We start from the raw sequence: 57233 nt of genomic DNA, 5'->3' as shown, positions 1-57233 counted from the left end.
AGGGCCTCAGCAAACGCGGCGACGTGGTCGGCATCGATCTGGTCGAGGTCGCGCCTGCTTATGACCCCTCGGAAAGCACACAAATCCTGGCGGCCCAATTGTTGCTGAACTTTATCGGGTTCATTTTCCACAACAGGAAATAAGCTCCCTCCCATGGCGTTCTCTGATGCCGTGACATGCCGGCACGCTGACAACAAACGTCGCGTGCCGGTTTGGACCGTTCCCATAATGCATTGACGGTTGCGAGGCTTGAACCAAGGCTCCTTTGCATCCTCGGACGATCGGTTCGGGAAGTGGAGCGAATCTCAAGATGTGCGACCCCAAAGTGTGTGCAGTGTTTGTTCAACGTCCGGAAAAGCTATGACCTGACTTACGAAACGTTTCGTTCATCAAGAAACTTCATCGTATTTTCCAGGCCTTGTCGCATGTGGTCTTCAAGGTGGTCCAGCATGTCATCCAGGCTGTTCCCATTGGCAAGCTGAATGTACTTGTCGTGGGACTCATGCAGCGGGCCGCCACGCCCGTGCGCCTTTTGATGCATGGCAAAGTAGAACTGCAGGTTGGGTTTCAGACGTTCCCAGCTTTGCAACAGCAGGGTATGCCCCGACAGCTCGTAGCACCAAGAATGAAGATGCATTTCGGCCATGATCGCGCCGTATGGATCATTGTTCGAGATGCAATCGCATAGCTTGTTGTTTCGCATCTGCAGGTCGGCGAGGCTGATCAGATCGCGCTTGTCCCAGCAGAACTGGAAGGCCATCTTCTCGAGCCCGGTGCGAAACGAATAGATTTCATCCAGATCAACCGGATCCAGTGTACGCAGGAAGGTTCCGCGGAAAGGCAGATAGACCAGAAGCCCGATCTCACTCAATTGAACCATGGCCTCGCGAAGCGTTGCGCGGCTTACGTCCAATTGGGCGGCAACTTGTGTTTCCAGCAGCTTTGCACCCGGATCCAGATTGCCGGTCAGGATCAGTTTCTGGAGGCGCTCCAGTGTTCTGTCTTTCAGCGTGTCGCCGGATTTCTCTGGTGAGGATGCTTGCCGTGTCATTTCGATCCCGTTGGTGGAACACCCGATGGGCGGAAGGCGAGATTACTTCTTTAAGCCAGGATAGCCAGAAAAATGACCGAAGCTGAACTTTCTATTCCGGTTCGACGGCTGGCTGCGTTGTTTGGAAACTTAAGTTAGTTCGAATATTCAGTATTGTCGACAATTATACAAATTGTCGACAATATGAAAATCCTGCTGTAGTGCCGTGCCGGGTGGGGATTCGAAAAGCGCGAAACCTGGCTGCGATTGCCCACCCCATCGGCAAGAACAGTTCATCCGGTCCGGAACCGGGATGACGCAACAGGTGAAAAGGGAGAAATTCATGTTGTCGACCGGCGTTCTCAAACGGAAATTGCACTCGGGGCTCGCGGTGATTGGCGCCGCTGCGCTGCTGTCGGGCGCTCCGGCAAAAGCCGAAGAGTTCCTGACCATCGGCACGGGCGGTGTTACCGGCATCTATTACGCCGTTGGCGGCGGTATCTGCCGGCTGGTCAATCAGGGACGGAAAGAGCACGGCATTCGCTGTTCGGTCGAGAGCACCGGCGGTTCGGTCTACAATCTGCGCACGATGCGTGAAGGTGAACTGGAGATGGGCATTGTGCAATCGGACTGGCAGTTCCACGCCCTGAACGGAACCAGCTTATTCGAAGAAGATGGCCCGGATTCTGAGCTTCGCAGCCTGTTTTCGCTGCATCCGGATACGGTCATCATCGCCGCGCGCAAGGATACGGGGATCGAGTCGCTGGACGATCTTGGCGGTCGGACCATCAACCTGGGCAACCCCGGCTCTGGTACGCGAGGGACGGCAAAGGTTCTGGTAGACGCGTTGGGTTGGGACATGGATCACTTCGGGCTGGTCACCGAGTTGAAGTCCGCAGAACAATCCGCAGCGTTGTGCGACAATACCATCGAGGCGTTTCTGATGGTCGCTGGGAACCCGGTGGCCAACGTTCTGGAAGCCGCCACAACCTGCGACATCAACATCATTCCGGTTGAAGGCGAAGCCGTGCAGGCTCTGGTCGAGAGCAAACCCTATTACGGTAACGTCACAATTCCGGGTGGTCTGTACCGCGGTGTAGATGGAGACGTTCCGTCCTTCGGTCTTCCGTCCACCTTCGTGACATCCTCGGACGTGCCGGAAGAAACCGTCTACGTGATGGTCAAGGCGGTCTTTGACAACTTTGATGCCTTCAAGTCGTTTCACCCGGCCTTTGCCAACCTCAAGAAAGAGGAGATGGTCGTAAACGGACTGTCCGCACCGATGCACCCCGGTGCAGAGCGCTATTTCCGCGAAGTCGGGTTGTTAAACTAACCACCTTTACCGGGGCGGCGGCCATCGCCGCCTCTGCACCACCTAAACCCAGCGTCCAGCTACGAGCGAAGATATGAGCGAGCAATCCCTGAGCCATTCCACCCATGACGCGCAGGAAGACCTGCGCAATCGGGACATCAAGATCTTTCTCAACGGCAGGATCGTACCGCGCAGCGAAGCGATGGTGTCCGTCTACGATTCCGGCTTCATGCTGGGTGATGGGATGTGGGAGGGGCTGCGGCTTTATGACGGTGTATGGGCGTTTTTTGACGAACACATGGATCGGTTTTTTAACAGCTGCAAGGCCGTCTCGATTGATGTTGGCATGACCAAGGCCGAGGTCCTTCAAGCGCTGAACGACACCGCCAAGGCCAACGGTATGAAAACGGACGCGCATTGCCGGTTCATGGTGACTCGGGGGCCAAAGGACAAGCCGTTTCAGCACCCCGGGTTGTCACGTTCCGGGCCAACGGTAGTTGCAATCGTTGAGCACTCGAAGCCGGTGGACAGCCTGATGAGCCAGGGCATCCGGCTGGCCACCGTGCCTCAGGTGCGGGGCCTGCCGATGAGCCAGGACGCCAAGTATAACAGCCACTCGAAACTGAACTGCGTCATAGCATGTCTGCAGGCCGAGCAGGCGGGTGCCGACGAAGCCCTGATGCTGGACCCTCATGGCTTTGTGAACACCACGAATGCATGCAACTTTTTCATTGTGCGCCGTGGCGAGGTTTGGACATCCACCGGAGACCACTGCATGAATGGGGTGACGCGCCAAAAGGTCATCGACCTGTGCCATGACAACGACATCCCTGTGTTCGAAAAGAACTACTCGCTCTACGAAGCCTATGGTGCCGACGAGGCATTCCTGACAGGTACTTTCGGCGCCCAGACACCCGTCGCGTCAATTGACGGGAAAAAGATCGGTGAACATGAAGGTGCCGGTCCAATGACACGTCGCATCCGAGAGCTTTACAAGGAGCTTGTGCAGCGAAATGTCCACCATCAAGGCGGTTGCCCCGACTAAGCGGAGAGCATTGAGCGCGACCTGGCCAAACTGTTGCTTTTTTCGGTTTGCAAAGTGCGCACCGCCTTCCAAACGAGAGATGTTGAGGAAGGGGAACCTGCAAAATCACAGCGGACATTGCCCGCCCACATGGCCTCCAGAGTGAGAGAGAGGCATGTTCTTCCAACAGCAACTTGGCGTTATCCGCGTCTTAGACCAGAGCAGCATCGAACATGCCTATGGGATCAGAACCCTCAGACCGGTTATCGCAAGCAACGACGGCTCGTAAACACCTGACTGTTCAAAGCAGGGTAACTAGAGCATCCACTCGACCGGCAGCCACCTTACGACCGCCGTCATCGCGCGCTGGAAGCTGCTGGTTTCCGGTTCCGTCGTGTGAACAGTGACTGTCCCGTCTTTTTCTTCTTGCAGCCAGATCACCTCGCCGTTGTCGGCCAGTTCAACACGGTACGCGAATTCGGGCCTGTTCAGTTGATCGGCAAGCGATGCCGCAATCGCGGGGCTTTCGACCAGCAATCCCATTTCGGTATTGAGACGCGCAGATCTGGGGTCAAGGTTATAGGAACCGATAAACACCCGCTTTCCATCGGACCCAAAGACCTTGGCGTGTAAACCCGATGCTGATCCGGCCAGTATCTCGGGCAGGCTTCGGTCGCGATGTTCCTGCCGTAACGCCCGAAGTTCCAGCAACTCGACACCGCTGTTCAGGAGGCCATCCCTGTATCGCATATAGGCCGCGTGAACCGGCATGACGTCCGTGGCATCCAGCGAGTTGGTCAGAACGCGGACCTTAACGCCGGACTTCGCCAACCCTTCCAGAATGTCAGCCCCTCTTTCGCCGGGAATAAAATACGCCGACACAAGGTCCAGTGAGGTTTCAGAGCCTTGCGCGAATTCGATCAGCCGTTCCACGATCAGGTCTTCGCCTTTGACTTCGCCCAGGCCTTTTGCCGGGTCGTCAGCAAAAAGGGTGATTTCGCTCCATTCGAACTTCAGATCATGTGCGGCTATTTGGTCGGTCAGCGCATTTTCCTGGATTGCCTTTTGATAGCCCGCGCCAACAGCAGTCTGTCGCGCAGCGTCCGCCGAGGATTGAAGGCTTTGTTCCGCCGGTGGTCCCAGAAAGAGGTCGGCGTCGTAGGATGAGCCGCTGTTCCAGTATGAATCGAAGGATTGCGAAACCTCGTCCACGATCGGACCAATGGCTATTGCGTCCACGTCCAGGTAGTGGGTGCCGGCGCCGTAATCGAAGTATATGTCGCCGACATTGCGGCCCCCGACAATCGTTGCCACACCGTCCACCGTCATTGACTTGTTGTGCATGCGTCGATTCAGGCGGCCGAAGTCAAAAGCATATGACAGGAGTTTGGGGTTTCTCAGCGTGAACGGATTGAAAATACGCACATTTGCGGTCGGCAGGGCATCGAGTTCGGCAAGATAACTGTCCATTCCGGATATGCCGTTATCGTCGACCAGCAATCTGACCCGCACGCCGCGCTCGGCCGCTGACCTAAGCTCGTCCAGCAGCATCAGGCCCGTGACGTCGTCCTGCCAGATGTAGTACTGAGCATCGATTGAGGATATCGCCTCTCTCGCGAGGATGGCCCGGGCTGCGAAAGCCACGCGCCCATTGCCCAAAGGCCGAATTCCGTCCCGCCCGGGATTCCGTTCGAGAGCGTTCTTGATCGTCTCCCCCAGGGGTCCGGTCCAATCGGCATCTTGCTTCAACGTTCGCTCAGAGAAGTTCTCTTCAGGAAGCGGAAACGCCAGTCTTAACCCGACTACGGCGATTGCGATCACCACCACTGCAATCAAACAAATCCTGATCAGCCGCATTCAGGGTCCCTTGTTGTGTGCGCCGGATTGGCCTTGTTGCCGAGATTGACCTATTGGAACTTGGGTTTTCAAGAGAATAGATCGAAGCAAGTGGTTTAGCGACATGCTGTGACTGCCTTTGGGCGGAATCAGACCACCGCGCTAAGTTCCGGGCTCTGAGGAAGGGTGCGGATCTCAGCCTGCCGATCTTCAACAAAGTGAGGGTCTGCGCATCGAAGGAACAGGATCGTTCACTCGAATTTCGGCTCGGATTGGGCTTGAGGCTTTGCAGAGCGAACGGACGGTCACTGGTGGGCTTTGCGCCTCATGAAACAGGTTTTTAACGCGGCCAATGCCGAATCCACTTCTTCCTCGGAATACCCGCAAAAGCCAAGGATCAGGCCATTGTGGGCCGAACCTTTGACTGAGAACCGTGATAGCGGCTGCGCTGCGACGCCCATCTCTGATGCGCGCATGGAAATCTCGGTATCTTCGAAGCCATCGGCGAGGTGAAACACGACCTGCATACCCGCCTGGTGGTTGATGAAGTGCCCATAATCCGAGAAATCGTGCCTGAGCCGCTCCAGAAGATACTTCCGCCGGTCATCGTATATCCGGCGCACCCGGCGCAAGTGTCGGTAAAACTCACCTGACTTCATGAACTCGGCCAGCGCCTGTTGGGGCATATAGCTCGCTTTCAGCCCGAAACGCCTCAACGTTGTTCGGAAACGGTCAATCAGGACCTCGGGGACGATGACATATCCCAACCGCAGTGAATTAGAGAATACCTTGGAGAAACTGCCGACATAGATTGCTCGGTTCAGACTATCAAATCCCGCCATGGCAGGGATCGGACGGCCCGCATACCGGAATTCGCTGTCGTAGTCGTCTTCGAGAACCCACGCGTCATTTCTTTGCGCCCATGCCAGGAAATCCAGCCGACGGCTTGGCGACATGGCCCCACCAAGCGGGTATTGATGAGACGGCGTCAACACGGCAAGCTTTGGCACGGTGCACTGTTCGGGCAAACGGGCACCACTTTCATCCACGTCCAGATAGGTTGGCGCAAGCCCCTGGGCGTCGGCAAGCTGGCGAACGGGCAGATAGCCCGGGTTTTCCAGGCCGACGATCTCGCCTTTGCCAACCAGACTGCGCAAACAAATCTCGATTGCATCGATTGAGCCGGCGGTCACGATGATCTGATGCGGCGAGGCATCGATCCCACGCCACTCTGATACATGTGCGGCGATGGCTTCGCGCAGATCGCTATTTCCAAAACCGGAACTCCCGACCAGCATGGCCTCGGGATTTGTTCGGCAGACGCGGGCAACCGCCTTGGCCCACTGCCGGTGCGGGAACAATCGCATGTCCGGATAGCTGGCCTCGAAAGGGCTCGGAGTTTTGATTTGTTTATCAGCGGATCGGGTCCCTGTGCGATTGCCTGACTTGGTCAACTCAACTTCACCCAAGGCACAAATAGTGTAGCCCGACCCTTGCAGGCTGTTCAGATAGCCTTCGGCAACCAGTTGTTCATAGGCTGTCACGATGGTCGAACGCGACACCCCAAGTTCAGTGGCAAACACGCGGGTTGGCGGCAGTTTTGTACCCTCGGCCAGATCGCCGGAAATGGCGCGGTCTCGGATAGCAGCACAGATCTGCTCGAAGACCGGTGTCTTCGCGGACCGGTCGATGGAAAAGGCCAGCCAGGGTGTTTGTTTCAAATTGGTATGCTCATTTTTGTTCATTTTGGACATTAATGAACGTCCAAAATCATGACAATCCATTCCCGACCAAAAACACCTTGAGGACGCCGCCATGACAGTGCGTAGAAATGAATATGGCCAGCTGATCGGCATGGCCTTGCCCAACTGGGCAGGTGCCCAGCACCCCGGACACAAGGGAATGGCCGGGCGCTATGCGCGCTTGATCTCTCTGGATCCGTTGACGCACACAAAAGATCTGTTCGAGGCGTTCAGCCAGGATCGTTCAGGAAAAATCTGGACCTACAACTTCATTGGGCCGTTCAACACCGCCTCGAGACTCAGGGCATGGACCGAAGGCGCCAGCGGCGTTGATGCGCAACCCTATTTTGCTGTGATCGATCATGAAACCGGCAAGGCGTCGGGGATTGCCAGCTTTATGCGCATCCAACCCGAACATGGCGTGATCGAGATCGGCGGCATCACTTTCGCACCCGGCTTGCAACGCACAAGGGTTGCGACCGAGGCGATATACCTGATGATGCGCCGCGCCATGACCGAACTGGGCTATCGCCGCCTAGAATGGAAATGCGACGCGCTGAACGCACCCTCTCGGGCAGCGGCAGAGCGTTTTGGTTTTCGGTTCGAAGGTGTGTTCCAACAGGCAACAACTTACAAGGACCGCAACCGTGACACCGCTTGGTATGCGCTTTTGGATCGGGAATGGGAACCCGTCCAGCGTGGTTTCCAGACGTGGCTGGCACCGGAAAACTTCGATGAAGGTGGCCGTCAGCACCAGAAGCTCTCGGACCTGATCGCGCTGGAACGCTCCAAATTCTACAAAGCGGAGAACGTCGCATGAACCGACTGACCATGTTCGCCCTGTTTTACACCGCCAGTTTCCTTCAGGCGGGTGCCTATGGCCTCACTTTCATGTTGCCGCGCCTGTTCGAAACCTTTGGGGCCAATGAGAAAGTGGTGGGCGTAATGTTGTTCGTCACCACCATCGCCACGCTGATCACCGTCTATTATGCCGGGCATCTGTCAGACAGGTTCGGGCGCCTGCGCACGCTTGGCGTGGCCTGTTTGTCCATCGCGGCCGCGCTGACCGCCTATGGCCTCGCCGAAGGTGTCGGGGCGCTTCTGATCTTTGCCAGCATCGCGATCGGCTTTGGCTGGGGACTAACCTACGCGCTGTCGCCCATCGTCCTGACCCGATTGGTCACGACCGCTGAACGGGTTCGTTATTTTGCCATTCTGTCGGTGGCCTTGATGGCCGGGTTCGGCCTGTCGCCGGTCATGGCGTCGATGATGGAAAAAGCCGGCATGACGGTGAACACCGCGTTCTTTGCCACGGCCGCACTGTGCGCTTTGGCCGGCGCTATCTTCTTTGCCCTCATCAAGCCTGTTCGCGCGCATTCCGAGGGCTCCGGCCCCGAGCTGCGTTCCTCCCTCTCGCTGGCCGGCGTCGCCGCTATCATGCGCTCGCGTGCGCGACTGCCGGTGATCATGGTCTGCCTTGGCGCGTCGGTCTTTGCCGGGATGAACAACTTTCAGACCGTCTTTGCGAATGAGCGTGGACTGGATTACGCCGATTATTTCCTGATCTACACGGTCACTGTCGTGCTGTTCCGGGTGGTGCTGGCGCGGTTCAAAGGCGGGCGCAATCCCTACATGACGATCGCCACCCTGCAATACGTGATGTTCGGGTCCGTTGTGCTGTTCATGGGGATCGGCGGCAATGTCCAGATGTATCTGGTCGTCGCCTTCCTGTTCGGCATCGGTTACGGGGTAAGCTATCCGATCCTGGCAGCGATGGCAGCCAATGATGCCGACCAGGACCTTTTGCCCCAGACACTTCAGTTCTTCGCTCTTTCCTACTTCATTGGCATCTTCGGCTTCCCGCTGGTGGCGGGATGGATGATCGTCGAATTAGCCAGCTTTGCACTTCTGATCCTGGTGGCCGCCCTGGCCGGGATCGAGGCAACCATGGCGGCATTACGCGGCGCGCAGCAACGCAAGGCTGTTCCGGTCAGCACATGACCCGGATTGCCAAGAACCTTGCGGCGGTGCAAGCCCGGATCACCCGCGCTTGTATCGCCTGCAACCGAAACCCTTCGGAGGTGACGCTGCTGCTGGCGACCAAGACGCAACCGGCAGCACGGATCCTTGAAGCCATGGCGCACGGCTCCTTCCTGACCGGCGAGAACCGCGTGCAGGAACTTGTCGAGAAATCACCGGCTCTGGCCGGGCACAGGATAGAACGGCATCTGATAGGGCACCTGCAATCGAACAAGGCGGGCAAGGCATTGGAACATGTCACCTGCGTGCAGTCCGTCGACCGGCTGTCGATCGCCGAAAAGCTGAATCGCCTGTGCGAGGTTGGAGAGCGGGAGTTGGATGTTTTCCTGCAATTCAACACATCGGGCGAGGCCAGCAAGTTCGGCATGGATCCAGCCGACACCATATCATTCGCCCGTGCCGTGGCTGCACTGCCCAACCTGCGGGTGCGGGGCTTGATGACGGTTGGTTTGCTGGCCCCGCACCCGGTTCTGTCCCGCGATAGTCTGCGCGACTTGCGCCTGTTGCGGGACAAGATCACATCCGAAGATATAGACGACGTGGACCTGCGCCACCTGTCGATGGGCATGAGCACGGATCTTGAGATTGCTATTCAGGAAGGATCAACCATGCTTCGCATCGGGACTGACGTTTTCGGAAAACGAAACCTGCCGCCGGGAACCTTTTGGCCCGAAAAAGAATGGGAGTATCTGGCATGATTGCAGTCATCTTCGAGGTTGAAATCGCCGACGGGCGAAAACAAGACTATCTGAAAGTTGCCGCAGACCTGAAGCCGCTGCTGGAGCAGGTGGATGGGTTCATATCCGTCGAACGTTTTCAAAGCCTGACCAATCCCGGAAAACTGCTGTCGCTTTCATTCTTTAGGGATGAGAAGGCTGTTGAAGCTTGGCGCAATCTGCCGCGTCACCGGGCCGGACAGGCCATGGGCCGAGACGGAATTTTCGAAGGTTATCGCCTGCGCGTTGCCGGTGTGATCCGGGACTACGGAATGTACGACCGGGAACAGGCCCCGAAGGACAGCCGGGAAACGCACAGTTGAAGGTTGGTTGCCTCGCTGCCGTCGATCCGCATCTGGAATTGCCTGATGACTAAGCAAGGTTCAGGTTGCTCACAGCGCGAACGGATGCTTGCCGGAACAGACTTGCCAAGGGGGACATTTCACTGTCCGCCCGGGCCATAATGCCAATTGGCCCCGCAGTCAGACTTGTATCGATCGGTAGCGCCTTTAGCCGTCCGCTTTGGATGTCTGCAGCGACCACACCCGTTGAAATGATCCATACGGCACCGCCGGCAAGCGCAACCTGCCGCCCGAACGCTGCGGAGACGGATTCGATCATTCTTGGAAAACTGCTCAGACCGTTGGCGATCATCATCCGGTCGACCAGCGGTCGGATCGCCGAGTCATCCGGCGGATAGATAACGGGATGGTCAGACAACTCGCTCAGGTTCTGGGCATGGACCAATGGGTGATCGGGCGCACAAACGATTGCAACGCGTTCGATATACATTTGAGTGAACGAGATATCCTTCATCGTCGTTGGTTTTCCCAGCCGACCGATGACAAGCTCTAACTGCCCCGCGTGCAAGCGATCGATCAAATATCCATGGGGGCCGTCCTCGACCCGGGGAATGGTGTCGGGCGAAAGCTGGGAAAAGATCTCTAGCGCATGCGGCAGTAACCGGGCGGCAACGCTGGGCAGGGCGCCAATGGAAATCGAACCGGCATCTCCCTTGCGGATCGCGGCGACGCTGTTCATCGCCATGTCCAAGGCTGTCATTCCACTTGTTGCGTGTCGCAAGAACACGTCCCCGGCCACGGTCAGTGTAATGCCACCCCTGTTGCGCTCCAGAAGGGTGGTGCCGGTGATGTCCTCCAGCTCTTTCAGGGTTTTCGAGATTGCAGGCTGACTGAGATTCAGGTTCTCGGCTGCAAGTTTCATGCTTTGTCGCCGCACGATTTCAACGAAGGCTTCGATGTGCCTGACTTTTAGCCTGCGATCGATCATCACTTTCCATTTTTGGAAACTAAATGGGACATAACGTCATTTTACATAACGGAAACGGTAGTGCAATCTGGTCGAAGTTGGAGGAGGGGACAGATGCGCACACAAGTCGTGGTCATCGGTGGCGGACCGTCAGGCTTGCTTTTGTCGCAGCTTCTGTATGTTCACGGCATAGACAGCATCGTTTTGGAGATAAAGACCAAGGAATATGTCCTCGGCCGCATCCGCGCAGGTGTATTGGAAAAGGGATTTGTCGGCCTGATGGAAGAGGCCGGGGTCGCCGACCGCCTTCATGCCGAAGGTTTCGAACATGACGGCACGCTGATCGCTTATGATGACGAGTGCTTTCGCGTCGATTTTCGAGAACACACCGACACGCCTGTCGTCATCTATGGCCAGACGGAAGTGACGCGCGATTTATACGCTGCCCGCGAAGCCGCAGGCGGCAGGATTGTTTTCAACGTGGAAGATGTCACGATCCATGATGCCGACACCGACACGCCGTTTGTAACATTCACGGTCGACGGTAAGGAGCAGCGTGTGGATACCGATTTCGTGGCTGGCTGCGACGGGTTCCACGGCGTCAGTCGCCAGACCATTCCTTTGGATGTGCGCCGCGAATACGAAAAAGTCTATCCATTCGGTTGGCTTGGCGTTTTATCTGAGACGCCACCTGTCCACGAAGAACTGATTTATTCTTCATCGAGCCGTGGTTTTGCGCTGTGCTCCATGCGCAACGAGTCTCTTAGCCGCTATTACATTCAGTGTTCGTTGTCCGACAAACCCGAAGATTGGTCTGACGCGTCTTTCTGGGCCGAGCTCAAGCGTCGAATCCCGCGCGAATTCGCCGATGCTTTGGTGACGGGGCCGTCGATCGAGAAATCGATTGCACCGTTACGCTCGTTCGTGACGGAACCGATGCGCTGGGGGCGGCTGTTTCTTTGCGGTGATGCCGCGCATATCGTGCCGCCGACCGGAGCAAAGGGGCTGAACACCGCGTCTTCGGACGTACACTACTTGTACAACGCCCTCAGGGACTTCTACGAAAACGGCTGCACCCGGGGAATCGACAGTTATTCGCAAAATGCGCTGGCCCGCATCTGGAAAGCTGAACGCTTCAGCTGGTGGTTTTCATCGCTGCTGCACCGGTTTCCGGATCAGTCCGAATTTGACCTTAAGATGCAGCAGGCCGAGATCGACTTTCTGCGGACAAACACGGCGGCCCAAAAGGCGATGGCTGAAAACTACGTCGGTTTGCCATATTGATGGGCATAGCCAAGGAGATAACGATGACGGATCGCTATACCACGGGAATGTCAGTCCGGCGCCGGGTGCTTGGTGATGTGCATGTGGACCGGGCGGAGGCACAGAAATCCGCCTTTGATGCGCCGTTCCAGGAAATGATAACTGAAACGGCGTGGGGCACGCTTTGGGCCAACGATGCGATCACACCGCGCGAACGTTCGATGATCACGCTTGCACTTTTGGCGGCCACGCGGAACTTCGAGGAGATCCCGATGCATGTGAAGGCGTGCAGAAATACAGGTGCCTCGAGGGAAGACATCATGCAAGCTTTCATGCATGCGGCGGTTTATGCGGGTGTCGCCTGCGCAAACCAGGCAGTGAAGCTGGCAAAACAGACATTTGCCGAAATGGAGGGTGAGGTGAAATGATCAGGCCGATGGACCTGTACCAGCGGGACCGCGAATGGCACCCGCCTGCCTTTTCCCCGAATTACAAGACGAGTGTGTCGCGCTCGCCCAGAAATGCCCTGTTGTCGCTGGAACCTTCGCTGAGCGAGGCTGCGGGACCGACATTCGGCCATGGTGATCTGGACCCGCTGGATAATGACCTGATCCGAAATTACGCCAAGACAGGCGATCCGATCGGCGAGCGTATCATCCTCCATGGCCGGGTTCTGGACGAAAACGCACGTCCCGTTCCGAATACCCTGGTGGAAATCTGGCAGGCCAATGCAGGAGGCCGCTATCGCCACAAGAAGGACACCTATCTGGCCGCGATTGATCCGAATTTCGGAGGGTGTGGCCGTACGCTGACGAACGAGAATGGCTATTACACTTTCAGAACGATCAAGCCAGGGGCCTATCCGTGGCGCAACTGGGTCAACAGTTGGCGGCCGGCGCATATTCATGTTTCGGTGTTCGGCTCGGCCTTTGCACAGCGGCTGATCACACAGCTATATTTTGAAGGCGACCCCCTGATTGCCAAATGTCCGATCGTGAACACGATTCCGGATCAAAACGCGATCGATCAACTGGTTGCCGCGCTGGATCTGAACGCGACGGTTCCGCTGGACAGTATCGCCTACAAGTTTGACATCGTGCTGCGCGGTCATCGATCGACCTATTTCGAAAATCGACCGGACGGGAATTGATCATGGCTCAGAAGCTTGACTATCTGAAAGAAACCCCATCGCAGACAGCCGGACCCTACGTTCACATTGGCCTGGCCCCGGGGGACGCAGGGTTTGACATCTACCGGCAGGAATTGGGCCGGGACGTTGTCGGCGCGCAGGTCGAAGGTGAGCGGATCACAATTCGGGGCAGGGTGCTGGATGGCACCGGCGCGCCGGTCAAGGATGTTCTGATCGAAGTCTGGCAAGCCAATGCCGAGGGGATTTACCCCGGGCAGGGCGAGGTCGAGCCCGGTTTTCGTGGATGGGGCCGTATCATACCCGATTTTGAATCCGGAGAGTGGATCGTTGAAACAGTCAAGCCCGGCTGTGTTCCGTATCGGGACGGCAGGCCAATGGCTCCGCACATCAACCTGTGGTTGGTGGCGCGCGGCATAAATGTTGGGCTGAACACGCGGCTCTATTTCCCGGAAGAAGAGGCCGCCAATTCGGTTGATCCGGTTCTGAATCTGATCGAACAGGTCGACCGGCGGCAAACCCTGATAGCTGAAAGAACCCCGGACGGCTATCGGTTCGACATTCGCTTGCAAGGGGAAAAAGAAACGGTGTTCTTCGATGTCTGACGAAACAAAACAAAACCCGTGTATTATTTGCGTGGCAATCACCGGCTCGGTTCCGACCAAGGCGGACAACCCGGCTGTTCCGATCAGCGTGTCGGAACAGGTTGAAAGCACACATGAGGCTTTTGAGGCCGGTGCTGCCATCGCCCATTGCCATGTGCGCGATGAGGAAGGCAAACCTACCTCGGACCCCGATCTTTTTGCCGCGTTGAAAGAAGGGATCGAAACCCACTGTCCCGGCATGATCGTGCAGCTTTCGACGGGCGGGCGGTCCGGGGCGGGCTCCGCCCGTGGTGGCATGTTGCCGTTGCGGCCGGACATGGCGTCTCTGTCCGTCGGATCGAACAACTTTCCGACCCGCGTTTATGAAAACCCACCTGATCTTGTCGAATGGCTGGCCAGCGAGATGGTGAAATACGATGTCAGGCCAGAGATCGAGGCGTTCGACCTGTCTCATATCTTTCAGGCGGCCAAAATGCATAAGGCAGGTCAAATCAGGGATGTGCCCTATGTCCAGTTTGTCATGGGCGTGAAAAACGCGATGCCCGTTGATCGCGAGGTTTTTGATTTCTACGTGCATACAGTGCGCCGCCTTTGGGGGGATGTGCCATGGTGTGCGGCGGGCGTCGGGGCAAATCAGATCGTGTTGAACGAGTGGTCCGTTGTTTCCGGCGGGCATGTTCGAACGGGGCTTGAAGACAATGTGCGCCTGGATAGAACCACGCTTGCCCCGTCGAATGCAGCCCTGGTTCGTCGAGCCGTCGAAATCTGCGAAACGCACGAACGCCCCGTCGCGACTGTCGCGCAGGCACGCGCGATCCTTGGGCTGCGAAAGGTCGCCGCCTGATGCCGAGCTTCGCCAGACCCCGTGACGTAATCCTGCACTATGAAGTGGTAAACCACGGTGTCGGCGGAACGCCTGTTGTCTTTCTGAACTCTTTGGGGACGGATTATCGCATCTGGCGGGAAGTCGCGGCAGATCTGGGCAAGACAGAATGCCTTCTTTGGGACAAGCGCGGGCATGGCCTGTCGGATTGCGCCGCAACTTCAATTGATACGCTGGCAGAAGATGTTGCGGATCTGATGGACATGTTGGGTTGGCGCAATGCAATTCTGTGCGGTGTTTCGGTCGGCGGACTGATCGCTCAGCGCGTCGCCAACCGACGCCCCGATCTTGTGGCCGGGCTTATCCTGAACAATACCGGCACGAAAATTGGGGATGACGAGGTTTGGAATACGCGCATTCAGGCTGTGCGTGAATCCGGTATCGATGCCATCGCCGACACGGTAATGGAACGTTGGTTTTCCAACCGTTTCCGAGCCGAGCATCCGCATGCCGTGGCCGGTTACCGGAACATGCTGACACGCATACCTGCCGAAGGTTATGTCGCGACCTGCGAGGCCATTCGGGATGCGGACCTTGCCGAAACAACCAGCCAGATCAGAGTACCCACCATCTGTATCGGTGGGCGTGAAGATCAGGCAACGCCGCCCGAACTTCTGGAGGCTTTGGCCGACCTCATCAAAGGCGCAGAGCGGCACATTTTGCCAGATGTCGGGCATTTGCCATGCGTCGAAGCGCCGGGATTTGTCGCGGGCCAGATCCGGGCACTGTTAGGTGTTGTGGCATGAGTGACGTGTTCAATCATACTTGGTTGTCGGGCCTCTTTGGCGATCAGGAAGCCGAGGCGATCTGGTCAGCCGAACGCACGTTGGCCCATATGCTAGCCTTCGAAGCCGCTTATTCCCGCGGGCTTGGCGCCATTGGCGTGGTGCCAGAGGACCAGGCCCAGGCCGCCGCCGAGTTGATTGAGCGCGCCAATCCGAACCTTCGGGATTTACAGGCCGGAACCTTGAAAGACGGGATGCCAATTCCCGCATTTGTGCGTGGTCTGAAGGCCGAGGCTGGACAGTTGGAGGGTGCGATCCATACCGGCACAACCTCGCAGGATGTGATGGATACAGCGCTGGCAATGACAATGCGCGAAAACTCAGATCTGATCGCGGATCGCCTGTCGAACCTGACCGAGCGATTGGGTGATCTGGGCCGCCGGTTCGGCAGCAACAAGATGATGGGCCGCACACGGATGCAGGCGGCATTGCCGATTTCGGTCGGGCACCGGATCGAGAACTGGCAAGCGCCGTTGATCGAGCACGGCGATAGCATCGAACAGATGCGCAAGAGTGTCGAGCGCCTGCAATGGGGCGGGGCAGTCGGAGATGGACAGGCCATTGGCGAAAAGCATCCCGACCTGGCAGCCTTTGTTGCCGAAGCGTTGTCGCTGCGCCCACCCAGCCGCAACTGGCATTCAGATCGCGCAACCGTCACCGATTATGCAAATCTGTTGTCGCTGATTTCCGGTTCGATTGGGAAAATGGGGCAAGACATCTGCTTGATGGCGCAGCAAGGTGTCGACGAAATCAAGCTTTCGGGCGGCGGTGGGTCATCAGCCATGCCGCATAAACAGAACCCAATTCTTGCCGAATTGCTGGTGACGCTGGCGCGCTTCAATGCCACGCAAGTATCGGGGATGCATCAGGCGCTTGTGCATGAACAGGAACGTTCAGGAAGCGCCTGGTCGCTGGAATGGATGTTGTTGCCAAACATGGCCAGGTGCACGGCCAGATCGCTTTCGGCAGCAAATGCCCTTTGCGCGCAAATTGTTTCAATGGGGGTGCGGGAATAGGCGCGAGGCAGACATCGCGCCGAACGCCAAACACCGAACTGCGCCATCACGACACAACGGAGGAGGAGAAATCATGACCATAAGGAAATCCTTGCTGAGTTCACTGGCCGCCCTGGCCGTTTCAGCAACAGCCAGCCTGGCCCAGGAAGTGACGCTGACGATGCATCACTTCCTGCCGCCAGTCGCAGCGGCCCACAAAGGTATGCTGCAGCCATGGGCCGATAAGATCACTGCCGACAGCGATGGCAGGATTGCGATTGAAATCTTCCCGTCAATGTCGATGGGTGGCAAACCACCTGAATTGTACAGCCAAGTCCGTGATGGGTCTGCCGATATTGTCTGGACAGTCCTGGGATACACACCGGGTGTCTTTCCGCGCACCGAAGTTTTCGAACTGCCGCTTGTGCATGCAGGCTCTGCGACGGATACAACGGTCGCCATGAACGCCTCGATGGAGATGCTCGCGGAAGACTTCGATGACGTCCACGTCATCTTTCTGCACACCCATGATGGGAATGTCATACATTCGGCGTCCGACCCGGTGCGCACCCTGGAAGACGCAAAGGGGATGAAGCTGCGGACCCCCAGCCGTACGGGCGCGTGGGTGATCGAAGGCATTGGTGCGGAACCCGTCGGCATGCCCGTGCCGGCCTTGCCCGAAGCCATGTCGAAAGGCGTTGTGGACGGCGCACTGATCCCGCTGGAAATCGTGCGGCCCCTGAAATTGCAGGAACTGGACAAGTCCATAACGGAACTGCCGAACGGAGACCGCTTTGGCACCGCGACCTTCATGGTGGCGATGAACAAAGACGCCTACGAAGCGCTGCCGGATGACCTTAAGGCCGTTATCGACGCCAATTCAGGCGCCAATGTCGCGCGCGAGGTCGGGTCTAATTGGGAAGGTTTCGAAGAAAGCGGCACCGAGGCACTTGAGGCCGCAGGTGTAGAACGGATCGTGTTGTCCGACGAAGAAGCGGCCAAGTTCAACGCCGTGAGCGAACAGATCGTCCAGCGTTGGATTGACGAGGTGAGCGAGAAGGGCATTGATGGTGCAGCCCTCGTCGACAAGGCCCGCGCGGCAATTGCCGCAGCCCAGTCTGGCAACTGATTGGAAACCGACCGAGCGGTCCGATGATCGCCCGGTTGTTTGTGAAGCCTCGGGAATATGAGAATGCGCGTGGTTCTGAAACGGCTGGCGGATGCTTTTGCATTGCTCGGCGGCGTCATCCTGCTTGCGATTGTCGCCGTCACAACAACGAATGCTTTTGCCTTCATCCTCGATCGGATTGCCGGGGCGTTTGGCGCGGATGTGTCGGGCCTGCCGGGCTATGAGGATTTTGTTCAGCTGGCAATCAGCTGCGCGGCCTTGATGTTCTTTCCCTACTGCCAGGCAAATCGAGGCCATGTGTCAGTGGATCTTCTGATGGACCATCTGCCGAAAGCCGTGCAGCGCGGCTTCGATCTTCTTTGGTTGGGGGTCACCGTCATTGTAGCTGTGTTTTTAAGCTACTGGATGGTTTTCGGTATGCTCGAAGTACGCTCGGACGCGGTGGTGACCAGCGTTCTGGGGTGGCCGACCTGGCCATTCTATTTGCCCGGTCTGCTGTCGATGATCCTGTGGGCTTTGATCGCGTTGTCTCAGGCATTCGAAAGCGCCGCAGATGCTTGATCCCATTTCCATCGGCATTCTTGGCCTGATCGTTCTTTTCGTCCTGCTGCTGCTTCGGATGCCCGTCGGGATCGCGATGATCGTTGTGGGGATTGGCGGCACGTGGGTGTTGAGCCAATCTGTCAGTTACATCCGGTTCGTGCCCTACCTGAAGCAATTCAAAAGCCTGTTGTGGGAAAACGTGGCCAACTATGACCTTTCCGTCGTCCCGCTGTTTGTCCTGATGGGCTATGTTGCGGCCGAAGCGCGACTATCCACTGATCTCTTCAAAGGCCTCGAAGCGCTCATGTCGCGTTTGCGCGGTGGCGTTGCGATGGCTGCGGTTGCGGCCTGCGGTGGTTTCGGTGCAGTTTGCGGGTCGTCTCTGGCGACCGCAGCCACGATGGGGCGCGTTTCGTTGCCTGAACTGAAACGGCTGGGATATGCGCCCAGTCTTGCCTCAGGATCACTGGCCGCCGGAGGGACCTTGGGAATTCTGATCCCGCCATCGGTAGCCCTGGTGATCTATGCAATCATCGTGGAAGGCTCGATCCTGCGGATGTTTCAGGCCGCTATCGTGCCAGGGATATTGGCCGTTCTGGGTTTTATCGCCGTGATCGCCATACAGGTGAGGGTGAAACCGTCGCTGGCGCCAGAGCCGACGCAGATGGATCCGGTTGAACGAAAATTGGCTATACGTCGCCTCTGGCCCGTTATTCTGATATTCGGCGCCATCATACTGGGTCTGGGCTTTGGTTTGTTCACGCCAACACCCGCCGCCAGCATTGGGGTTTTTGTGATAACGGCCTACGGTTTTGCACTGCGGGTGTTTACCGGCGAAGGCCTGGCGTTTTCCGGGTTGCTGAAGGCCATTCGCGCCACGGCAATCACCAGTGGAATGATCTACCTGATCCTTTTTGGCGCCGAAGTTCTGAAGGGCTTTTTTGCCCGCACTCAGCTGCCGCAGGCCTTGTCCGACTGGGCCGCAACCAGTGGTATGGATCCGATGCTGATCCTTGTGATCATGCTGTGCCTCTTTGTCATTCTTGGCTGCTTCATGGAAAGCTTGGCAATGATCCTTGTGGTGGTCCCGTTTTTCTGGCCGACCCTGATTGCGTTGAATGGGGGCGAGTACGCCACGGCCGAGACGGCGGCGTTCGGAATGGACGCCGATAACCTCAAGATCTGGTTTGGAATACTGGCGCTGATCGTTGTGGAACTGGGGTTGATAACGCCCCCCGTCGGGTTGAACGTGTTCATCATTTCGTCGCTTGCAAGGGATACGTCCATGGGCACGGTATTCCGGGGCGTCTTTCCCTTTCTTGGTGCCGAGGTCGTTCGGGTTGCATTGATCCTGTCGATACCGGCCCTGACGCTAGCGGTGCCGGCACTCATCGGGGGCTAAGCGAGTTTTGATACCTATTTTGGACGCTTGCGCAGTATCTCCGACTTAGATGCGCTGTGATTTTGAGGAAAACGGCACGGCACCAAATTCCTTTTCGCCGTTTACAAATTAAAATATTCATTTTAGTGATTGTGTATGAGTGAGAATGCATGGTCCCGACGCACTTTCTTGTTTCACGCCGCATGCCTGACGGCATTGGGTGCTCAATCCAGGATTGCACTCGCCGAGGTGCAGCTTGGTACTTCGGCCCGGATATCAACAGTGTCAGACGGGCACCTGTCGTTGCCGCCGGAGATGGTGTTCGGATCCATGCCGAAGGAAGAGCTGAAGCAGCTTCTGAACCGCAATAAGGTGGACACGACCAAGTACGAGCCGGAGTGCAACGTTGCACTTTACCGCGACAATGAAAACACGGTGTTGTTCGATGTTGGGGCGGGGTCTGATTTCATGCCGACGTCCGGCAAGCTTCTGGAAACTCTTGAAACAATCGGCCTGGCGCCTGAAGACATCACTCGGGTGATCTTTACCCACGCGCACCCGGATCACCTATGGGGCATTTTGGACGACTTCGACGATCTGCTTTTTCCCAACGCCACGCACCACTTTGGCCGCAAGGAATGGGACTATTGGTGGAACCCTTTAACGGTTGGGTCGATAGGGGAAGATCGCGCCGCGTTTGCCGTGGGCGCAAAGCGACGCATGGAGGCGATTGAGGGTCAGGTCGCGTTCTTTGACGACGGTCAGGAGATCCTTCCTGGTATCGCCGCGCGGGCAAGTTATGGGCACACGCCCGGCCATATGGCATTTGAAATTCGCAATGGAACCGAGGCCGTCATGATCGTCGGCGATGCGCTCGGGAATCCGCATGTCGCGTTCGCACGCCCGGACTGGCACAGTGGTACTGATCAGGACCCTGAAGCTGCAGCAACTGCGCGCACATCACTGCTGGGTCAGATTTCTCAGGAGCAAATGAAAATCATTGGCTTCCACCTGCCGAACGGTGGGATTGGCCGGGTCGAAAAGACCGGCTCCGCATATCGATTCATTGGAGAGTCTTCATGATGCGATCGTTCGTGATTGCCGTTGCCTTGGCCACACCAGCCTGGGCCAGCGAAGATATTGCGGATCAATACCCGCAAAGCGTGCTGTATTCCAAACCGGTCGAATACATTCCCGGCGTCTATTCTGCCATTGGCGCAACTGCTCCGCCCACCTATGAAAACTCCGGTCACAACAACAACCTCAGCTTCATCGTAACCGGTGAGGGCGTGGTCGTTGTAAACGGTGGTGCGGCCTATGTGCTTGCCGAAGCGCTTCACAAGGAAATCCAGGCGATCACGGATCAGCCGGTCAAACTGGTCTTTAACGAGAACGGTCAGGGGCACGCGATGCTTGGCAATGCCTACTGGTCAGAACTTGGCGTTCCAATCATCGCACACTCGGATGCAGCGGCAGAGTTTGAGGAATACGGCGCCCAGATCCTGCAGGGGATGCAAGAGTACAACAAGGACAAATCCGAAGGGACGTTCCTGGCTGGCCCGACCGAAACATTCGACGACGAATATGTGGTCGAGCTGGGCGACTATCGCATTGAGGCGAAATACCTTGGACCGGCACACAGTCCCGGTGATATTTCGATCTGGTTGCCCAACCAAAGCCTTGTCATCGCAGGCGACATGGCCTTCCACGAGCGTATGCTGCCGATCTTTCAGGAGACCTATACGGCCGATTGGCTTGAGACCTGGGACAATGAGTTCGAAGCCTTGAATGCCACATATGTCATTCCCGGGCACGGCCACCCGACAAACATGGATCAGGTACGCCGCTATACGCGCGATTATCTGATTTACCTGCGCGGCAAGGTTCAGGAGCACATGGATGCCGGTGGCGATCTGGCCGAGGCCTACTACGTCGATCAGTCGCCTTATGCCCAACTGGATACGTTTGAAGAACTGGCAACAAAAAACGCCGGACGTGTTTTTGAGCAGATGGAATTCGAATAGTTCAGGACTGCTGTGGAACGGGCAACCGCATCAGCAATCTGTGCGTGCTGATCGCCCCAACCCACATGAAGAAGACGGCGAGCCATGCGGTCGATGACAGGGCTGACCCACCAGACAAACCGGCCCCAACGGCGCAGCCGCCTGCCAGCATCGCTCCGAAACCCATAAGAACGGCCCCGACCAGGTAGCGTTCCATCGGTGTATCCGGGCCAAACCGTTCAATCTTCCACTCTCCGGCAAGTATGGCAGATCCCGCTGCACCGATGGCCACACCCGGAACAAGGCCGATACCGAAGGACAGCACGACATTACGCTCTGCAACCAATGCCATCAGTGTATCTGTGGAGGGGCCCGTGAAGGTGACCGAGGACACGGGCACAACTTCAAAAGACGCTTGCGCGATTGCAAATGTCATCAACCAGCCAAATGCAACCGCCACCCCAACTCCTGCTGCGGATACGATCTTGGTGATCGTGACATTCCGGCGGATTGCAAATGCAATTGCCAGGGCCAAACCGAAGGACGCAAGGCTTGCGTAAATCACCGGAGAAAACCCAATTATCTTGGACAGATCACGCGGCGCGCCTCCAGCGATGGTCCAGATGCCGGAAAGCGCCTCGCGCGCCGGGCTGAGAACACCGGTGTAGGCCGCCTGAGCCACCAAGGTCAGAATCAACCCCGCTACAAGGGCACGCAGGTTCCCGCTGGACGCCAGAACCAACAGGCGTGAGGCGCACCCGCGCGACAGAACCATTCCAACCCCGAACATTGCACCGCCAATTACCGCACCGCTGAGACTTCCCGTCGATGCAATCGCACGCGCCCCGGACAGGTCCAGCCATCCGAACGAGACAAACCCCTGCACCAGAGTCAGCGCTGCGGAGAAGGCAATCAGCCAAACCGCAAGCCGTGGCCCGAACTCACCTTCAGCGACCTCGACGGTCGAGGCGCGCAAACAGAAGTGGGATTTCTGGGCGGTCACACCGAATAGGAGGCCGACAAGCGCTCCGGCAAATGCCAGCGCGCCCGGGTCTCCCAGCAGATCGATGAGCCTCTCCATGGACAGAAACTCTCACCTCGTTGATTGTTCGTCTTTGTCTTTCGTCAAATTACTATTGCGCGGCCATCGGCGTTCGAGCCAGTTGGCATTGCGTCCAAAGCTCGCCCAAAGCGGCTACCAACCTGTCGATGTCTTCCGGTGAATGCACGGGCGACGGAGTGATCCGTAAACGTTCAGTTCCCTTCGGGACGGTTGGGTAGTTGATGGGCTGGATATAGATCCCGAAATCACGCATCAGAACGTCTGAAATAAAGCGGCATTTGACCGGGTCGCCAACCATGACCGGGATGATGTGGCTTGGGTTGGGTGTGTGTGGAATGCCCAGTTCGTCCAACCTGATTCTGACTTCCTGCACGCGTTGCCGGTGCAAATTCCGCTCCGCTTTGCTCTGCTTCAGATGACGAACAGAGGCCGCCGCACCAGCCGCCACGGCAGGGGGCAGCGCGGTGGTGAATATGAACCCGCTGGCAAAAGACCGAACAAAGTCGACAAGGTCATGGGAGGCCGCAATGTATCCGCCGACAACGCCGAACGCTTTGCCCAATGTTCCTTCGATGACGGTCAGACGGTTCATCAGACCTTCGCGTTCGGCGATGCCACCTCCGCGTGGGCCGTAAAGTCCGACGGCGTGAACCTCATCCAGATAGGTCATCGCGCCATAACGATCGGCCAGATCGCAAATCTCGGCAATCGGTGCAATGTCGCCGTCCATCGAGTAGACACTCTCGAACGCGATGAGCTTCGGGGTATTGGCCGGCAGGTCCGCAAGGTGCCTTTCAAGGTCCGCGAGGTCGTTGTGCTTCCAGATCCGCTTGTTGCAGCGACTGTGGCGTATGCCCTCGATCATCGAAGCGTGGTTCAGTTCATCGGACAGAACAGTGATGTCGGGGATCTTGGACGCCAAAGTGCCCAAAGCAGCCCAGTTCGACACGTAGCCGGACGTGAACAACAACGCCGATTCCTTGCCGTGCAAGTCTGCAAGTTCTTGTTCCAGCAACACATGCTCGTGCGTGGTTCCCGAGATATTCCGTGTTCCGCCAGCCCCGGCACCACAGCTGTCAATGGCCTGATGCATGGCGGCGAGGACTTTGGGATGCTGACCCATCCCGAGATAATCGTTCGAACACCAGACGGTTACATTCTCAGGACTGTTCTTCGTGTGGCTTCGGGCAGTTGGGAACTTGCCACACTGACGTTCCAGATCAGCGAAGACCCGGTAGTTCCCTTCTTCCTTCAGCTTATCAAGCTGGTCGCGAATGCACTGCTGGTAGTCCATTTCAGTTTCCAACGGCCTCTTCGACGATCTCGGACAACAGGGTCTGGACCTTTTGCATCGGACCGTCAGGATAGCTTCGGTATCCCACCATCACGCCGCTATCGTTCTCGGCCACAAAAATTCCGTAGGGGCAGTAGCCGATATTCATTGGGTCGGCTTCCATCACCTCACGCGAGATCTTTGCTGAACAGAAGATGAAGATATCTGCGGCCGAAAAAATCTGTTTGTCGCTGCCGACGTCAGAGCCTGTTCGGTTCAGCATTTCACCGACATGGCTGACATAGTCGATGACCAGTCCCTGTCCCACGATCGCGGACTCCACGGCGAAGGTGGCATCGTCAAAACTTCCGTCGAAGGGAGTGGTTATGATCGCTTCTGCAAGCGCCTGGCTTGCCAAGACAGCGGAAAGCGCGGCCGTAGCGATAAAGTGTTTCATGATCGTGATCCTCCTCGTGAACCGCATTTTCTCAGGTTGTGCTGCGGGGGCTTTGACACCGGTCAAACCCCCAGTCCTTTAGCCAAACATGTCCGAGGTGATACCCGCGTACCAACCAAGCGACTCTTCGTAGGTTGCTTTCCGAAGGTCTGCGTTTTCGCCTATCTGACTGATGAAACCATCCACCTTGGCGATCTTCTCGGGCGTCGCTTCATACGTGGCACCGACCTTGACCCCGTCATCGGCATCGATGAGCGACCAGCACGTGTTAGAAAACTTGGCCGGAAACACTTTCGACCCGGTCAGCGCGCCTCGTACGGCATTTGCACAAACCTTCGCCTGACTGTTGGCCGAGAAACCGGATTTCGGCATATCGCCCTGCTGGCTGGCATCACCAAGGACATAAATGTCCGGATCGGCTTTCGAGGACATGTCCGCCGCATTGACAGGTGCCCAGTTTCCGTCGGTCACACCCGCCATTTCCGCGATGCGCCCCGCTTTCATCGCCGGGATCACGTTGCAGACATCGACCTTGGTCACTTCACCGTCGATGGTCACTGTCATCGCGTCCGGATTCACCGACACGTTGCCGCCGCCGAAGTCTTCACCGATCCAGTCAACCATCCCTTCGTAGTGGTTTGCCCAGCCTTCCTGAAAGAGTGACATCTTGGAAAACTTCGGTTTCGGATCAGCTACGATGATCTTTGCTGTCGGATTGTTCGCCTTCAGAACATGCGCGACCATTGAAACGCGCTCATACGGCCCGGGAGGGCAACGGTAGGGATTCGGCGGGGCGACCATTGCAAAGGTCCCGCCTTCGGGCATTGCCATTACCTGCGCTTTCAGGAGTTCGGTCTGGGAACCGGCCTTGTATGCGTGCGGCATCTTGTTTTGTGCGGAGATATCCCAACCTTCGACCGCGCCGTCGACGAAATCGATACCCGGGCTCAGGATCAGCTTGTCATACGGGACGGATCCACCCCCCGCCAGGGACACGGTCTTTGCGTCGCGATCCACGCCAACCGCCCAATCATGAACCACGTTGATGCCATAGTCCGCGGCCAGCGTGCCGTAGCTGTGTGCAATATCCGAAAGCTCCTGAAACCCTCCCAGATACAGGTTCGAGAAGAAACAGGTGTAGTACGTTCTGGACGGCTCGATCAGAGTAACGTCGATTTCGCCTTTGCTATCCTTGGCAATGTAGCGTGCAGCGGTTGCCCCGCCGGCGCCGCCGCCAACAACCACGACACGTGGCTTGCCTTGCGCCAGTACCATCGGAGCGGACAGCCCGGCGGCAATTGCCCCGGCGGTTCCAAGAAATGCTCGTCTATTGATTGTCATCGCGTTTCCTCCCCTTAGTCACTTTTATTCTGGATTGTTGAAATAGGCGGCCAAGGCCGCGATCTCGTCGTTGCTTAGCCGTCCGGCGATCATTTGCATGACCGGATGGGGCCGCTGCTTTTGCTTGTATGCGTGCATGGCGACCACGAAGTCCTCATCAGGCCAATACACGATCGAAGGAATGCCATCGTCGGCCCCTTCGATCTGATGGCATGTCGTACATTCGCTGCTGAGATATGCGCCATAATCAGGATCACCCTGGATCGCCAGAATTGCCGGGTCGACCGAGCGATCGGTACTTTTAGCCGTTGGATCCGCTTCGGGAATATCCCGGGGGTTGTCCGAAAACGCCCGAAGATATGCGATGACGTTGGCCCGGTCTTCTGCGGTCTTCAAACCGCGAAAACTCATCCGTGTTCCTGACGCAAAGGCACGTGGGTTTTCGATGTAAGCCGACAGGGTGTCCGCGTGCCATTCCAGGCCCGAATTTCCTGCACGTTTCAGGCTTTTCGAATAGTTGAAGCCATCCAGCCCGGCGGCCTTGCGGCCGAAGATACCGTTCAGATGTGGACCGATCTTGTTTTCAGCCCCGTCACCGACCTCGTGGCAGCCTTTACACTGCGCGAACACAGCTTTCCCGGCGTCCGCATCGCCCAGGTCCTCGGTTGCGCTTGCCATAGGTGCAAGACCACCCAAGACCGCAGCACAACTCAGTACCTTCGGCCACCCCATGGTCAGCCTCCGAACGACTTGAGATAGACAATGACCGCCTGGATATCGTCCTCTTTCTTAAGTCCCGCGAAAGACATTCGCGTCCCCTTCATGTAGGCTTTGGGCTTTGCCAGAAACGCCGCCATTTCTTCGTCAGTCCAGACGAGGCCGTCATCGGCGGCCGCCTTCATTGCCTTGGAGTATTTGAACCCTTCGACAGCACCGGCATTTGCTCCGATAATCCCATTCAAGGCCGGGCCCGTCCGGTGCTTGGCACTTTCACCGACCTGATGACAGGATTGGCACTTCTTGAAAACTTTCTTTCCGCTTTCGATCATCTCGGGATCAAGTGCGGCGGTTTGTTCTACTGCTGTAGCTTCCGCCGGTTTATCTTCGACCTCCACCGATGCTTCCTGAACCGAAGGCTGCGCCTCGGTCGCCTTTGCTGCGGTTTCTTCAGGCGTAACATCCAAAACGGCCGCGCGCATCGTGATTTCCACGCTTTCCTTGCAATCGGTCATGCAAGGTTTGCTGGTCCAGAAATGGGCCTCAGCGGTTTCACGATCATCCACGATGAAACCGCCTGCATTCGGCATTTCGACTTCGAGGAAATTCTCGTGCGACAGAGTAAACTCGTCATCGACGATGTCATTGGAATAAAGGATATAGGCCACCATCGCATAGACATCATCCGTTTCCAGCGACTGTGCGTTTCCGAAGGGCATGGACCGGTTTACATAGTCCCAGACCGTCGAAAGATAGGGCCAATAGGACCCGACTGTTTTCAGGGGGTCCTTGTCGGACAGTGTACCTTCGCCGCCCGCCAGTTTGGGCCAGTTGTCCACGCCTTCCGCGAAATCGCCGTGGCAGATCGCGCATTGCTCGGCAAAGACCTCTTCTCCGGTGAACACGTCACCAGAACCCTCCGGCAACCCGGTTCCGTCCGGAGCGACGTCCAGATCCCACGCCGCAATCTCTTCTGACAGTGCTGGCCGTCCAAGTCCGAATTTTTCGGCATGAGCCGGTACGGCCAAACATAAAGCAAGGGCAGAGGCGGCCAACAGCTCAGGATACTTCGACATTTTCCGCCTCTCCGGTCTCTTTGATCCACCAGGTCTGGATGCAATTGTTGTGGTAAATTGAATTCTCGCCGCGCACTTCACGCAGTTGGGCCTTGCTTGGCTGGACATAGCCTGTGGAATCCTTCGCGCGGGCCTGCAGAAGCATTTCGGACCCGTCCCAGTTGTAGTCCAGATAAAAGCGGGTCAGCGCCTTGTCCGTACCGGGCGCTGCCAGTCGGGCCGGAATCCAGTTCTTGCCCCCGTCCACGGAAACGTCGACACCCGTGATCGAGCCTCTTCCAGACCAGGCCAACCCTGTGATCACCAAGGGTCCCGGTCCGTGCTTTATCGGAGCCTGTGGACTGGGCGACGTTACAACGGACTTGGCGTCCATGACCCAAGTCCATTTACGGGATGTGCCGTCTTCCAGCGTGTCGGTGTATTTCGAAGTCTCCTCGCGGCTCTCAATCGCCATTTCCGTGACCTCGACACGGCGCAGCCATTTGACCCACATGTTGCCTTCCCAACCGGGGACGACCAGGCGAACCGGATAGCCATGTTCCTTGCGCAACGCCTCGCCATTGGCCTTGAAGGCCACGAGCACGTCGTCCATGGCCTTTTCCAGCGGGATCGAGCGCCCGTTCGAGGATGCATCCGCCCCTTCAACGTAAACCCACTTGCCTTCGGGCTTCACGCCGGCCTCTTCCAGCAGGGTGCGAAGCGATACGCCGGAATATTCCATATTGTGGATCATTCCATGGGTGAACTGCGCACCATTCAGTTGCGCACCGGCCCACTCCATACCTGTATTTGCAGCGCACTCGCAGAAATAAACGCGGTTCTCTCGCGGGAAGCGTTCAAGGTCTTCGTAGGTGAACACAAGGGGTGTATCGACCAACCCGTTGATCATCAGGCGGTAGTCCGCCTTGCTCAGTTCGATGGCGCCTGAATGATGCCTTTCGAACGCGCAACCCTGCGGCGTGATTGTACCGTCCAACGCGTGGATCGGTGTGAAGTTTATCGAACTGATCGTGTCGGCGGTCAGCCACTCGACATTGCGGCGCACGACGTCGTCTTCAAACTGGATCGGCAACCCGTAGGGGGTCGCATCCACGCCCTCACCAGTGGCCTGTGCCCATTCCTGAACCTGGGTAATCAGCGGATCGGGGCCGGCAGCGCGCGCTGCTCCGGCGCCGACTGCTCCTACTCCAACGGCGGCCGCGCCACTTAGAAATTGGCGGCGGGAGGGTGCCTTTTCTCTGGAGTTTTCACTCATCGTGTTTGCCTCCGTTACTCGATCAGCAAATTTTGTTTATGTGTTGCAAGTTCCGGCCGCGGCCTCAGGCGCCGATGACATCGACCGATGTATTCGGCTCGACGGTCACGGTGCCCTGGCCGCGAATGTGGTTTTCGACGACATCCCAAATGGGTGGGCCTTCGGTGCCCTCGTTGACGCTGGCCCAACCCGCCACGACGTAGGTTTTCGACGGATCAATCGCCTCGCCGGTCTTGAGCAGGGTCATTTCACTGATCCGCTGGCCTTGCGGTTTGGTTACGTCGATGCGGTAGCCAAGCCCGCCGACACGCACCATGTCGCCGCCCTGCTGGTAGTAGGGATCTGGGTTGAACAGGTTGTCACCGACATCTTCGAGGATGACGTGGATGAATTCGCCCGTCATTTCCGTGCGATACGCGTTCGGATAGGACATCGAGGTGACGTTCCAGATGTCTTCGCGGGTAATGTCCTGCCCCGGCAGGATCGACGGCCCCCAACGGACGCCGGGCGACATCGCGATGTCCGCCTCGCGCTGGTTGATCAGGGCATCGCAGATCAGATCATCCCAGGTGCCGTTAAAGTTGCCCCGGCGGTAAAGCAGCGAGTCGGTCTTACCGATGACCTCGCTCAATGCCGTTTCGAAAGGTGCCCGTTGATCGTTGATCAAGGTGGAAATGGCAGGATCTGGGGCGATAACGTCCGAGAAGATCGGGATCAGCTTGTGCTTCAACCCCATCATCTGGCCATCCCGCACATCCAGGTCCACGCGGCTGACGAATTTACCATTCGAACCCGACGCGATGATGTGGGTCTTGCCAACCAGAACTGGCTCGGGCAACGCATCATGGGTGTGACCGCTGAGGATCACGTCGATCCCCTGCACTCGGGCGGCCATCTTTTTGTCAACGTCGAACCCATTGTGGCTGAGGACAACGACAACATCGGCACCGGCATCGCGCACTTCGTCGACCATGGCCTGCATGTTTTCGTCCCGAATGCCGAAAGAGTATTCCGGGAACATCCAGCCCGGGTTGGCGATTGGCATGTAGGGGAATGCCTGCCCGATCACGGCGACCTTTGCGCCGCCCCGGTCAAAGAACTTGTAGGGTTGGAACAGCTCGGCGGGCTCGTCCCACTCGGCGTCAAAGATGTTCTGGCCCAGGGCGGCAAAGGGCAAACCTTCGACGATTTCGTTTACTCTGTCGCTGCCCAAGGTGAATTCCCAATGGAATGTCATCGCGTCAGGTTTCAGCGCGTTCATGACATTGACCATGTCCTGTCCAGCCGTCTGGTAGCAGGTGTAAGAGCCGTGCCACGTATCGCCGCCGTCCAGAAGCAGGGCATCAGGGCGGTCAGCGCGGATAGCGTTTATGACTGTCGAGACCCGGTCCAGACCACCGACCCGGCCATAGGTCTTCGCCAGCGCCGCGAAATCATTGTAGGTCAGTGCATAGGCAGACGAGCTTCCATCCTCGATCCCGTAGGCTTTGCGAAACGCGGCACCCGTCACATGCGGCATGTGCCCACGCGCGTCGCCGATACCCAGATTGACTTCGGGTTCGCGGAAATAGATCGGCTTGAGTTGCGCGTGTATGTCGGTGACATGGATCAGGCTAATATTGCCAAAAGTCTCAAACTCCAGCAGCTGATCCTGTGTGAGGCTTTGCTGCGCGGCAAGTCTGGCCCAGTTTCCAAACCCGGACGCCCCATAGAGCGCGGAAGCGGCCATCGAAACCTGCAGGAAGTCACGTCGCGAAATCATCTATCGGCTTTCCTATTTCACATATAAATGTGTGAATATTTAATCAGTCGAAAACCCGCGCAAGACATCTCTTGCGCGGGTTCAGTGTTATTGACGCACGGCCGGAGTTTCGACCGACAGCCCGTTGCCGCGCGAAGCAACATAAAGCTCCAGCGCGCGGAACTCATCCGATCCTTCGGCAAAGGTTTCCGCCCGTGTGTCGCGAATACAGCCGCGGAAACGATTGTGGCGCGAAATCAGCTTGGCCTGTTTCAGGCGGTAGGTCGGAAATCCGTTGATCATACCCTGGCTCAGGTGATCCGCCCGGATCATGTTGCCCCAGTTGTCCTCATGACAATTGGCGCAGCTCAGTTCCAACTGGCCATAGCGGGTATAGTACATTTCCTTACCCTGCTCCCAATAGGGGGCGGCATCGCCATCAATAGCGACGTTCATCGGCATCCCGCGTGACTGCAGACCAATCAGCGCGACCATTCCCTGCATGTCGCCGCCGGACCATTTCCAGGCATCGGCTTCCATGCGATCCGTACGACACTTGTTGATCAGATCTTCCATAACCATCAGCTTGCCGCTTTCGGCATCGACCTTGGGCATGGACGCCTGCAGCCCCTTGAAGCTTTCCACGCCATCATGGCACGAGGCACAGCTTTCACCAGCGGCACCGTCGGCCGCCTGGAATAGGTCCGCCGCCTGATCGACAAAGATCATCGCCGGATTGTCAAAATCGTCGATTTGAAGCGCCTGGGTTTCATCGGTTCGGAAATGCCACCCCGAATAGATCTTGTCGAAGTTTTCGACATGCGCCGGTGCCGCGGTTACCGAGATCATATCCAGCTCGTCGTTGATCACGAGATTGTCGCCGTCTGGTTCGGCAACCGCTGCCACTGGGAAAGCCAGAATAGCTGCAATCGCCGTAAGTGCCTTATTTTTCATTACGTTCCTCCCTTGGTGGACCAGCGCCAGAACTCATAACCGGCGCTGACCTGCCTTAGCGGTCGAGCCGTCAGGCGATCTCGATCGATTTCTTTTCGTCGTAGACAGAGCCGTCATCGTCGTACCATGTGAAGACAAACTCACCGGCCTCGGGCACAGTTGCTTCGAACTGAAAGTACGGGTTTGTCGAAATCGCCGGCTCCATCGTCACATCAACGACCAGCTCACCGTTAAACTCGCAGGTAAAACGGTTGATAATCGAACGCGGGATGACATTTCCTTCTTTGTCTTTGCGCTGACCGCTTTCCATCTTGTGGCTGATCAGCGTTTTGATTGTGATCGTTTCGCCAGCAGCGGCAGTCTTGGGAACCTTGACGCGGGGTTTTACACCTGATGCCATTGGTTAAACTCCTGTTCTTCAGGGCGCGTGGCGATCAGCCGCCGCAGCCGCCAATTGTCACTTTTACGGTCGCGGAAGCCTTGGCAAAGCTGCCATCCGCCATCTTGGCCACAGCAATGACGTCCTGCGTTCCGGCAAGGCGGATGCGCGTGGATGCAGCCTGTTCAGCCGCCAGCGGGCCGAAATTGAACGTGGCAACGCCCGGCTCGGGGTTGCCTGCCGCCACGATCAGAATTGCGGAAGCACCCGGCGCACTGACTTCAATCGGTACAGTATTGCCATTCTCGGCAATTTCCGGCGCCGTAAGGGTGACACCACCGTCCGCCATGTCCGCCCCGCCGGTAAACGCCGCGATGGCATCTTCGGCGGCCGCATTGGCGCGGAGCGGCATCAGTGTCAGGAACGCGGCGCTCAGGCCAAGGGCCAGAGTCTCGCGACGAGAAAGTTCCATTTTCAATCTCCTTCGGATTCTCGCAATTTCACGCCTTAATGCGTGATCATTCCTCTTTCAGGGTCGCCAGAAATGCGACCACATCCTCGATCTCCTGCGCGGTGAGGATCGTCGTCAAAGGCGCTGACGGAGCTTTGCCGGTATAGGCGTCGCCCGGGCGGATATAGCCGTCATCCTTGTAGAAGGCGGGCATGACCGTTCCTTCAAACGTCATCTTGGCATTTGCGACCAAGCCGCGAAGTTCTGCTTCGCTCCAGCGATCACCTGCGCCGTCCAGCATCGGTCCAACTTCGCCATGAAACGGAATTTCCGCCAAGGCCGTAACCGCATGGCAGGCCACGCAGTTGCCCTTGGATTTGTCTCCGACGATGATCGCACCGTTTTCGGCATCACCTGCAACGCCGGTCAGAGAGACCTCGATTGCACCATAATCATCATAGGCTACGTCTTTCGGGCCTGTACCTGCCGCATAAGCGGCGACACCTGTCATTGCGCAGACCAAAGTTAAGAGTCTCAGCTTCATGATCCCTCCCATTTGCTACCGCGCCGATGGCGCTTTGCGGCCCAAAGCTTTGGTGTACCGTAGTCGACGGGCAGGGTTCGTCGCAACATTAAATTCATCAAAATGAATTTTTTTATTTGTAACGCTATCGCTTAGTCCTGCGAAATATTGTTTCGCTCCTGAATGCGCCGCGCATGATACCGTTGAAAATCTTCACCATTATCAAGTTCGTATCGTTTCTCATTGACCCAAGTGAAAAGATCCAGGGTTGTTCCTTTGGAGAACGCGCCTGGCATGACGGCAACCGCCGCATTGATGGCCGTGGCGTCCTGTGGAACTTCTTCCGGCAGAAAAACAAGCGTCGGGGTGAACAGAATCCCCCACTTGCGCATCAGCGCTCTTTGCTCATTTTCTTCCCCGTCAAAGTCGGCGGCGGTGATGCTTCCATGCAGATCCAATTGGACCACAAAGAAGTTGTCTTCGATATACACCGCCAGATCAGGCTGGGGAAAAACCTCATCATGCATCTTTTTGCAATAGATGCAGCCTTGTTGTTCAATGAATAAAACCAGGCGCTTACCTTCGCTTGAAGCCTCTTCAAGATCGTCGCGGAGGTCCTTGAACGTATCGCGCATCCACGGCGTTTTGTGCAAGCCGTCGTCGCCCAGTTCCGCCGCGGAAACGGCCCCACCCAACAGGCATGCTGCCAGGAAAAGTAATACTCGGTTCATGTCTTTCTCCTGTCTTAGCCAATCGCCGCAAGCCAGGGCATATGGTCCAGCATCCACTGGGCGATGAGGTTGATAGAGTTGGTTGCAATCAGCACGCCGAAGAGAATCAGCAGCCCGCCCATTGCCTTTTCGATCAAAGGCAAATGCTTCCTGAACCGCGCCATCCATTGCATGAACGGACGAACCAAAAAGGCCGCCAGAACAAACGGCGCGGTCATTCCTGCACCGTAGACGAACAAAAGCATTGCACCACGCCAGGCCGTCTCGGTACCTGCCGCCGTAAACAGGATTGCCGCAAGCACCGGTCCGACGCAGGGTGTCCAGCCAAAAGCAAAGGCCAGTCCAAGAACGTAGGCCCCGATCAGGCTTATGTTCGACGTCTCGCCTATGTCCGCGCGAAACTGGCGATACAGAAACCCGATGCGGACAAGCCCAAGGAAATGCAGGCCCATTGCAATGATGATGGCCGCCGCGATCCAGCGTAGAATGTCAAAATATTCTCGGACCAACTGCCCAAAAATCGAAGCCGTCGCTCCGAGAGCCATGAATACGGTGATGATCCCGGCTGCAAATGCGATTGCAGATAACGTGGCCCTGCGACGGACGCCGGGCGAAATGGCGGAACCGGCTGAAATCTGCTCCATCCCGACGCCCGCCAGATAGCTGAGGTAGAAGGGCACAATCGGCAGGATGCAGGGAGAAAGAAAGGACAACAGCCCCGCGACCAAAGCTCCTGCAAATGTAATGTCGAGCATGGTCAAACCCGTCCCAAAGCGCTATCATTCACACATTCAAAATAGTAAAGATATATCGTTGCGGTCAATCGGAGCTTGAGATGCGTCATTTACTCTTGCTTGTTCTGGCAATCACATTGCTTGTTTTCCCTGTGTCTTCACGGGCCGAAATGACACTTCTGATGGCAGAGGAAGATGGGTGTATGTGGTGCGCCCGTTGGGATTCCGAAATCTCTCAGATCTACCCGAAAACGCCCGAAGGAAATGCCGCACCAGTGCAGCGAGTCGATATCCACGCAGCACTGCCAGACGGTATTTCTCTGACAAAACCTCTTTACTACACGCCGACCTTTGTTTTGTTGGACAATGGCCACGAGGTCGGCCGGATCGAAGGCTACCCGGGCGAGGACTTTTTCTGGGGCATGTTGGGTGTTTTGCTTCGTGACGCAGGAATACCGATTGAGACCTCTGGCTAATTGGCGGCAAATTATATAAACTGTTTTGAATACGTGAAGCCAAGACAGCGAGGCATTCTTGTTGGACAAACCATCGAAACTGCCTGTGTTCTCGAAGGACATATGTGCAGAAGATCTGGACCGAATGATGGAAAATGCCCAGACGGCATCAAACTTCCTGAAGGCTATCAGTCACGAAGGGCGTCTGATGATCCTGTGCTATCTGTCCTCGGGGGAAAAATCCGTCACCCAGATGGAGGAGATGCTATCGGCTCGGCAGGCTGCGGTTTCTCAACAACTGTCTCGCCTGCGCTTCGAAGGTCTGGTCAAAACCCGGCGCGAAGGAAAAACGATCTACTACAGACTGGCTGACGACCGATCGACACAGATTCTCGAAGTTGTTTACGATCTTTTCTGCAGGGAAAACTAGAGGCCCTGTCTGAAAGGCCGCCAGCTTTGGGAGGGGACTGGCCATGTTCGAATTACTGGGAGACGCCAATTCCGTTGCCCTGATCGGATTGATCGGCGGGATAGTGTTGGGATTGGCGGCACGTATCGGTCGCTTCTGCACGTTGGGCGCGATTGAGGACTACCTATACGCCAATGATGATGGGCGGCTGAGAATGTGGGCGGTGGCAATCGGTGTGGCCATTGTCGGTAGCCACGTGGCTATGGCGTTGGGTTGGCTCGATCCCGTCGAAACGACATATCTTGCGCAATCGTGGAACCCGATCGGCTCGATCCTGGGGGGGCTGCTGTTCGGCTACGGCATGGCCATCAGTGGAAACTGTGGCTACGGCGCTTTGGCAAGGCTGGGGGGCGGTGACCTCCGATCATTCGTAATCGTATCTGTCCTTGGTCTGTCAGCATACGTCGCGATGTCGGGCCCCCTGGCATATCTCAGGGTTTCGGTATTTCCTGTGGAAATGGATATTGGCCAGCCGCAGAGCATCAGCTTTCTGGCCGAGCGCTTGACCTCTGTTCCGGCCTGGTTGATTGGTACGCTTGTCGGCGCCGCCATGGTGGGTTTCGCTCTGGCAAACGAACGGTTTCGCCGCACCCCGTCGCGGGTATTTTGGGGCACAGCCGTAGGACTGGCGGTCGCCTCAGGTTGGCTTGGAACGTATTGGGTTGCGTCTCATGGCTTTGACGGAGAGACGGTGCAGACCCATACATTCGCAAGGCCGCTGGGTGACACGATACTCTATCTGATGACTGCATCCGGCACCACGCTTTCCTTTGCTGTCGGTTCGGTCTCAGGTGTTCTCATCGGAGCGTTCCTTGGATCCTGGTCCAAGGGCCATTTCCGGTGGGAAGCGTGCGAGGATCCACGTGAACTCAAGCGGCAAATGCTGGGTGCCGCCATCATGGGCCCAGGCGCGGTCATCGCGGTTGGATGCAGCGTTGGACAAGGCATCTCTGCCTTCTCACTTCTTGCCTACAGCGCGCCCGTCACATTCGCTGCGATCTTCGCCGGGGCAGCCCTTGGTTTGAGGCAACTCGTCTCAGGGCTGTCTTTCATAACTGAGCGTTGAGTTCCTAATTCAACGCCAACCGGAAACAACTTCCCGCCGCTTCCCTGACTTGAGCGAGGTTGTTTCGCCAATCAATGAACCACGCAGTTCTCGGTGGTGCTGGCAAACTCATACCTTGCGAACCGCGAGCTGAGACTGCGGACGGAAATCGACCATTGTTTTTCGCACGCGTGAGGCTCAGTTGAAAGACCAAGAATTATTGTCGTTGCACAGTGCTCAACTTAGCCCGGCGGATTCCCCAGATCTCCTGAATACACCTTTCCACCTTTCGCAGGACGTAAGGGTCAGTTGCTGACGATATGGATTTGATAAGGAACGTTCAAATATCTTTTTGATACCTGCCCAACAAATTCCGATTTTTGACTTTGTTTCATAAGCGCGTACAATTCCAACAGCTTTTAGCGTTTGATTTGCAAGTTGGCCCACCTTCGCGAAGACGACGGTAGGTAAAACGGCCGGCACAGGAGGGGGAAATGAAGAGAATTTCTGTTTGGTTGTTTGCCCTCCTGTCGCTTACGGGGTGCTGGGAGAAGGAAGAGGAAACAGCCGAAACGGTCGTCCGTCCCGTCAGGGCAACCGAGATTTCCGATCTGTCCAGTTTGCATGACCGGTACTTTGTTGGAACAGCCAGAGCCGCGCGCGAGGTGTCCCTGGCATTTCGCGTCCCGGGCAACGTGGTCGGAGTGGACGTTCAGGTTGGCGACCTGGTGGCCAAAGGCGACGTTGTCGCTGCCTTGGACCCGGCCCCATACCAAGCCGAGGTCGACCGACTTTCCGCAGAACTTGAGAGCGCGCAGGCGACGTTCGAGAACGCCAAGCTTCAAACGGACCGGCAACGTTCATTGGTTGAGAAAGACGTTGCTGCGCAAGCGACACTTGATCGGTTTGTCGCGGGTGAAACATCAGCTCAGGCAGCAATCAATTCTGTGCAAGGTGCGCTGGACAGGGCCACCTTGGATTTGACCTATACAAGCCTGACTGCGCCATTCGATGGGCGTGTGGTCGCAAAATACATTGAGGATTTTGAAGAGGTCGCGGCACAAAGCCCGGTTCTGCGCATTCTGGATGCGGAGCACATCGAAGTGGTGATCGATATCCCCGAACGATACATCGCCCTGATCCCGCATATCGAGGACATAACCGTTACTTTTGACGCTTTAGGGGACGTGATCCTGCCTGCCGAGATCAGTGAGATTGGTTCTGAAGCTTCTGCAACCACTCGAACCTTCCCCGTCACTCTGATTATGGAGCAACCAGAAGACTCGCTTGTTCTTCCGGGCATGGCAGGGCGTGTCAGCGGTCAGCCAAAGGAAGGGCACGAGCCATTTGACGCGATCACGGTTCCTGCCAGCGCGGTTTTTGTGCCCGAAGGGGAAACCGACCCTCATGTCTGGGTGTTTGACGCAACCTCGGAAACCGTGACCGCACGAAAGGTTGCGCTTGGCACACCCCGGTCGCAAGGGGTCGCCGTCAGCGAAGGACTGGAGTTCGGCGACGTGGTCGTTACGGCCGGCGCGAACTCTTTGCGAGAGGGCCAGAAGGTGTCGCTGCTTTCTGAGGATCCGGAATAATGGGCCTTGCCGCATTCGCTGTCCGCAACGCCAAGTTTGTTTGGTTTACGGTCGTCATGCTCACGTTGGGCGGCATTTCGGCGTTCTTCAGTCTTGGCCAGTTGGAAGACCCCGAATTCACCATCAAGACCGCAGTTGTAACCACCCCCTATCCCGGTGCCAGCCCTGAAGAAGTAGAGCTGGAGGTCACCGAACGGATTGAACTCAAGCTCCAAGAGATCAAGGAAATCGACTACATCTCGAGCGAAAGCCGGGCTGGCATTTCGACCATCAAGGTCGAGATCCGTCCGAATTACTGGTCCGATGAACTTCCCCAGATTTGGGACACGCTACGCCGCAAAGTCAGGGACGTGGAAACAGACCTGCCCCCCGGTGCGGGCCGTCCTGCTATCAACGACGATTTCGGTGATGTCTTCGGGCTTCTGCTGGCCATGACATCTGATGGGTTTACCCCCCAGGAACTCGACCGGTTCGCCGAAGACTTCAAGCGAGAACTCTCATTGATCGACGGAGTCGGACGGGTCGATCTGTGGGGAGAGCGCGACAGGGTCATCTATCTGGAGACACGGGAAGAAGCTTTGGCTGCGCTGGGCGTATCGGCTCAGACCATTCTCAGCACCTTGCAGACGCAGAATGCGATTGTGGATGCGGGTCGCGTGAACATTGGCGACTACCGAATGCGGATTGCGCCAAGCGGTACATTCACCAGCCCGACGGACATTGCAGATCTGGTAGTACGGCCAAGCGGTCTGGATCAGGTTCAAAGCGGCCAACGTCGGGGCCCGGAACTGCTCCGGCTGGGTGAAGTTGTCGAGGTCAGGGAAGGCTACGCTGATCCACCGACCACCATGATGCGCTATAACGGTCTTCCGTCCATTGGATTGGCGATATCCTTCCAGTCAGGTGTCAACGTCGTCAGCGTGGGAGAAGCTGTAGATGCGAGAGTGTCTGAACTGATCGCGGCCCTGCCTGTGGGCATCGAGGTTGAGCGGGTTCATTGGCAGTCCGACGACGTGAACCTGGCAGTCAGTAGTTTCCTGATCAGCCTCGGACAGGCCGTCGCGATTGTCTTGGTCGTTTTGACTCTGGCGATGGGTGTTCGGATGGGCATCATCATCGGTAGCGGGTTGATCTTGACGATACTCGCCACCTTCATTCCGCTGGCGATGCTGGGCATAGATCTTCAACGCATGTCCTTGGGCGCGCTGATCATTGCGCTTGGAATGATGGTCGACAACTCAATCGTCGTGGCGGATGGCGCAATGGTTCGGATGTCGCAAGGCATGGATCGCGCGAAAGCCGCAATCGACGCCGCAACGCGCCCCGCCATGTCCCTGCTTGGGGCCACGTTCGTCGCCGTGATGGCCTTCTACCCGATCTTTGCATCTGTCGAGAGCGCGGGCGAGTACTGCCGAACACTTTTCTCGGTTGTCGGGATTGCGCTGCTGGTCAGTTGGCTGTTGTCCATGACGGTCACGCCACTGCAGTGTGTTGCCATGCTGCCCGAGCCAAAGGGCGGAGCCAGCGAGACTTTTGACACCGGTCTCTACGCCGTTTACCGCCGCTTTCTGGCTGCCGCGATCCGGGTTCGCTACCTGACGATCGGTGTAGCCTTGGGTGCTTTGGTTATTGCAGGCGTAGGCTTTGGTTCGGTTACACAACTGTTTTTCCCGACCTCTTCGATGACCAAGTACATGATCGATTATTACGCGCCCGAGGGAACGCGGATTGAAGCCGTGTCAGAAGCCATCAAACGCATCGAAGAGCAGGTGGAAATGGATGACCGCGTGACTGGTATCGCAAGTTTTATCGGGGCAGGCCCGCCGCGTTTCTACTTGCCCGTCGATCCCGAAGGGACCAATCCATCCTACGCGCAAGTCATCGTGAACGTCCAGGATTACCGGGACATTCCCGAGATGACCAAAGCCATTTCGCTATGGATGTCCGAGAATATGCCCGAGGCAACCTCGTTCACGCGCCAGTTTGGTGTGGGCCCCAGCAATACCTGGGCGTTTGAAAACCGTATCATCGGCCCGGCAGATGCCGATCCCGAAACCCTGCGCGAAATCGGCGACCGGGCTGTTGCGATACTGGATCAGCATCAATGGACGAAGGTGGCACGCACCGATTGGCGCAACAGGGTCCTGAAGACCGTGCCTGACTATGACCAGGACCGGGCACGATGGACGGGCATCACGTATGAAGACCTTGGCAACACGACGAAACGCGCGTTTGACGGGCGTTCGGTTGGCCTCTACCGCGAGGGCGATGAGTTGCTGCCGATCATCGTCCGGCCCGGCGCGGAAGATGTGGCCGCCGTGGACAACTTTGAACTTCTGCAACTGCAATCACCGTTTTCTGTTGAGCCTGTCCCGTTGGCCCAGGTCGTGCGCGGCGTGAATATCCAGCCGGAAGACCCAACGATCAATCGCCGCGACAGGCGCCGTGTTCTCACCGTTCAGGCCAATCCCATCGACAGCGTTACCCTGCCAAGCTATCGCGCCGCAGTTCTCGCCGATTTTGACGCTTTGGAGGCCGACTTGCCGCAAGGCTACAGCATGGAGTGGGGCGGAGAGTACGAGGACACGGTATCTGCACAGGCGTCCCTGATCCCGGGAATGATACCCGCGTTTTCGATCATGGCTCTTATCGTTGTCGGCCTGTTCAACTCGTATCGCAGACCGCTGGTCATCTTCCTGACGGTTCCTTTTGTGCTGATAGGCATCGTCCCCAGCTTGCTTCTCACGAACACACCGTTCGGGTTTGTGGCGTTGCTCGGCGGCATGAGCCTGGCTGGCATGATGATCAAGAATGCGATCGTTCTGATCGATCAGATCAACGACAACCTGGCTGAAGGTCAGCCGGGATACGACGCCGTTTTGAATGCCGGCGCCTCAAGACTGCGCCCCGTCGTATTGGCCGCAGCAACCACGGTTCTGGGTGTCATACCGCTGCTGCCGGACGTGTTTTGGGTGGGTCTTGCTGTCACGATCATGGGCGGATTGACGGTGGGCACGATGCTCACAATGATCCTTGTCCCGGTTTTGTTCGCCACGCTGAATGGTATCCGACAATCACCACAGGCCGTTTGACATGGCCTTTCGAACCATAGTCGGATCAGTTTGTTCCGAGCGAGATAGATATTTGCGCAATTGATTTAGCGTTTGGGGGGATAAGGTGGACAATACAATACTGTACTTCTTGGTTGGAATATTCGTAGTTGGCCTGCTTTCGATGGGATATTTTGCCAAGGGCAGCGGAGCACTTTGGGTCATCGCAATACTGGTCGGCGTATTGCTTGCAATGGTCGCATTCTTTGGAGGCTACTTTGGTGAAGCACCAAAGTGAATCTTGAAGGCATGAGATTTGCCGAAACATCATGCACGCCGTCTTCGTTTGGATACTGAAGGCGTCTAATTTCAATCGGTTGGTGCAATCTTGGTTTGAATGACGAACCGCGTCAGTGGATCAGGTTCTTCATTTTCCAATACTGCCTTAAGTTGGTGATCCAAGCGATTTTCCTGCCAGTCGCGCGCCGCAATCGCGATGTTCAATGCCAACGCGCTGTCGTCGGTCAGGGCTCTGGAAAAAACGTCGATGATCGGATCTCTGAGGTTCGGAGACGCCGTGCCAGCGTCAGTCAACGCGCGTATCAGGCTCTGCCTGTCTTGCAATTTCCGTCCTGACTTTTGAAGCGCATTGTCGATGGTTTGCACCGCAACCGATCCGTCCACCTCCAAACCGGCCAGAGCCCAATCGTAAAGGTAACCGCTGCGGCTGCTTACGGCGCGCGGGTAACGTGCCCGTACGATCCCGACCGCCTCCGCATCGTCCTTTTGCAAACCCAAGAGACGAATTGCAATCGGAACAAAGCTTATGCGGTTGATGTTGCGAAGCTCCTCCATCAGCCGGTTGGTTTGAACCTTTGGGCGCAGGGCTTGAACCGCTGGATACGGCGCGCGATCCAGTTCGATCAACGCTGTGTCACGCAGGACGGGATCCGCGGAGTTTAGATACCCGGCGAAGAACTCAACACGCTCCGCAACGTTTTTGCTGCCGAAAGACCAGTTTTCTGCCGCGTCCTCGAGACTTGCCAGAAACTGTTCCCGGTCCGGGTTCAGAGTGAATATCCTTTTCCATCTGCGCGAGAAACCGCGCCCGGCCGCGTCCTTGTCCACCGCTCCGTAGGTAAAGAGAATGCTCTTGTCCGGGTAATTGCGAAATGTTGCGCGGGTCGCACTGTCGACAAGAAACGGAATCTCAGGCAATCCTGCAAGATCCTCAGATGTGCCTTTGATCAGCTTTTTCGGAGCAAATCTGAATGGGTTGTCCTGTGCAGGTCCGGCCAAAACAATGATTTCGGCCGAAATCAGATGATCAGCAAGTGATGCGTCCGGCAGTGTTATGCACACCGTGCATGCGCTTGTAAGGCGGGGTTGAGACAGAGTGGCAATCAATACGGCAACGACCAATAGGGGGATGCCAAGGGAACGCGCAAAGCGGTCCTGAAAGGCGCGCGGGCTACCAAAACTGAACATTCAACACACCCTTTCAAATTCGAACGGTAAACGCGACAGACCCTCCTTTGACTGTCTGTTAATTGATCACTTCCAGCCTGCCGTCCGCACCGAACAATATGATAACTGACTTTTGCTCAGAAGGCTTGCGCTAGTATAGTCTGCCACACGCGCAATGAGACAACTCATTGCTGGACTTCTTCCTGCTCGGCGGGACTGACCCAGCCCTGTTTTCGCAGTTCACGCAAGACGGCTTCGGCGTTTTTGTCGTCTCTATGAATACTTTTCAGCATCGCACCAATTGGTGCGCCTGGCCAGGCTCGCTCAAGCTCTGCCAACTTTGCCTGTGCGGCTTGGTCGCGCCCCATTGCAGACAAGGCAGCCGTGACATATGCCAGCGAAGGTGCACTCAGCGGATCCCCAAGTTGCTTGGCCTCTTCAAAGCGCTGTACCGTTTTTTCATACTCACCCAGATGAAAGTAGGTCGCGCCTGAAACGTTGCGATTGGCGAACCTTTGGTTGCTGGAATTCATAAGGGAAAGCCGGTCAGCTGTTGCGATTGCCTCCTCGAACTCGCCCGAATACAAAGCGACAGCCCCAAAAAAGTCGAGGACTGCACCATCATTCGGGTCAAGTTGTGAAGCGCGCCTGCCGAGCTGTAACGCAGCATCGTAATCGCGATTGGCGAAATAGGCCCAGCTTTTGGCGGACTGGCTCCAGGCTTGGTCTGGCGCAAGGCTAACGGCCTGGTTTGCCAATTTCATGGCTGCATCGGCATATTCCGCTTTTGCGTCTGACGGAGGAGAAATCACTGAAAGCGACGCTAATGCCTGTGCTGCACCCGCGTAGCCACCAAAGTAATCAGGGTCCATCTCAATCACGCCTTCAAACACAGAAAGAACCAGTAACTGGCGCTGCCGGTCGAAGATCGGAAAAATCATTGTCCGTGCTTGTTGCGCCAGATTGAAGGCTTGCAAAGCGGCAGGGGATTTTTCGTAAATTGCGGCGCGCTGTAAGTACGCGTTCGTGTCCGTCTCAGGTGGATTGCTTAAGTCTGCCGAAGCGGGGTCTTTTCTGTCCGGAACAAGACTGACTGCGATCAGTGCGCCAACAACAGCCCCAAAAGCGAACGCGCCGAAGGGAAGGCCAAAACGTTTGGCGTCAGTCGAAGGCGATGCCGAACTCACTCTGGTGGCCGCTTCGAAACGTGGTCTGTACCCGCCGCTGTCGATATGCAGGCGTACCGGGTCTTCTTTTCCAATGCCCTCGTAATGCAGTTCCAAAAATTGACGAAGCCGTCTGGCGTCTACGCGAACAACGTTTTCCGGATCGGTCCCTTCTGAGGTGTCGCGGCCATAGACGTCTTGCGCTATTGTTTTTCCACGAATTTTTTCGCCTCGCCCGGCGAGTTCTTCGTCAACAATGTAGGTCAAAAAGGCCTGAAGTCTTTCGGACCCATCCATGTGCGCGTCCGCAAGCAATCTGCTTAGGGCGGCACGCTTGTCATTATCCGGGATTTCTTCGGAACGCCTTACCATATTCTTATTCTTGCAATTATCGGAACGTGAGTCACCCCAGTACCCACCGTGAGTCACTTACATGCATGATCCTTAAGTGTCAGTTTGATGACCATAACAGCGGGATGGTGTGCCTTGGTGCTACTCCCGCTTGCCGCGCCGCTAAGCAATTGGAGGAGGATACATGGCCTATCATTCGAACTACAGAAGACTGAGTAAGCATTTCGCAATTGGTTTGCTTTTCGGCGCCTGGGCCGTCTCTCCGCAAGCGTTTACAGATGCCGTAATGGATGCTGTTACACCATCGGCAGCATATGCGCAGGAAACGGAAGAGGTTTCACCGACGATGGTGCGTGATCGTCCGCGGGATGTGTACTACCCCAATACCGAAGACCTGGCCGAAGATGAGATGCGGGTCATTGCGTGCGGGACCGGAATGCCCACAACACGGGCCGCGCAGGCTGCCGCGTGTTTCCTTGTGGAATTGGGCAACGGGGACAAGTTCCTGTTCGATATTGGCTCGGGTTCGGCCGAGCGGATTTCGTCTCTTCAGATTCCTTACAATTACCTGAACAAAGTCTTCATCGGGCATCTACACACCGACCACTTTGGTGCGCTGCATGACCTGTTCATCGGCGGCGCATTGATGGGGCGAAACGTGCCGTTGCGCGTCTGGGGTCCGAGCGGACCTGCTGAGGAGCTTGGCACCGCCTATGCGTTGGATCACATGCAGAAGATGCTGACCTGGGATCTGGCGGGTCGTGCTGGTAACATTGATTTTCGTGGTTATTCGATGGAAGTTAACGAATTCGACTACCAGCTGGAAAACGGGGTTATCTACGACGAGAATGGAATCCAGATACGCACTTTCCCGGCCATTCACTCGATCGACGGTGCAGTCAGTTACGCGCTCGAATGGAACGGCCTGAAATTCGTATTCAGCTCGGACACCTATCCCAACACATGGTTCAAGGAATACGCAAAGAATGCCGATCTAGCGATCCACGAGTGTTTCATTGCGGTGCCAGAACTCGTCGCCAAGATGAAGTTTACGCCCGAGTCGGCTTTGTTAGTCGGGACACAAGTTCACACCGCGCCCGAGGCGTTCGGCAAAGTGATGAGCGATATCCAGCCTCGCATGGCTGTCGCGTACCATTTCTTTAACGACTTCGACACGGCTAATGGCGTGTATGAGAGAATTCGATCCACGTACGACGGCCCCCTGAGCATGGCGGATGATTTCATGGTCTGGAATGTGACTAAAGACGACATCACCGTTCGAATGGCGGCCACTGAAGAACGCACATGGTCGCCGCCGCTTGCCGCTCCAGCGATCGCGCCGGACCCGGCAGACAAAACAGCTTATGCCGAGCAGGTGGGCTTGGCCCCGGAGGTTATGGAATTTTCCGATTTCACAAAGGGTGGATTTGATGATGTCGACGACGTCTTGAGACCCATCTACGAAGAAGCTTCGGAAGCCTTGGGGCAGGAGTTCCCATATCCCGGCGACAACTAAAATCAAATTTGACCGGTGCGTGCTGAGCAGCACGTGCCGGTTTTTTGAATAATGCAAGGGGCGTTGCGATGCGAAGTATCACGAATAAATTGATCTTGACTGTCGGGCTGATCGTAGGTTTTGCGGAAGCCGCAAGCGCTCAGTCCCTTTCCAGATCCGAGAATGATGAAGGTGGTTGGCGACACTCGATCACGCCCTATCTGTTCCTTCCTCTCAGCACCACGGGCACCTCAACCATTGATGGCACAAGCGTCGATCTGGACCTGAGCCTGAGTGAGGTTCTGGATGTGCTGCAAGGGGCCGCTTCGGTGCGCTATGAAGGCTGGAACGGAGATTTCGGGATCATCTCCGAAGTCTACTATGTGAGGCTTGGCGGCGACGGCACCCTGCCCGGCGGAAGGGTGGGTGTCGATGTTGATGTCCGGCAAACCTTCGCCAATGTTCAAGGTGCTTACCGATTTGCGAACGGGGTCAATGCCTCTGGCAGGCGCTACGCGGCAGACGCCGCAATCGGTGTTCAGTGGAACCGGTTAAAGCAAGAGATCGACATTTCCGGCCTTGGCCCGGGCATGACGCTGGGCGGAACCGAAGACTGGTTCGAGCCAATGATCGCGCTTCGCTATGCGGTGGAAATCAACGACAAATGGAGCTTTGCCAGCCGCGCCGAACTAAGCGGATTTGGTGTGAATGGTGATGACCTGCAATATCTGCTTCTTGCAGGCTTCGACTGGAAAGGTTGGGAGAACACGTCCCTGCGGTTTGGCTATCAATTCTACGGAATTGACTATTCCACAAATCGTTCGGGTGGGGAGTTTGCCTATGACGTGGATCAGAATGGCATTTATGCTGCCGTCGCGTTTCATTTCTAAGTCTGGCGCTGCTTGCAACATTGGGGTCTTTTTGAGCTCGATGATCGCGGGCCTTATGTTCAGCGCAAACCAGTCGGTTGCTGATCTTGTTTCACCCTACGGCGGCGAAACCGCGCCGAACTTCGTCGAGCTTTCGGTAGAGCCCGACCATGTGCGGGTCATCCTCGAGATAGATCTGAGTGACTATCCGGTATTTGTCGTCCCAGATGACGGCTCGGGTTTGTCTTTGGCCGAGCGGACGGGGCAAAACCTTCAGGTTTGGGCGGACGGAGAAGAACTGACCAGCTCAACAAATACGATCGATGTGCGACCCAGGACACCCCGGCAAACAGCAGCCAGCGCGCAATATCGACCGCGACCACGCAGTGACAAAGTCGTCTACGTGGATATGGAGTATCCGTTTAATGGCAAGCCTGAACGGATCAGGTTTGTCCCTCCGCTGAGTGCTGACGGTATTCCTTTGGCTTCTATTGGCGTGGTGGCCGAACACATGGGCGTTCCGGTTACAGACTATCGCTATCTTTCGCAGCCCGAGACGATGATCCCGGACTGGAGCGACCCGTGGTTCACCACATTTGAAAACCCCAATCTGACCCGTCACCACAAATCCCCGATGATGTCGTTTCTGGCCATGGAACCGCGGGTCGTCCGGCACGAGATCATCTTGCGTTTGAAAGACTTCGAAGGTTGGGCAGATCTGAACCTTGGAAACACAGAACGACTGACCGCGGATCAGGTCGTTGGCATCAAGTCTGAGGTTTCGCAGTTTTTTGCGAACAGAAACCCGATCGCCATCGATGGAAAGCAAGTGAACCCTGATACGGTGCAGGTCTCTCGTATCGAGATTGGGGCCGAAGGATTGCGCGTCCTTCCGGATGAGGCGGAAGCCAACCGAAATACGATGCTGCTGGGCGTTGTGCTGTCCTACCCGGTCATGACATTACCCAATCGTGTTGATGTGGCGTGGGAATTGTTCCCGGACAATCTGGACGTCATACCAATCACCCTCACCGATCCGGCCGGGGCGGTACCATCACAGATTTACGCGTCCGATCCTGTTGTTAGTTGGAATAACCACCTGACGTCTTGGGCAGACCCGAAAACGAGCGCTGTTGTTGTCAAAACTGCGGGCCTGACACAGGTGCCGTTGTTTGCCATTGGCCTGGGTCTGTTGGGTATCATTTGTGCTTGGTTTTCGTCGAAACGAACCGGGGGCCAGCGTTTGATTTTGATCGGCCTGACCGGTGCATTCGGGGCCGCCGCAATTGTCGTCTACCCCGTAAAAAGCCCGATTCCCTTCGCGATGACGACGGAACCGGATGAGATCGCCACGCATCAGGTTGTGGAAGGACTGCTGAGCAACATTGGCACCGCGATGCTTGAGACGCAAAGTGACAGGACTGCGGCAGCGCTTGAGCCATTCGTTGAGGCGGGCAATCGCGATGACGTACAAGCGGAGATGAAGCGAGGTTTGTCGGTCAAGTTACCATCCGGCGCAATGGCGCGTGTGGAAGAAATTGTTGATTTGAACGTCGAAAGCTTTGCTGCAGGCGATACAAGGAACCGACACCAGGCGCTCGCCAATTGGACGGCCCGTGTCAGCGGCGGCCATTGGGGGCATTTTCACAGGCAGGCGGTCCTTTACCGCGGAGTGCTCGACGTCTCGCGGCATGGCAGCCAATGGATGCTTGATGGGCTGACGATAATCAGTGCAAAGACAGGGGGTTAACATAGTGAAACCTGTGCGGCTGTTCATTTTTTCGGTGCTGTCAGCCTTGATCTCATTATGTGCAGGAAGCGCCAAGGCGCATTTCAATCTGAACCAGAATGTCCGTATTCATCATGTTGCCCACTCGGAAGATGGTCTTGATGTCTACGTGCGCTTGCCGATGCCATATCTGGTCGCGGAACTCGTCGGACCGAAAGGTGCCGACGGATTACCCGCTCCGGCACCTTATACATACAATCAGATCGAAGATGGGATGCTGATGCATTACGTGGATCAGACCGCTTTGCGTCGTGACCCACCCGGTTTGGCCCGCATCGCTGCCGACAGCCTGTTGTTGTCAATCGAAGGTCAGCAACAAAAGGCAAATGTCGTTTCTATCAGGTTGCACCCGCTGGGGCAGGAACCCGGATTTGCCACGCTGGATGAAGCCCGGGCTGCATTTGCACCCGGCGATGTTTTCCCCACGACCGACGAGACGTATGTGGGTGCCGTGATGGTGGACGTGCATCTGCGCTTCAATACAGGACAAGTGGGAACCTACAGTCTGTCCTATGCGTCTGATCCGGGACTTGAGGGACAGGAAGACACCGCGAACCTGATCCTCGACTACAACAGGCAGGAGGTTCGGACTTACCGTGCCAGGGGCCTGATGCATAACCCGGTCGATGTATCGGGATCAGCGACCTCAGCGGCTTCGACTTTCTTTGTCGAAGGTATTCGGCACATTCTGGAAGGGCCCGATCACGTGCTGTTCGTGCTTTGCATGATCATCGGGGCTCTGAACCTTCATAGCCTGCTGGCGCGCGTCACGGGGTTTACCCTCGGCCATACAGTAACGCTGATCCTTGGCTTTTTTGGTTTCGCACCGAGTGGCGCATGGTTCATCCCAACTGTTGAATTGGCGATTGCGCTTTCCATAATTTACGCTGCCTTGATGGCGGTCTGGCCACCGGAAAAGGGACACGGTGACCTGAAGGCCTTTGCAATCACGTCCGGCATCGGTTTGCTGCACGGATTTGGGTTTTCCTTCATGCTGCACCAGATCCTGCGCGTCGACGCACCGAACGTTTGGCACAGCTTGCTGGCCTTCAATATTGGCGTGGAGGCCGGGCAAGTTATGATCGTCCTATTGGTCTGGCCGCTGGTGTTGTTTCTGCGCAAACAGCCGGGGCGGATCTGGGTAGGCTCTCGCGCCGCCGTCGCCGCATGTGCAAGTCTGGTCGCGATGGTTTGGGTTGTCGAACGGGCAGAGGCCTTACTCTGACTCCGGCTTTGAATAGGCCGAACAGCAGCGTTCCGTCGCTAATCATGCACGCCTGTCCGACCACCCCCTTCTGAATGACGTTGGCGCCTCGCCGTAGCGTTTTTTGAACCGCACCGTAAGTTGTGTAGCGCTGCCAAAACCCGTCGCGGCCGCGATTTCGGCAACCGTCATCTCGGTTTCGCTGAGCAATGCGTAAGCCCTCGAAACGCGCAGTTCGATGTAAAACTGCACAGGTGAAGTTTCGACATATTTTTGGAAAAGACGCTCAAGCTGGCGACGAGATATCTGCACGGCTTCGGCTATTTCAGAGATATCCAACGGATCTTCCAGGTTTTCCTGCATGATCTGCATGGCGTTGATCAGGTGCTGATTGCGACTGCCCAATGCCACCGAGAAAGCTGATTTCTGAAGCGTTTTACTATTGTTGGAGCGAAAGTGGATGCACATGTCCGACACGATGACCGCCAGTTCGTTTCCGAAATCGGATTCGATCATGTCCAGCATCATGTCGGTTGCGGCATGGCCACCACCACATGTCATAAGCTCATCGTCGATCTCGTACAGGTTTGCCGACGGTTCCAAATCATGAAAATGTTCGGCAAAAGCAGGATGGTTCTCCCAGTGCAATGTGAACCTTCTGCCTGTGAGAACTCCGGCCTTTGCAAGGGCAAATGCTCCTGTGCAAACACCACCCAGATTACACCCAAAGGTTCTCTGACGCCTGATCCACGACAGGACTTTCGGGTTTGTACTTTCCGCCGGTTCAATTCCAGAACAAACAAGCAGTCGTGAGGATCTCGGTAAATTGTGCAAGGCAGAATCCGGCGTAATCTCTATCCCGTTCGAACAAGAAACCGGTTTTCCGTCTTCCGTGATCAGAAACCACTTATACAGTTCCTTGTTTGTAACCTGATTGGCGATCCTCAGAGGTTCCACTGCAGCGCTAAAGGCCAGCATGGTCAGCTTTGGCAGCAACAGGAAATAGATTTCCTTGGCCGACCCATCATAGTCGATACGATAGCTGGCGGCGCCCTTTGGAACAAAGTTTCTTGGGTTCATTTTCGCTGCTCCCAGCTTGAATCAAGACGGATGAAAGGCACCAATACCCATTGAGTTTTGGCGCTGGACGGTCAGGTGCTCATCTGCGCAACAGGTTCACCGCTTTCCTCCTAGGATCGTATCCCATCGTTGCTCGCTCTGGGTCAGAAGAGCCCGTCATGGCGTAGATGATACCAATGACAGGCGATAGCCAGCAAGCAAGTGCGAGCGGAATATACAGCAGGTTTAAGAAATTCCCGTCTGCGATACCCAAGCCAAACGCAGTGATAACGAACTTACCGCCTGAATTCAAAAGGATCAAATAAGACACTGGTGTTCCACCTTCCTCGTCCGCCCTGGACAGGTTCAGCGGGGAATAGCTCGCCGCGCCGTAGACCGGTGCGTGTATTCGTTGGAGTGCCCCATTTGATTTGAACCTCCATTGTGTTTGAGAATCCATTGGAGCCTAAACTGTCCCGTTGGCGCTGACGTCAGACAGTGAATATCAATGGGGCGCTGGCGCTCCAGCTGGAGCAAGTCAGTCTGTATGGCGAAAACTGTTTGATCCTGACATGCGGCGAGAAAGGATTGGTCGGAGTGGCCACTCTCCATGAGCCGAAACTCTCAGCCGTCGGTCACTTCGAATATATGGTTGACGGAGTTGGTTACGCCCCTGCCGTCGTTCAATTGCACTGCTAGTTTGTAGGCGGGGCTTTTGACGATGAGGTCCCTAGCCACAGCCCAGTTCAAGATCGACTTGGAAAGGTCAAATGCATGCTTGGCAGTTTGTCGGGAGGTGAACTTCTCGGTGAGCTGTCCCATGAACATGCTCACCTTGTCTCTGGTCAGCTCGTTCAAACGTACATTCCCGATGTACGGGAGTATGTGTTCGTCCAGATAATGTTGGTAGCCCTTTAACGTGGAGAACTCGAGCGGCATTTTTCCATCCCTGCCGCGCTTTGAGGCTTCCCTATATTGTTCGGCGAGCTGAGAGAACTTCATCTCCCGCATTCCCGGTCCGACTTGAGAAGCTTTCATGGCATCGATTTCTCGTTTGCGTTGCTTCGCTTTAGCCAGCGACTTGAAAGTCTCCTCCTTATGATTTTCACTCCAATCACAGTACCAACGCACTCTGTACCGTCTGGAATCGCCAATGATTCTGTCACTTATACGAACGCTTTTGTTGCGCATGTCGTTGTCTGCCGTTGTTTTTTGGGGGACGCAGCCGGCCGGAACCGCGACCATGCACTATCTGTGGGGGAGGTGTGGGCAGAAATCAAGGTAAGTATACTTACATCTTGAGTGCTTCTAAGTATCTGATTTTCAGTAATTTTTGTGGCTGGGGTGGTAGGAATCCTTGCCCGCCGATGAAACCTAAGAACTTTTCCGACCGGTGGCCGGAACTGGGGCGGTTTCGGGGGCATTTAGCTGAGCGAAGCGACGGGCGGAATGGAGCGTCAGCGGGTCAGCATGGGGCATTTCTGACCGCTGGAGAGCCCGTTCACTGGCGCTTAGGGACAGCTTACGAGACCGCTCACTGGCGCTGACGGCAGCCGTAGGACTGGACCGTTGACGAGTCGTTCCTGGGGCTGACGGGTAGTCGCCGGTGCTCGCGGCTTGGGGTCCGCGGCGGAGTGGTCGTTTCGTTGGACTGCCGCGACCGATTTGGTCAGTGTCCGACGCGGATGGAAATTGTTTGGGCAAGATGCGCTCGGCGAGAAAAGAACGGAAGATTGTTGCCTATCCTATTCCAAAAATAAAAATTTTAACCAACTGCACGCAGAAGTAGCGATATAGCATGCGCTACCGTACGGAGTGCAGACGCCCAGCTAAATTGATGGCGTGTTCGCATTGAGCCCTGAGCAAGCACGAGTAGCCTTGTGGTTGATTGGTGAAACGCGGCCTTTATGCTAAAATTCGGCTGCGGAAAACGTGAGACGGGAGGAGAAGTCATGGCTTGGAATGTTTCGGGCGAGCTCGTCGAAACCTGCAGTTGCAACATGCTTTGCCCATGCTGGTTCGGACAAGCCGACCTTATGCTCATGGACCAAGGGTACTGCGCAACATCTTTGTTGATACGAATTCGCGAGGGCTCTCATGAAGGCGTGGACCTTTCTGGCCAAAACGCGATTGTTTCGTTTCATTTCCCCGGTCCGACTCTGTTCGACGCTAACGGCACTGGGCGGGTCTACATTGACGATAATGCTAGCGATGCGCAGGCCGCGGCATTGGAGACCATCTTGCAGGGTGCGTCCGGCGGCGGCATGGAGGTGCCAGCAAGCCTGTTGTCGGCTTGGCTTCCGACAAAACGTGCTGGGATCAGCGTGGCCGAGGCCGATGGCGAACTAACTGCAAGCGTGGCTGGTGTGGGCGAGATGAAATCCCGCCGTCTGGTCAATGATCTCGGCAACAAGATGAAACTGCAGAACGCCGCGTTCAGCCTCGCCTTCGGGCATGAGGGGCATGAAGGTGATCTGGCCCCCAGTGACGGCACCACCTGGAACGACTCGGATATGCCCATGAGCTGGACAGGCCGGTCGGGTGTGGTTGGACAAGTCGCCTGGGCCGGCTGAGGCCGGGCCGGATCGTCAGGCCATTATTATGAATGCTTTAGGAGTTGCACAACGGGATCGGGCGCTGGTTCTGGCTGCGCTAGTTGCGCTCACGGCGCTGGCGTGGGCCTATACAATTTACCTCGGGCGTGGTTCGTCCCCGATGACGATGGCCAGCGACGTAACCATGCCGATGATGATGCAGTGGTCAGTCGCGGATTTTGTCTTCATGCTTTTCATGTGGGCCGTGATGATGTTCGCGATGATGCTGCCTTCGGTTACACCCGCCGTAATGATCTACGAAAGAGTGCGCGCGAAACGGGAGGAGGCAGGGCGCCCCTTCGTGCCGACGGGCAGCTTCGTTGCAGGGTATCTGTTGGTTTGGCTGGGGTTCTCGCTGGCGGCGACTGTATTGAATTGGTGGCTGCACACGGGTGGCGTGCTTTCCTCCATGATGGGGAGGGTTGCGCCGACCGTAGGCGGCGTGATGTTGATATTCGCCGGGTTGTTCCAATGGACGCCACTCAAGAACGCTTGCCTAGAGCATTGCCGCTCGCCCATGAGTTTTTTGACGGCTCATTGGCACGAGGGAACCCTGGGTGCCGCGAAGATGGGGCTTCAGCACGGGGCCTACTGTCTTGGCTGTTGCTGGATGCTGATGGTGCTGTTGTTTGTATTGGGCGTCATGAACCTGCCGTGGGTTGCCGTACTTACAATCGTAGTGTTGGCGGAAAAGACATTGCCATTTGGGCGATTTCTGAGCCGAGGATTTGGCCTGGTTTTGATTGTCTGGGGCGGGTGGTTGATCGCACTGACCTGAGGAAGGGTCGATAAATTCTCAAGCAGGTCGAATGCCACGACAGAGTAATATCCGAAACCTTACCGGACGGGCAATTTCAGTACGAGATAGAAACCCGCCTCGAGCCTAAATCTGACATCTCCACTCGCCACGATACTCCCGATAGCCGAGTTTTCGTTTTATCGCTTTACACGGGCAATGATTTTTTAGGACTAATGCGCTGATTTAAGTAAGCAGGCTAAATCGAATTTGCCAAGGACCTGAAATCCAAGTCTGGTGCTCAGTCCGGCAAGCCAGCCACACGAAGGGTTTGCACAAGGTGGTCCAGCGTTGACGGGTCCCTGTAAGGCTGACTGCTTGCGTAGTCGGATAGGCAAAACGCCGGATCACTCCTCACGATATCGTAGGCGACGCGTTTCGCCTCGTCGTGAGCGGATGTAAGCTCGTAGTCGCTGCAGAGAATAATGCGAGCGTCATTGTTCTTTTGATTGAGCCGCAAGGACTCTTTCGCAGCGCGGATCGAGAGCGCAATGTTGCCGTTGTCTCGGTACGCGGCTGCGAGTACGTCGATTAGCCAGGCAGGATATACTTTCTCGAGCTGAAGGGCTTCTTTCACGCTCTGAACAGCGGATTGTGCGTCGCCGCAATAATTCAGCACGAGCCCCAGGAGAGCATGCGCCAACGGACAACTCGACCTAAGCTTCGCTCCGGTTTTACATAGCGTCAGCGCTTCTTCATATTTTCCGTTAAGAAGTAGAATATGCCCAAAGACAGCGTGACCGATGCCATTGTTGTCTTCGTATTTTATTGCACTTTGCGCCCAATTGGCTGCCAGTTCCATGGATCTTGCTGCCGGCTCGGTCCACTTGAAAAAACCGTCCATCCAATGCGTTACGGAAACGTAGCTCGGACCCACCACTGAGTCGGGTTGTACGCGGTGAAGCTCTTCAAAAAAGCCGCGGGCAATTCCATTGTCCTCCGGGTTTAACTCGTAAAAGTGACTGGCACCGCGGTAGTAACACTCCACCGCCTCAGGGCTGTTGAGTTTTCCGAACCAAATGCGATTTCGTTCGTTCGTGGCCAACTTTATGTTCAGTGCAGCGATGATTTCCCGAGTTATTTCATCCTGAACTTTGAAGATATCATCCACAACTCGATCATAGCTTTGAGCAAAGATGATTTGCTCGATTTCTACGTCTGTAAGTTGCGCGGTGACCCGCACTCGATCACTAGCCTGTTGGACAGCGCCTTCGAGAATGTAGCGAGCGCCGAATTTGGCGCCCACCGATGATGCCGAGACATCTTTCCCGCGATAGGGATTAAGGGCCGGTGCATGAACAAGAAAAAGCCCGGAAAGCTGTGTTAGTGTGGCCGAGATACCGAACCTGATACCATCGGCAAGAAAGTCCTTTTCGGGGTCAGAACGCAGGCATTTGAAGGGTACAATCGCGATGCAAGGTCTTTCCGGAAGGTCGAATTCAAGCGTGCCTTTGTCGCGTGTGCGAGCATCCGTCTCGATCTCTTTGGTGGCCACACGGTATGCGCGCACTTGGCCTTCAATGTTCTTGAGAGTTTGCTCACCCACGAATTCGAACGGATAAGAGATCTTGCCAACAACCTGATCGTAAATCGTTCCGCTGATCATAATTCCCCCAGCTTCGGCCAGCTTCTCGAGCCGGGCCGCGACGTTAATTGCGTCGCCAAAGAGGTTGCCTCCCTCGACCATTACATCGCCGAGGTTGATGCCAATGCGAAAAAGCATAACGCGGTCTACTGGAAAGTGAGCGTTTCCAGTCTCGAGTCCCCGCTGAATTTCTATGGCGCAGCGCACGGCTTCCACGGGACTCGGGAATTCGGCGACTACACTGTCGCCCGCCGATCCGAAAACACGACCGCCGTAATTGGCAATGGATACTTCAATGGTTTCACGGTGGGCCAGGAGCGTTCGCAGGGTAGCTTCTTCGTCCGCATCCATCAGCCGACTGTATCCTACTGCGTCTGCTGCAAGGATAGCCGCGAGCCGTCGCCGAACTTGGTCATCCGTCATAGCACCTGCTTCCCTAGGTCACAGAACTATGGCGCCATCTTACTTTTCTAGGGAACGAGAGTCCACTGACGCGTAAAGAAAGACGCGCATTAGGCAGGGCCCTGCGTACGGCCGGACTGTCCGAATTGCAGTCTCTCAAACCTTGCTCAGCGAATAGTCGAACCGAGCCCAACGCCGACGTCCACAATATGAAGATGAACTGACTTACTTTCGCCGAGCCATAACATGATCCATGACCAGACTAAGTACCTCGACATCGTTTTGGTTGTACGTCCGGTAGCGAAATCGTACCGTTCCTCGATCAGGCTTGGAGTGTGATGGCGTAAGCACCTCAACTGTAACACGCGCTCGCAGTGTATCGCCGGGGAAAACGGGAGCGAGCCACCGCACCTCGTCCATGCCGTGGCCGCCCAAGTTGGTTCCAGTCAACACACCAGTGTCACGAAATAGCCGGAAGGTGAGCGCGACTGTTTGAAAGCCGCTGGCGACAATACCGCCGAAAATCGACTCTGTTGCCGCCACCTTGTTCACGTGGAAAGGTTGTGGGTCGTGCGTAAGCGCAAAATCAATAATTGCGCTTTCTGTGAGCGTAATACCACCGGTATCGAAAGCATCGCCGACTGACAGATCGTCAAAGTGTTTTCCGCTACTCATTCCAAAATTTAGGTAGATTGTGATTTGCTAGTCAATACGGAACGCTGTGTGCCCTGCGCGTACAGACCTTGTGGCACGTATAGAGATTTCTGCATCAAGAAAAGTTACTCTGACCGCACCTTCCCCTGGGGGCAGAGCATTTCAAAAGAACCCAACTTGTTTCACATAAGGACAGATGCATAGTTCACCGGGGAAGCCCTATAAAGGCTGAAAGCAACCAAAGCTGCCAATGCGCATATTGGTCCCGCTATTTCCAAAAACGCTCGGATAGATGTTGGCGAGACATTGCCAAGAGAGAAATACCGGCAGAGGCTCCTCTCGGTCGGAAACAGCTTCCATTTACTTAAACTTACCATGTTCAACTCATACGCTAACAACGCCTGAGAATTAGCACGCACGGTCCAAACAGCGAAAAGCTATCGCAATTTTCAGATATTTTTCGATGCATTGGGCAAAATGGGTGTGCAGTGGTGCCAGGTAGTTTGCATTGTCAACGAACCTACAGCCAATCGGTTCTTCAATCGCTTCTTGCAAGCCTTTTGTCAGGCATCGGCATTTGAAGTAGCCTTGTTACGCCTTCGTGCGTCTGAGGCGCACTATCAATTTAACCTTCTTCTAGTCCCGCAACTCGGCCATTCCAGCAACAAATCTGAACGTCCGCTCCCCCAGAAAACTGAGGACCCTCCTGCATCTAAATAAAGAAGCAACTGCAGGAGTTTGATCCATGAAGTACCTGTCTGCCCTCGGCGTTCTCGTCGGGGGTTTTCTTTTG

At 56.2% G+C, this 57233-nt stretch carries 56 protein-coding genes (1 of these 56 running past the window's edge); 31 read left to right on the top strand and 25 right to left on the bottom strand.

Going from position 1 to position 57233, the window contains the following annotated elements; genetic code table 11:
• On the top strand, positions 1-143 hold the final stretch of the coding sequence (speB, locus tag ACR0JW_RS21795; RefSeq protein WP_170617292.1) for an agmatinase. The gene continues 823 nt to the left of window position 1, outside the view; only the last 143 of its 966 coding nucleotides appear in the window; its start codon lies off the left edge, out of view; its stop codon occupies positions 141-143.
• 227 nt (positions 144-370) lie between these two features.
• On the opposite strand, the gene ACR0JW_RS21790 is transcribed toward speB, so the two are convergent.
• Complete coding sequence (locus tag ACR0JW_RS21790; RefSeq protein ID WP_170682509.1) at positions 371-1051, bottom strand: GntR family transcriptional regulator; 681 nt, start codon at positions 1049-1051, stop codon at positions 371-373.
• A 322-nt stretch (positions 1052-1373) separates the two neighbouring features.
• Here ACR0JW_RS21790 and ACR0JW_RS21785 point away from each other — a divergent pair, with 322 nt between their 5' ends.
• Positions 1374-2363 carry a TAXI family TRAP transporter solute-binding subunit gene (locus ACR0JW_RS21785; protein WP_170682515.1) on the top strand — a complete coding sequence of 330 codons (990 nt, stop codon included), beginning with the start codon at positions 1374-1376 and terminating at the stop codon, positions 2361-2363.
• A gap of 73 nt (positions 2364-2436) precedes the next feature.
• Complete coding sequence (locus tag ACR0JW_RS21780) at positions 2437-3387, top strand: aminotransferase class IV (RefSeq protein ID WP_170825042.1); 951 nt, start codon at positions 2437-2439, stop codon at positions 3385-3387.
• A gap of 294 nt (positions 3388-3681) precedes the next feature.
• Here the strand turns inward: ACR0JW_RS21780 and ACR0JW_RS21775 are convergent, their stop codons facing one another.
• Positions 3682-5223 carry a phospholipase D family protein gene (locus ACR0JW_RS21775; protein WP_170682507.1) on the bottom strand — a complete coding sequence of 514 codons (1542 nt, stop codon included), beginning with the start codon at positions 5221-5223 and terminating at the stop codon, positions 3682-3684.
• Between the two features lie 284 nt (positions 5224-5507).
• Complete coding sequence (gene pdxR / locus ACR0JW_RS21770) at positions 5508-6923, bottom strand: MocR-like pyridoxine biosynthesis transcription factor PdxR (RefSeq protein ID WP_480714431.1); 1416 nt, start codon at positions 6921-6923, stop codon at positions 5508-5510.
• Between the two features lie 94 nt (positions 6924-7017).
• On the opposite strand from pdxR, the gene ACR0JW_RS21765 reads away from it, so the two are divergent.
• The 4 genes from ACR0JW_RS21765 to ACR0JW_RS21750 are packed head-to-tail and all read left to right on the top strand — an operon-like array spanning position 7018 to position 10023.
• Positions 7018-7764 carry a GNAT family N-acetyltransferase gene (locus ACR0JW_RS21765; RefSeq protein WP_170682505.1) on the top strand — a complete coding sequence of 249 codons (747 nt, stop codon included), beginning with the start codon at positions 7018-7020 and terminating at the stop codon, positions 7762-7764.
• Positions 7761-8945, top strand: a complete 1185-nt coding sequence (locus ACR0JW_RS21760; protein ID WP_480714430.1) for an MFS transporter — start codon at positions 7761-7763, stop codon at positions 8943-8945. The genes ACR0JW_RS21765 and ACR0JW_RS21760 overlap by 4 nt, the downstream gene beginning before the upstream one ends.
• Positions 8942-9682, top strand: coding sequence for a YggS family pyridoxal phosphate-dependent enzyme (locus tag ACR0JW_RS21755; RefSeq protein ID WP_480714429.1), 741 nt, complete (start codon positions 8942-8944; stop codon positions 9680-9682). Before ACR0JW_RS21760 ends, ACR0JW_RS21755 begins: the two co-directional genes overlap by 4 nt.
• The gene (locus ACR0JW_RS21750; protein WP_170682502.1) at positions 9679-10023 is read left to right on the top strand and encodes an antibiotic biosynthesis monooxygenase family protein; all 345 of its coding nucleotides are present in this window, start codon (positions 9679-9681) and stop codon (positions 10021-10023) included. Before ACR0JW_RS21755 ends, ACR0JW_RS21750 begins: the two co-directional genes overlap by 4 nt.
• 49 nt (positions 10024-10072) lie before the next feature.
• Here ACR0JW_RS21750 and pcaQ read toward each other — a convergent pair whose 3' ends face one another.
• A complete protein-coding gene (gene pcaQ, locus ACR0JW_RS21745; RefSeq protein WP_170682501.1) occupies positions 10073-10990 on the bottom strand; it encodes a pca operon transcription factor PcaQ in 918 nt (305 codons plus the stop codon).
• Between the two features lie 93 nt (positions 10991-11083).
• On the opposite strand from pcaQ, the gene pobA reads away from it, so the two are divergent.
• The 12 genes from pobA (at position 11084) to ACR0JW_RS21685 (ending at position 21724) form a co-directional block, all read left to right on the top strand.
• A complete protein-coding gene (gene pobA / locus ACR0JW_RS21740; protein WP_170682500.1) occupies positions 11084-12253 on the top strand; it encodes a 4-hydroxybenzoate 3-monooxygenase in 1170 nt (389 codons plus the stop codon).
• A gap of 23 nt (positions 12254-12276) precedes the next feature.
• Complete coding sequence (pcaC, locus tag ACR0JW_RS21735; RefSeq protein ID WP_170617270.1) at positions 12277-12660, top strand: 4-carboxymuconolactone decarboxylase; 384 nt, start codon at positions 12277-12279, stop codon at positions 12658-12660.
• An 8-nt stretch (positions 12661-12668) separates the two neighbouring features.
• Entirely contained in the window at positions 12669-13382 is a 714-nt protein-coding gene (gene pcaH, locus ACR0JW_RS21730; RefSeq protein WP_480714428.1) for a protocatechuate 3,4-dioxygenase subunit beta, read from the top strand.
• A gap of 2 nt (positions 13383-13384) precedes the next feature.
• Positions 13385-13984, top strand: coding sequence for a protocatechuate 3,4-dioxygenase subunit alpha (gene pcaG, locus ACR0JW_RS21725; protein WP_170682498.1), 600 nt, complete (start codon positions 13385-13387; stop codon positions 13982-13984).
• A complete protein-coding gene (locus ACR0JW_RS21720) occupies positions 13977-14828 on the top strand; it encodes a 3-oxoadipate:acetyl-CoA acetyltransferase (protein ID WP_170682497.1) in 852 nt (283 codons plus the stop codon). The genes pcaG and ACR0JW_RS21720 overlap by 8 nt, the downstream gene beginning before the upstream one ends.
• Positions 14828-15613, top strand: coding sequence for a 3-oxoadipate enol-lactonase (gene pcaD, locus ACR0JW_RS21715; protein ID WP_170682496.1), 786 nt, complete (start codon positions 14828-14830; stop codon positions 15611-15613). Before ACR0JW_RS21720 ends, pcaD begins: the two co-directional genes overlap by 1 nt.
• On the top strand, positions 15610-16668 hold the full coding sequence (locus ACR0JW_RS21710; protein ID WP_170682495.1) for a 3-carboxy-cis,cis-muconate cycloisomerase: 1059 nt from the start codon (positions 15610-15612) through the stop codon (positions 16666-16668). The genes pcaD and ACR0JW_RS21710 overlap by 4 nt, the downstream gene beginning before the upstream one ends.
• 73 nt (positions 16669-16741) lie before the next feature.
• Positions 16742-17776, top strand: coding sequence for a TRAP transporter substrate-binding protein (locus ACR0JW_RS21705; protein WP_170682494.1), 1035 nt, complete (start codon positions 16742-16744; stop codon positions 17774-17776).
• 63 nt (positions 17777-17839) lie between these two features.
• Positions 17840-18337: a TRAP transporter small permease gene (locus tag ACR0JW_RS21700; RefSeq protein WP_170682493.1), complete on the top strand. Its 498-nt coding sequence runs from the start codon at positions 17840-17842 to the stop codon at positions 18335-18337.
• Complete coding sequence (locus ACR0JW_RS21695; protein WP_170682492.1) at positions 18330-19721, top strand: TRAP transporter large permease; 1392 nt, start codon at positions 18330-18332, stop codon at positions 19719-19721. Before ACR0JW_RS21700 ends, ACR0JW_RS21695 begins: the two co-directional genes overlap by 8 nt.
• A 135-nt stretch (positions 19722-19856) precedes the next feature.
• On the top strand, positions 19857-20783 hold the full coding sequence (locus ACR0JW_RS21690; RefSeq protein ID WP_170682491.1) for an MBL fold metallo-hydrolase: 927 nt from the start codon (positions 19857-19859) through the stop codon (positions 20781-20783).
• Positions 20780-21724, top strand: coding sequence for an MBL fold metallo-hydrolase (locus ACR0JW_RS21685; RefSeq protein WP_480442251.1), 945 nt, complete (start codon positions 20780-20782; stop codon positions 21722-21724). The genes ACR0JW_RS21690 and ACR0JW_RS21685 overlap by 4 nt, the downstream gene beginning before the upstream one ends.
• A gap of 1 nt (position 21725) precedes the next feature.
• On the opposite strand, the gene ACR0JW_RS21680 is transcribed toward ACR0JW_RS21685, so the two are convergent.
• From ACR0JW_RS21680 to ACR0JW_RS21615, 14 genes are all read right to left on the bottom strand, one after another.
• The gene (locus ACR0JW_RS21680; RefSeq protein WP_170617249.1) at positions 21726-22784 is read right to left on the bottom strand and encodes a YeeE/YedE family protein; all 1059 of its coding nucleotides are present in this window, start codon (positions 22782-22784) and stop codon (positions 21726-21728) included.
• Positions 22785-22836: 52 nt separating this feature from the next.
• The gene (gene hemA, locus ACR0JW_RS21675; protein ID WP_170682490.1) at positions 22837-24060 is read right to left on the bottom strand and encodes a 5-aminolevulinate synthase; all 1224 of its coding nucleotides are present in this window, start codon (positions 24058-24060) and stop codon (positions 22837-22839) included.
• Between the two features lies 1 nt (position 24061).
• Entirely contained in the window at positions 24062-24496 is a 435-nt protein-coding gene (locus tag ACR0JW_RS21670; protein ID WP_170617245.1) for a DUF302 domain-containing protein, read from the bottom strand.
• Positions 24497-24574: 78 nt separating this feature from the next.
• Entirely contained in the window at positions 24575-25837 is a 1263-nt protein-coding gene (locus tag ACR0JW_RS21665) for an NAD(P)/FAD-dependent oxidoreductase (RefSeq protein ID WP_170682489.1), read from the bottom strand.
• A 24-nt stretch (positions 25838-25861) separates the two neighbouring features.
• Positions 25862-26515, bottom strand: a complete 654-nt coding sequence (locus tag ACR0JW_RS21660) for a c-type cytochrome (RefSeq protein WP_480714432.1) — start codon at positions 26513-26515, stop codon at positions 25862-25864.
• Positions 26516-26571: 56 nt separating this feature from the next.
• Positions 26572-27630 (bottom strand): c-type cytochrome, encoded by a 1059-nt coding sequence (locus ACR0JW_RS21655; RefSeq protein ID WP_480714427.1) that lies wholly within the window; start codon positions 27628-27630, stop codon positions 26572-26574.
• Positions 27614-28885, bottom strand: coding sequence for a sulfite dehydrogenase (gene soxC, locus ACR0JW_RS21650; RefSeq protein ID WP_170682486.1), 1272 nt, complete (start codon positions 28883-28885; stop codon positions 27614-27616). The genes ACR0JW_RS21655 and soxC overlap by 17 nt, the downstream gene beginning before the upstream one ends.
• Before the next feature lie 64 nt (positions 28886-28949).
• The gene (gene soxB, locus ACR0JW_RS21645; protein WP_480714426.1) at positions 28950-30647 is read right to left on the bottom strand and encodes a thiosulfohydrolase SoxB; all 1698 of its coding nucleotides are present in this window, start codon (positions 30645-30647) and stop codon (positions 28950-28952) included.
• A gap of 87 nt (positions 30648-30734) precedes the next feature.
• A complete protein-coding gene (gene soxA, locus ACR0JW_RS21640; protein WP_170682484.1) occupies positions 30735-31580 on the bottom strand; it encodes a sulfur oxidation c-type cytochrome SoxA in 846 nt (281 codons plus the stop codon).
• A 70-nt stretch (positions 31581-31650) separates the two neighbouring features.
• On the bottom strand, positions 31651-31980 hold the full coding sequence (gene soxZ, locus ACR0JW_RS21635) for a thiosulfate oxidation carrier complex protein SoxZ (protein ID WP_170617232.1): 330 nt from the start codon (positions 31978-31980) through the stop codon (positions 31651-31653).
• Between the two features lie 34 nt (positions 31981-32014).
• Positions 32015-32431 carry a thiosulfate oxidation carrier protein SoxY gene (gene soxY / locus ACR0JW_RS21630; protein ID WP_170617230.1) on the bottom strand — a complete coding sequence of 139 codons (417 nt, stop codon included), beginning with the start codon at positions 32429-32431 and terminating at the stop codon, positions 32015-32017.
• Between the two features lie 46 nt (positions 32432-32477).
• Positions 32478-32954, bottom strand: coding sequence for a sulfur oxidation c-type cytochrome SoxX (gene soxX, locus ACR0JW_RS21625; RefSeq protein ID WP_170617228.1), 477 nt, complete (start codon positions 32952-32954; stop codon positions 32478-32480).
• Between the two features lie 131 nt (positions 32955-33085).
• Positions 33086-33664, bottom strand: coding sequence for a SoxW family protein (locus ACR0JW_RS21620; protein ID WP_170825049.1), 579 nt, complete (start codon positions 33662-33664; stop codon positions 33086-33088).
• Positions 33665-33678: 14 nt separating this feature from the next.
• Positions 33679-34419 (bottom strand): cytochrome c biogenesis protein CcdA, encoded by a 741-nt coding sequence (locus tag ACR0JW_RS21615; protein WP_170617224.1) that lies wholly within the window; start codon positions 34417-34419, stop codon positions 33679-33681.
• Between the two features lie 80 nt (positions 34420-34499).
• On the opposite strand from ACR0JW_RS21615, the gene ACR0JW_RS21610 reads away from it, so the two are divergent.
• From ACR0JW_RS21610 to ACR0JW_RS21585, 6 genes are all read left to right on the top strand, one after another.
• On the top strand, positions 34500-34874 hold the full coding sequence (locus tag ACR0JW_RS21610; RefSeq protein ID WP_170682482.1) for a thioredoxin domain-containing protein: 375 nt from the start codon (positions 34500-34502) through the stop codon (positions 34872-34874).
• Between the two features lie 124 nt (positions 34875-34998).
• A complete protein-coding gene (locus ACR0JW_RS21605; protein WP_170682514.1) occupies positions 34999-35283 on the top strand; it encodes a metalloregulator ArsR/SmtB family transcription factor in 285 nt (94 codons plus the stop codon).
• Between the two features lie 43 nt (positions 35284-35326).
• Positions 35327-36388: a YeeE/YedE family protein gene (locus ACR0JW_RS21600; RefSeq protein ID WP_170682481.1), complete on the top strand. Its 1062-nt coding sequence runs from the start codon at positions 35327-35329 to the stop codon at positions 36386-36388.
• Between the two features lie 473 nt (positions 36389-36861).
• The gene (locus ACR0JW_RS21595; RefSeq protein ID WP_170682480.1) at positions 36862-37959 is read left to right on the top strand and encodes an efflux RND transporter periplasmic adaptor subunit; all 1098 of its coding nucleotides are present in this window, start codon (positions 36862-36864) and stop codon (positions 37957-37959) included.
• Entirely contained in the window at positions 37959-41051 is a 3093-nt protein-coding gene (locus tag ACR0JW_RS21590) for an efflux RND transporter permease subunit (protein ID WP_170682479.1), read from the top strand. Before ACR0JW_RS21595 ends, ACR0JW_RS21590 begins: the two co-directional genes overlap by 1 nt.
• A gap of 85 nt (positions 41052-41136) precedes the next feature.
• Positions 41137-41307, top strand: coding sequence for a hypothetical protein (locus ACR0JW_RS21585; RefSeq protein ID WP_170619310.1), 171 nt, complete (start codon positions 41137-41139; stop codon positions 41305-41307).
• 71 nt (positions 41308-41378) lie between these two features.
• Here the strand turns inward: ACR0JW_RS21585 and ACR0JW_RS21580 are convergent, their stop codons facing one another.
• On the bottom strand, positions 41379-42497 hold the full coding sequence (locus ACR0JW_RS21580) for a hypothetical protein (protein WP_170682478.1): 1119 nt from the start codon (positions 42495-42497) through the stop codon (positions 41379-41381).
• 164 nt (positions 42498-42661) lie between these two features.
• Positions 42662-44014 carry a tetratricopeptide repeat protein gene (locus ACR0JW_RS21575; protein WP_480714425.1) on the bottom strand — a complete coding sequence of 451 codons (1353 nt, stop codon included), beginning with the start codon at positions 44012-44014 and terminating at the stop codon, positions 42662-42664.
• A gap of 163 nt (positions 44015-44177) precedes the next feature.
• On the opposite strand from ACR0JW_RS21575, the gene gntH reads away from it, so the two are divergent.
• The 4 genes from gntH to ACR0JW_RS21555 all read left to right on the top strand — a co-directional run bounded on the left by gntH (position 44178) and on the right by ACR0JW_RS21555 (position 49371).
• Complete coding sequence (gntH, locus tag ACR0JW_RS21570; protein WP_480714424.1) at positions 44178-45509, top strand: guanitoxin biosynthesis MBL fold metallo-hydrolase GntH; 1332 nt, start codon at positions 44178-44180, stop codon at positions 45507-45509.
• Between the two features lie 68 nt (positions 45510-45577).
• The gene (locus tag ACR0JW_RS21565; RefSeq protein WP_170682475.1) at positions 45578-46378 is read left to right on the top strand and encodes a hypothetical protein; all 801 of its coding nucleotides are present in this window, start codon (positions 45578-45580) and stop codon (positions 46376-46378) included.
• Between the two features lie 40 nt (positions 46379-46418).
• Positions 46419-48107 (top strand): hypothetical protein, encoded by a 1689-nt coding sequence (locus ACR0JW_RS21560; protein WP_480714423.1) that lies wholly within the window; start codon positions 46419-46421, stop codon positions 48105-48107.
• A 4-nt stretch (positions 48108-48111) separates the two neighbouring features.
• The gene (locus tag ACR0JW_RS21555; RefSeq protein ID WP_170682473.1) at positions 48112-49371 is read left to right on the top strand and encodes a HupE/UreJ family protein; all 1260 of its coding nucleotides are present in this window, start codon (positions 48112-48114) and stop codon (positions 49369-49371) included.
• A gap of 42 nt (positions 49372-49413) precedes the next feature.
• Here the strand turns inward: ACR0JW_RS21555 and ACR0JW_RS21550 are convergent, their stop codons facing one another.
• The 3 genes from ACR0JW_RS21550 to ACR0JW_RS21540 form a co-directional block, all read right to left on the bottom strand.
• Positions 49414-50430, bottom strand: a complete 1017-nt coding sequence (locus ACR0JW_RS21550) for a GlxA family transcriptional regulator (protein WP_480714422.1) — start codon at positions 50428-50430, stop codon at positions 49414-49416.
• A gap of 79 nt (positions 50431-50509) precedes the next feature.
• Positions 50510-50869, bottom strand: coding sequence for a hypothetical protein (locus tag ACR0JW_RS21545; protein WP_480714421.1), 360 nt, complete (start codon positions 50867-50869; stop codon positions 50510-50512).
• Between the two features lie 164 nt (positions 50870-51033).
• Positions 51034-51654 (bottom strand): phage integrase central domain-containing protein, encoded by a 621-nt coding sequence (locus ACR0JW_RS21540; RefSeq protein ID WP_480714420.1) that lies wholly within the window; start codon positions 51652-51654, stop codon positions 51034-51036.
• Positions 51655-52361: 707 nt separating this feature from the next.
• Here ACR0JW_RS21540 and ACR0JW_RS21535 point away from each other — a divergent pair.
• Both ACR0JW_RS21535 and ACR0JW_RS21530 read left to right on the top strand, forming a co-directional pair.
• Positions 52362-52982, top strand: a complete 621-nt coding sequence (locus tag ACR0JW_RS21535) for a DUF1326 domain-containing protein (RefSeq protein ID WP_480714419.1) — start codon at positions 52362-52364, stop codon at positions 52980-52982.
• A gap of 28 nt (positions 52983-53010) precedes the next feature.
• Positions 53011-53781 (top strand): DUF2182 domain-containing protein, encoded by a 771-nt coding sequence (locus tag ACR0JW_RS21530; RefSeq protein ID WP_170682854.1) that lies wholly within the window; start codon positions 53011-53013, stop codon positions 53779-53781.
• Between the two features lie 259 nt (positions 53782-54040).
• Here the strand turns inward: ACR0JW_RS21530 and ACR0JW_RS21525 are convergent, their stop codons facing one another.
• Positions 54041-55807: an adenylate/guanylate cyclase domain-containing protein gene (locus ACR0JW_RS21525; RefSeq protein WP_480714418.1), complete on the bottom strand. Its 1767-nt coding sequence runs from the start codon at positions 55805-55807 to the stop codon at positions 54041-54043.
• 204 nt (positions 55808-56011) lie between these two features.
• Positions 56012-56461, bottom strand: a complete 450-nt coding sequence (locus ACR0JW_RS21520; RefSeq protein WP_170682856.1) for a MaoC family dehydratase — start codon at positions 56459-56461, stop codon at positions 56012-56014.
• Positions 56462-57233: the final 772 nt, after the last annotated feature.

This window comes from Ruegeria sp. BG6, assembly GCF_056538465.1.
The sequence above is the reverse complement of the archived record's forward strand: the minus strand, read 5'-3'. Positions and strand labels throughout refer to the sequence as shown.

Coding starts and splice junctions, on each gene's coding strand:
- ACR0JW_RS21790 (WP_170682509.1), bottom strand. CDS start 1,051: ATGACACGGCAAGCATCCTCACCAGAGAAATCCGGCGACACGCTGAAA.
- ACR0JW_RS21785 (WP_170682515.1), top strand. CDS start 1,374: ATGTTGTCGACCGGCGTTCTCAAACGGAAATTGCACTCGGGGCTCGCG.
- ACR0JW_RS21780 (WP_170825042.1), top strand. CDS start 2,437: ATGAGCGAGCAATCCCTGAGCCATTCCACCCATGACGCGCAGGAAGAC.
- ACR0JW_RS21775 (WP_170682507.1), bottom strand. CDS start 5,223: ATGCGGCTGATCAGGATTTGTTTGATTGCAGTGGTGGTGATCGCAATC.
- ACR0JW_RS21765 (WP_170682505.1), top strand. CDS start 7,018: ATGACAGTGCGTAGAAATGAATATGGCCAGCTGATCGGCATGGCCTTG.
- ACR0JW_RS21760 (WP_480714430.1), top strand. CDS start 7,761: ATGAACCGACTGACCATGTTCGCCCTGTTTTACACCGCCAGTTTCCTT.
- ACR0JW_RS21755 (WP_480714429.1), top strand. CDS start 8,942: ATGACCCGGATTGCCAAGAACCTTGCGGCGGTGCAAGCCCGGATCACC.
- ACR0JW_RS21750 (WP_170682502.1), top strand. CDS start 9,679: ATGATTGCAGTCATCTTCGAGGTTGAAATCGCCGACGGGCGAAAACAA.
- pcaQ (WP_170682501.1), bottom strand. CDS start 10,990: ATGATCGATCGCAGGCTAAAAGTCAGGCACATCGAAGCCTTCGTTGAA.
- pobA (WP_170682500.1), top strand. CDS start 11,084: ATGCGCACACAAGTCGTGGTCATCGGTGGCGGACCGTCAGGCTTGCTT.
- pcaC (WP_170617270.1), top strand. CDS start 12,277: ATGACGGATCGCTATACCACGGGAATGTCAGTCCGGCGCCGGGTGCTT.
- pcaH (WP_480714428.1), top strand. CDS start 12,669: ATGGACCTGTACCAGCGGGACCGCGAATGGCACCCGCCTGCCTTTTCC.
- pcaG (WP_170682498.1), top strand. CDS start 13,385: ATGGCTCAGAAGCTTGACTATCTGAAAGAAACCCCATCGCAGACAGCC.
- ACR0JW_RS21720 (WP_170682497.1), top strand. CDS start 13,977: ATGTCTGACGAAACAAAACAAAACCCGTGTATTATTTGCGTGGCAATC.
- pcaD (WP_170682496.1), top strand. CDS start 14,828: ATGCCGAGCTTCGCCAGACCCCGTGACGTAATCCTGCACTATGAAGTG.
- ACR0JW_RS21710 (WP_170682495.1), top strand. CDS start 15,610: ATGAGTGACGTGTTCAATCATACTTGGTTGTCGGGCCTCTTTGGCGAT.
- ACR0JW_RS21705 (WP_170682494.1), top strand. CDS start 16,742: ATGACCATAAGGAAATCCTTGCTGAGTTCACTGGCCGCCCTGGCCGTT.
- ACR0JW_RS21700 (WP_170682493.1), top strand. CDS start 17,840: ATGCGCGTGGTTCTGAAACGGCTGGCGGATGCTTTTGCATTGCTCGGC.
- ACR0JW_RS21695 (WP_170682492.1), top strand. CDS start 18,330: ATGCTTGATCCCATTTCCATCGGCATTCTTGGCCTGATCGTTCTTTTC.
- ACR0JW_RS21690 (WP_170682491.1), top strand. CDS start 19,857: ATGAGTGAGAATGCATGGTCCCGACGCACTTTCTTGTTTCACGCCGCA.
- ACR0JW_RS21685 (WP_480442251.1), top strand. CDS start 20,780: ATGATGCGATCGTTCGTGATTGCCGTTGCCTTGGCCACACCAGCCTGG.
- ACR0JW_RS21680 (WP_170617249.1), bottom strand. CDS start 22,784: ATGGAGAGGCTCATCGATCTGCTGGGAGACCCGGGCGCGCTGGCATTT.
- hemA (WP_170682490.1), bottom strand. CDS start 24,060: ATGGACTACCAGCAGTGCATTCGCGACCAGCTTGATAAGCTGAAGGAA.
- ACR0JW_RS21670 (WP_170617245.1), bottom strand. CDS start 24,496: ATGAAACACTTTATCGCTACGGCCGCGCTTTCCGCTGTCTTGGCAAGC.
- ACR0JW_RS21665 (WP_170682489.1), bottom strand. CDS start 25,837: ATGACAATCAATAGACGAGCATTTCTTGGAACCGCCGGGGCAATTGCC.
- ACR0JW_RS21660 (WP_480714432.1), bottom strand. CDS start 26,515: ATGGCAAGCGCAACCGAGGACCTGGGCGATGCGGACGCCGGGAAAGCT.
- ACR0JW_RS21655 (WP_480714427.1), bottom strand. CDS start 27,630: ATGTCGAAGTATCCTGAGCTGTTGGCCGCCTCTGCCCTTGCTTTATGT.
- soxC (WP_170682486.1), bottom strand. CDS start 28,885: ATGAGTGAAAACTCCAGAGAAAAGGCACCCTCCCGCCGCCAATTTCTA.
- soxB (WP_480714426.1), bottom strand. CDS start 30,647: ATGATTTCGCGACGTGACTTCCTGCAGGTTTCGATGGCCGCTTCCGCG.
- soxA (WP_170682484.1), bottom strand. CDS start 31,580: ATGAAAAATAAGGCACTTACGGCGATTGCAGCTATTCTGGCTTTCCCA.
- soxZ (WP_170617232.1), bottom strand. CDS start 31,980: ATGGCATCAGGTGTAAAACCCCGCGTCAAGGTTCCCAAGACTGCCGCT.
- soxY (WP_170617230.1), bottom strand. CDS start 32,431: ATGGAACTTTCTCGTCGCGAGACTCTGGCCCTTGGCCTGAGCGCCGCG.
- soxX (WP_170617228.1), bottom strand. CDS start 32,954: ATGAAGCTGAGACTCTTAACTTTGGTCTGCGCAATGACAGGTGTCGCC.
- ACR0JW_RS21620 (WP_170825049.1), bottom strand. CDS start 33,664: ATGAACCGAGTATTACTTTTCCTGGCAGCATGCCTGTTGGGTGGGGCC.
- ACR0JW_RS21615 (WP_170617224.1), bottom strand. CDS start 34,419: ATGCTCGACATTACATTTGCAGGAGCTTTGGTCGCGGGGCTGTTGTCC.
- ACR0JW_RS21610 (WP_170682482.1), top strand. CDS start 34,500: ATGCGTCATTTACTCTTGCTTGTTCTGGCAATCACATTGCTTGTTTTC.
- ACR0JW_RS21605 (WP_170682514.1), top strand. CDS start 34,999: ATGATGGAAAATGCCCAGACGGCATCAAACTTCCTGAAGGCTATCAGT.
- ACR0JW_RS21600 (WP_170682481.1), top strand. CDS start 35,327: ATGTTCGAATTACTGGGAGACGCCAATTCCGTTGCCCTGATCGGATTG.
- ACR0JW_RS21595 (WP_170682480.1), top strand. CDS start 36,862: ATGAAGAGAATTTCTGTTTGGTTGTTTGCCCTCCTGTCGCTTACGGGG.
- ACR0JW_RS21590 (WP_170682479.1), top strand. CDS start 37,959: ATGGGCCTTGCCGCATTCGCTGTCCGCAACGCCAAGTTTGTTTGGTTT.
- ACR0JW_RS21580 (WP_170682478.1), bottom strand. CDS start 42,497: ATGTTCAGTTTTGGTAGCCCGCGCGCCTTTCAGGACCGCTTTGCGCGT.
- ACR0JW_RS21575 (WP_480714425.1), bottom strand. CDS start 44,014: ATGGTAAGGCGTTCCGAAGAAATCCCGGATAATGACAAGCGTGCCGCC.
- gntH (WP_480714424.1), top strand. CDS start 44,178: ATGGCCTATCATTCGAACTACAGAAGACTGAGTAAGCATTTCGCAATT.
- ACR0JW_RS21565 (WP_170682475.1), top strand. CDS start 45,578: ATGCGAAGTATCACGAATAAATTGATCTTGACTGTCGGGCTGATCGTA.
- ACR0JW_RS21560 (WP_480714423.1), top strand. CDS start 46,419: ATGATCGCGGGCCTTATGTTCAGCGCAAACCAGTCGGTTGCTGATCTT.
- ACR0JW_RS21550 (WP_480714422.1), bottom strand. CDS start 50,430: ATGAACCCAAGAAACTTTGTTCCAAAGGGCGCCGCCAGCTATCGTATC.
- ACR0JW_RS21545 (WP_480714421.1), bottom strand. CDS start 50,869: ATGGATTCTCAAACACAATGGAGGTTCAAATCAAATGGGGCACTCCAA.
- ACR0JW_RS21540 (WP_480714420.1), bottom strand. CDS start 51,654: ATGGTCGCGGTTCCGGCCGGCTGCGTCCCCCAAAAAACAACGGCAGAC.
- ACR0JW_RS21535 (WP_480714419.1), top strand. CDS start 52,362: ATGGCTTGGAATGTTTCGGGCGAGCTCGTCGAAACCTGCAGTTGCAAC.
- ACR0JW_RS21530 (WP_170682854.1), top strand. CDS start 53,011: ATGAATGCTTTAGGAGTTGCACAACGGGATCGGGCGCTGGTTCTGGCT.
- ACR0JW_RS21525 (WP_480714418.1), bottom strand. CDS start 55,807: ATGACGGATGACCAAGTTCGGCGACGGCTCGCGGCTATCCTTGCAGCA.
- ACR0JW_RS21520 (WP_170682856.1), bottom strand. CDS start 56,461: ATGAGTAGCGGAAAACACTTTGACGATCTGTCAGTCGGCGATGCTTTC.